Here is a 57,671-nt window from a genome sequence, read left to right on the forward strand (position 1 = left end):
CCGTGGGCACGGGGAACACATTGCGACGATTAATTTTCCGTGTTGATCTGGCGGTTCATCCCCGTGGGCACGGGGAACACGTTTACACACATGGACAACACAAGCCAGAAGGCGGTTCATCCCCGTGGGCACGGGGAACACTAACCGCTACCATTTAGGCGTCAATAAATGGACGGTTCATCCCCGTGGGCACGGGGAACACTACTTCACCAAGAAAAGCCATCCACAAAAACTCGGTTCATCCCCGTGGGCACGGGGAACACTCCCAAGCAAATGAGGTAGCCCAGAGTGTGAACGGTTCATCCCCGTGGGCACGGGGAACACCAGCTACTATTGAACAAACCATCAGAGATTTACGGTTCATCCCCGTGGGCACGGGGAACACGGTCTTGGTTAGTTGTCATGGTTAAGCCCTCGCGGTTCATCCCCGTGGGCACGGGGAACACTGAGTATGGCTTATATGATTATCCTATGGGCGCGGTTCATCCCCGTGGGCACGGGGAACACGAACCAGTTGATGTTCCATATGTTGAAATTGACGGTTCATCCCCGTGGGCACGGGGAACACTGCATATAATTTGCCAACTTTAAATCGTCCACCGGTTCATCCCCGTGGGCACGGGGAACACGGTGAGGCTATCTCTATTATCGGTGCTGCCATCGGTTCATCCCCGTGGGCACGGGGAACACTCACTGGCATCTCATGAATATTGCTGGCTCTCCGGTTCATCCCCGTGGGCACGGGGAACACATATGTCCTTGGTAACTATGTATATCCTGACACGGTTCATCCCCGTGGGCACGGGGAACACCCTTTACTCGACTTTATGAGAAAGGTAAGCAGCGGTTCATCCCCGTGGGCACGGGGAACACACTTATTGTACACAATTGATTTACCAAATAAATTTCTACAATTTATTTTCTACCAACTGAAATAGTTTTATTTTCCATTTTGTTAAAGAGCGTCTTTTTCATCCACGGGCAAAAAAGAAACCAGTCTTAAGCCATCCATTTCTATAGGTATTCGTCTATTTTGTCCTAGCGTTTGAAAATCAAACCCTGATTCGGTATTGGTGGCCCATGCCATAACGATATTGCCTTCATCACAAAACACTTCACACTGTTGCCAGATCATTTCTCTAATTCGTCTGGAAACATCACCAACGTAAACCCCAGCTCTGACTTGCAAAAGCCAAACAGCAAGTCGCCCTCGCAGTCTAGGAGGAATGTTTTCAGTGACAACGACTGTCATAGCCATTGTTTACTCACTTCTATGACCTTCATCACCAATATGTTCGGCATTGGGTATCGCTGGAGGTACTGACTCAGGGGCTGGTTCAGGCGGCGAAATTTCACCTGCAGCAAGCACCTCTTCAATAAGCGGAATAATCTTTCTGAGGACTTTCTGTTCTCGGAATAAATCACGACATGCAAGCCTGACCTGTTTATCTGGTTGCGTCGGGTTTTGGGATGCGATTCGAAACGCCAATGGGACCACATTATCGAACTTAAAAATATCAGCGATATCGTAAACAAAGGAAAGTGGCTTACCAGTATGAATAAAGCCTACTGCTGGCGCATAACCTGCGGCTAGCACCGCTGCTTCGGTAATACCGTATAAACAGGCTGTGGCAGCACTCAAACATTGGTTAACCACATCGCCCGCTTCCCAATCTTTTGGATCATAACGACGACCATGCCATTTAACACCGTACTGTTTCGCCAATAGTTTATAAGTATTACGAACTCGTGCACCTTCTATACCCCGTAATTGTTCAATACTCCTGCGTTGCGGCGGGGCTTCACCAAAGCGTAACTCATACATTTTTCGAACGACTTTAAGCCGCAAACTATCATCTAACGCCAGTTTTGCCTGATACAGCAAACGGTCAGAACGCGCGCCACCCGGTTGCCCGGAAGCATATAACCGCACACCTGCCTCTCCGACCCAAACTAATAACGTACCAACCTGAGCTGCTAAACGGACTGCAGCATGTGAAACACGCGTTCCCGGTTCGAGCATGATGCATGCGATCCCGCCAACGGGAATATGCGTACGAACACCGTTTTTATCTATCAAAACAAAGGCGCCATCCTTAATATCAACCTTGCCATATTGAAGAAAAATCATAGAAACCCGATCTTTCATCGGGATCGGCTTCAATGGAAGATAGGAAGATGGGTCAGCCATCGTTACTATCCCCTTGAAGCATCGGGGCATTTTCATTCGACAATAGAATCTGCATCTGCCGGATCGCTACTTCATTCAGTCTGACAAGACGTTCAGACTGCCCCTTTTTCTGCTCGATAATATGGGCATTCAACGACTCCAAACTGGCCAAACACACCAACTGATGCACATTAGCGTGCTCACGCATATTGCCTTTTGTATCTGGATTAGATTCTCGCCATTGTTTGGGAGTTAATGTAACACTATTTAACCCAGCTTCCTTTCTAAACCCGTCGAATTCGACGGGTTTAAAATTTGGGTTGTTCAGTTGCTCCCATATCCCCAAAAATTCGATGGTATTGCGATTCCCTAGCCAATTACGAATGAGGTCATCTGTTCTTTCACTGTTTTTGTATCGAGCGATATCGGTAATACAGACATATTCGATGCCATCTTTGGTGAGAGTGGCAACATTCCACTCCAGAACTGTTAGCTTAGGTTTCATCTATTCGTCCTTGAGTAAAAATTCGCATCCATTTTATACACGACGAATGAGCATCAAGCCGCAGCCAAAGGCTTTAGCCGGACCAAACCCGGTATAAAGTTGCTCAATAAACCTATCGGGATCACTGACAGTTAAAATACCTTCGTAATCCATACTACTAAACCCAGCATGTCGTCCTTTTTCAGGAAGAGCATTCCAGCGGTAACTGCTTGCTTGTAGACTTTTTCCAGAAAGCACAAACCCCATATTTTCACCACGACTTGATAACCAATGTTTTGCCGCATTATCCATTTCGTTTTTTAGCGCCTCATCGAGATACTTCATTCCTTTTGTATCAACAAAATCCTGATGTGTAAGCAAGCGCTTTTTCAGTTCTCCTTTTTTCCCATCAATGGATAAGCCACGACTTTCATTCGCTTTTTTTAACCACTCTGACTGTGCATTCATCACCACATCATGACGAACAGAGTTCTTTTTCCCCTCCAGAGGTTTCGATACCGTTGGGTTGGCTCGTAAGCGAAAAGCCAATTGATCGCCGTCAGACAAACACGGCTGAAACTGCTTTGACTCAATAGTAAATATCAGTGAATCATGCTTTGGTTCAGATTTTGAAAGTACATAGTAAAGCGGAAGATTACGTGGCGCGCTCAATTGCTCTCTCTGGCTTTCTTCACGAAATAAGAAGCGCTCTCCTTGTTCAAATAAATCCCATAACAGACGGTGCATTCCGTAACTACGATCTTTTAGAATCAATCCGAGTTGTGATTTCTGTGCTATCGATGGATTCAAGGCGATTTTGGAAAGATACATCAGGCCTCCTTAGCCAAATTGGCATCATTCATCCAGCAATATTCTTTACGTTGTTGGAATTGCCAGCGTTGACGGGATAACGGCTTATCATGACGCGTTAATTGCTGTACTTGTTGTTTTGAAAAACCACCCTCATCTTTGGCAAAATCACTGATATTTCCTTCCCAGTAATAGCGAGATAAGGAGTCCCGTGGTAACCAACGCGTTTCGCTCATCCATTCTGGAATAGGTTTATCTGGTGAGCTATAAAGCAGTGGTTGAACTGCATAGTTTTCCAGCGCCTGCAAAAAACCATCTGCTTCAATAGTTTTTGGATCTAGCGGCGCCGCCAATGGGCATGATTTACGGCCCAAATAAAGGTGAAACTTGGGCTTACACAAAGCCTGCTGTAGTTCAGTCAGCGCCCACTTAGCCTGTTCATTTGCTCGTATTGCCACCACGGCTTGAGCATCAACGTAATATTCACGTGTGGATAATACGGTCCCCAAACGTTCATGTCCGGTTACGATTTCATCACGTCGAGTTCGATAATGAAATTTACCAACAGAATCTGGCGCTTGCGCCGTATGGTAGTCTTTCAACAACCGTCCAGCACTCAGCACCTTAACAGCTTGCTGATACGTATTCGTCAGATTCATATGTGCATCATCATCTTCTCGCCGAAGACCAAGAGCCGCTCCGAGTAAACCAACAATAGCCGACTTGCTGGGATAATTGCTGCTATGTCGCATTTCACCAACAGCAATCTCCCCCCAACTCGCCATAGCGCCATACAACCTGAAGACCAAATATTCCATAGCGGTCTCCTTACTCGGAAATAAAAGCAAGTAACTCTTTTAAACTCCCTTTGCCTTCTGGGACATTCATCTGGTAACGAGCATCTGCGCAATCACCATAGACGGTATCGAAATTATCACATTGTTTTTTCAAAGCTTTAATCGCTTCGTCACCATAATCTTCAGCATTTTTACTAACAGGTTTCAGATAAGCCACTGATAACGATCGTGGTTGCTGATCGCCCTTTTCAGCCAATACATAGGAAGCGTAAGCCCGACTGGCAAAACTATTTTGTTTTCCTTCCGGTGCAACTTTTACAGCAGCTTCAGTCAATGCAGCAATTGCCTTATTAGCCAATACCTCATTACCATTCAGGTTCTCAACCAATTGTTCTTTGTTGATGCAAATATAGGAATAGAACAGGCCAGCCGCAAACCCCGTTTCACCAATATGGGCGGCGCCAGCATCTTCACTGTGATCGTTTAAATCATCAACAGCGGTGAAATAGTCATCTTCAATCACAACAGGGTGAACAGAAATCGCATGTGCTACTTGGCAAGCAGCATCAACATTAAAGGCAGGTTTAGATGCCAACATTCTGCCAAACAAAGCGATATCCACCGCCATATCATCTTTTCGTAGTAACTCTAGTTCATCTTTAGTGGGTTCACGCTCTTCGGTGATCAAGGTAGCGACTAAGTCATCAATCGCTTGCTGTTCTGACAAACTGATATGAACCAGTTGCTCTATTTCAAGATCTGCATTAGGGTCACTCTTATCAGCTTTTTTCATCTTTCCGAATTGACCAGAAATTTCTTGAGCCCATTGACGTGCTTTCTTCTCTGCAATATCAGCCCCGATTAGCTTTTCATAGATCTTAATGCCCAATATTTTTGAACGCGTACCCAAGTGTCCGTCTAAGGCAGACTGAAACAGCTCAGATGTTCGCCAGTTGCGTTTCAGACTTTGTGACGACACCCGTAAGCGATCTGTGCCACCCATCTTTGCCGTTTTTGGACGGCCCATATCATCACGGTTCAGATTGGCAGGTGGGTAAGAAGTTAACAAATGTAATTGAAGAAAACGGCTCATTATCGTGCTCCTTGATACAGTTAATCTTTATAGACTGAGTAATATTCGCTGGCCCATTTCACTGCCAGGCGTTGTTGAGGTTTACTAGCTGGTGCGGTACGGAATTCATGTAACCAATGCAGAATCGAATCTGCCAGGTCGGCAATATTGGCCTTGCCATTTAATAACGCAACAGCACGACAAACCCGACGAAAAAAATCTTCTGGGGTGCGGCTTTTTTGCAACTGCTGAAAACGCAGTTCTGACATAACAGCTTTTGAACCGTCCTCTTTAGGGGATGCCAGTGCTTTTGCAAAGGACTTGCTGTCATCTAGATTTTTTACCCGCGAGAGGACAGCAGCCACCATGGCTGCATCTGTTATGGGCAAGACCGCTTCGCCAGCAGTCCAACGTGAGGGCATTTGCTGTAAAAAATGGGCAAAAGCAGGCGTTAGTAAAATATCATCGGGGTTTTCAGCCCTCCGCAAAGACGCTCGATCTCCACGATTTTCATCCAACCACGACCACCAGCTTTTTAATTTTTCTGCATCTGCTTCACTAATATAACGCCTGTTAGCCATTGGCCACCTCCTTATCCTTCATCACGGCTGACTGATCTAATGATTTCAAAGACTTTATTGAGTAGAGTTTTTTATTCAAATCTGTACGGGCCCGAGTAATCCGTTTCATATCCATATCTTCTGTATCGCCTTCCATAACCCAGTAGTCAAAAACCTCAAATGCCGCGTTCCTTATCTTATTAACCCACTGCTTTGCCACATCCGGCGGCATAAAACGGGTATGAGCTGGTTGAGCAGACAACACATAAAGTTGCTTGTAAAAGTCCGCCTCTGTTGCCTGCCAAAAATCATAATCAATCATTGAGGTATCGCCTTTGGCGTCTTTAGGCCGGGAAAACCAGGCTTGTTTTATCTGACCACGCAATGTAGAAACCACCTCCTTGGCGCTCTGAACCATACTCTGTACAAAGCCTACAAATTCCTCACGATAGTCTTTATCAACATAAATAAGTGGCATCTTCTGCTCATACCAACAACGTGCTTTCATGTTGTCCATGTCGTAGCCAAAGCACCACAGACGAGCCACATCTATAACGTCTTTTCCTTGATATTGAAGCAGCTCAATTTTTTCTTCGTTAAAGGAACGTATCACTCTTGCCGCCCTGTCACCATTACTGTCATCCTGCCAGACAAAACCTAACCAGTGGCGATACCCCAAGCCACCTTGCTGACCTTTCAGGCTTAAAGGTGGTTCTTTGTTTTCTGGATCAATGCGATAAGGTGTAAGCGGATGCACCCAGGGTCCTTCATAGTTAATGCCATAGTTTTTCGTTTCGAAATGACTAAGCAAATGTTCGTTTTTTTCGCCACATATATCGCAACATCCTGTCTGTAAGTTATCGAAATCAAAACGAATACGACGAGGCATTCCCCAGTACATTTGCAAAGGGTTAACGTCCTCTGGTGTTGTATTAACACCAGTTTTATCAGAAATTCGGGTAGGTGCCAGCCAAGGGAATATCAACGAATTCAATCCATTCGAAGCCGAAGAAAAGTCCTCTTGTGGCAGGATGTTAAGCCACAGCTTTTGCCAAAGAGTAGCGTGGTCTGATTGAGGCATCACCAAGGTAGTCATCGGCCCACCACCCCTTAACCCCACACGATGCCCAACACCACCGGAGGGGGCATTTGTTTGCAAGGTAAATAACGCAATGGCAGCACAAGATTCGCAGATTTTTTCAACTTGCCCACCTTTTACAAAATGATCGAGATTGTCTTTTAATGTCTTTCCTCCTGGAGCTTCGATCAATAACGAGGCAACACCTTTTAGCTCTCCACCCAACGAATCAAAATCTTGTAAGAATCTAGGACCTGATTTTTTACTGAACTCAAAAGCACCCGAAAACCTTCCAAATTTTTCCTTTACTTCATCTTCACTCGAAGGGCTTACCGAATACTGAAACCATTCATCTTCATCAATAGGGGGGAGAATTGTTTGCAACAAGCCGATTAAGAGCTGGTACATCGCGCCATAAAAATCAGCTCGTGGAGCGACAATATCAATAACCGGATTATCGATTTCAACTATTTGCCACGGTGCAATTTTTTCTTTTGTGCCATCCTGTCGAACAACAGGTATCCATGCATCTTCAATCAAGTTCATAACGCCTCCTTCCCAAAATTCCAACCATCTTTTTCATCATAAACAGACTGCAATTCAGCTACCAATGGCCAGATTTCTAGCCACTTTAGCGCCGACACCTGCTCTTTAAGCGTATCTATCCTTTGCTTCCATTCAGGGGAAATCAGCTTTTCAGCCTTTTTCCACTCAGCTTTAGGTATTTTGATTTGGCTCAGCGCCCAGAGATAAGCACCGCTATCTGCATAGGGTTGTAACTTGCCCTCCACTTCTTTTACCAACACAACATCCACTGTCTCTGCACCTAAGCGAGTGGGTATATGAATATCCTCATCCCAGCCACTGTTGTGAGCTGCACTTTTGTAGCTATAGCCACGCTCCATACAAAGCAGGTTAAATTCCCCCATACTTCGCTGAACTTTCTGTTCAGCGAAAGCTTCCATTGAGGCGTGCTCTAGATATTCAGGAATATCAACAGCATCTATCCCATATACTGACTCGATCAAATCTCTGGCATCAGTTGGCATGGTAAAACTACCTCGTTTTTGCAACTGCAAAATACTCCGCCACAACTTACCAATATCTGGGTAAACATATGCCGTTCCTGGAAGGGTCTGCGTGAGCCATTGTGAATTTTCCACCAACTCGGGATCGGGTGATAACACATACAAACAAGGTGTAGCACGTTGTTCAGAGCCACTGATTACATTGCCAGTGCTATCACGAGTGTGCCTTTGTAAACGACCCGCACGCTGTATAATCAAATCAATGGGAGCCAAATCGGTAATCATGACATCAAAATCCAAATCAAGACTTTGCTCAACCACCTGAGTTGCGATTAACACTTGGCCGTCCCGTTCTACTTGAGCTGACTCTTTCCCAAACCGTGCTAACACATCCCGTTCAATAGCTTGCCGATCAATCATGGCATAACGACTGTGGAATAGTGTCAGCTTATCCTTGGCAAGCCATTCTTCATCCGTTAATCTCTGGTAGCTTTCACGGGCATCTTTGACTGTATTTCTTATCCAACAGACACATTGTCCCTGCTCCACTGCAGTTTTGATTTTCTCCATTACCTCATTTTCATCAGGTAGTCTGCTCATCTTTACTGTTCGGCAAACAGACTGGCGTGTTTCAACGGCTTCTTCTTTGATAACTCCTTGCCTAACTTGTGTAACTAAAGGATAGGCATCTTTTTCTTGAATAACCGGAAGCCTCTGTTCATTGATATTCCAGCCTCCACCCAACTGAAAGGCTTGAACAAAACGCTGGCGAGATGAAAATGGCAATGTTGCAGATAATAAAATAGTGCATCCACCCTGAGCAGCATGAGCTTGAATCAAAGATTCCAATAATCGCTGCATGTATGGATCAAAAGCATGAACTTCATCAACCAGTAATACTTTATCGGCCAATCCCAATAATCGCAGAGATTGATGTCGAGCCGGCAAAACACCTAATAATGCTTGATCAATTGTGCCAACTCCAACATCTGACAGCAGTGCTTTCTTACGACTGTCCGCCAGCCACTGATTACAATATGCACTGGCAGATACATCGTCGTGGTCGTACTGCTTATCTGTCAGTTGTTCACTCAAGTTGATGCTCTGCTGAAATGCTTCCGACTGCTTGCTGGCCCCATGAGCCAAGACGATTGAAGGTAACACTTCGTCACCATACAATGACTGGTAGCTTTTTGATAAACGTTCATACATAGCATTGGCAGTTGCCATAGTCGGCAAGCCAACATAAAGCCCTTTTGCTACCCTCTGAGCCATCAACCGATGCACAAGAACCATTGCGGCTTCTGTTTTCCCCGCACCAGTCACATCTTCTAAAATAAACAGCTGCGGTTCCGCTTCTAATGCAACTGTCTGCGCATAGTTCTGTAGCGGTGTCGGCGAAGTAATAAAATCAAATTGATCGGTTATTGAATTAAAGGGACGAATGCTTTTGGGTAAAAAGGCAGCCGATGCCAATGCCTGTTCAGCAGATGGAAGAGCCACCGATTGCCAGTATGTTGTTAGTGAGGTTTCCGTATCGCTATAGAGAAAATGTTGTTGATCCGAGCCTAACCAGTCAGCTAAAACAGCAACCCCAGCCAACTGCCACGAAGCGAGTTTAAAGCTACTTTTATCTATGGCTTCAAGAGGTTCTAGATCAGGCATCCATTCGTTGATAACTGCTCGAACAAACGCTTCTGCTGCTATTTCATCCTCTTCCAGACTATGGCTGCGTACAGCCTTTTTGGCCTTGCTAGTTTCCAGTGGTTGCCCATGATGCCCAAAAACAATCTCAAGCCAAGGCCTCAGCAAAGAAAGCTCATGTTTAGAAATCAGATCTTCAAGCTGTTTTTCAAGTACTTTTATCCACAAACCAATCCCCAATGCATCATGACGCACCAGATAATCACAGCGTGAGTCAGGCTCTACCAATTTGGGTGACATATGAGGAACCAAACCTTGAAATCCTCTCAAAAATTTCCCGAGGTCATGAAGCATTAAACAGAATACAAAAAATTGCTGTAGCCATTCTGGCGATAGAGACAACCGTGAAGCCAAGCGTTGGCAGAGTTCTTTATCGGGCTCTAACAGCCAAAATCCCACCGCCGCTACATCCAGACAATGATAAGGCAACAAGTGGTAGGCTGGGCCTGATTGTTCAGGATCTTTTTTGGCTTTGCCCCAATAACGAAAATAAGCAGGTATGTCAGTCACAATTATATTTCCAATTTTGATATTGCCATCTTCTCAGGCTTAAGTCCTAAATCCTGAGACTTACACATATTTTTTTAATGTTATTTCCAGTTCATGTTTTATTTCATGTCGAAGTGTTTCGGGCGTAAGCACTTCAATATCACTGCCAAAATGCAGTATGTCTCGCACCAGTTCACGGGTATCACTATATGGGATTGACAACAGGTACTCTCCGGCATCAGTCCACTCACTGAGTTGATTAGGATGCCAGCTTTCACGGCTGACGCGTCTGGAAATTTTTGCAGAAAATTTTAGTTGAGCTATACCCTGCACTTGTCCGGAAAAAATGCCATAACCAGGCATAACATGGGCATCGAGCTGTTTGGCCTCAATACTTACCGCAGTAAGTTCAAGCTGATTAGCCTGATGAATGGCATCTAGCAGAAAGGTACGTAATGCCTGTTTTTGATGACACCATGCATCGAGGTACCAGTTATCGCGGTAATAAATCAGACGTTGTGGGCTGATAATACGTTTGTTGGTGGCACCTGTTCGCCAGTGCCAATAGTCAATTTCAAGTTGTTGCCGGGTAAGCAGTGCATGTGCCACATTGGCAAAATGCTCGGGTTCACAAAGTCGTTGCCATTGGCTGGCAACCTTAATCCGGTTTTGCCAGTCTTGCTGGGTGATATTCTGCTTTTGTAGCAGTTGTTTGAGCCGCTCTGAAATCGGCTGCAATAGTTGTTTGATAACTTCAGGCTGAAGCGTTTCGTTTAACTGTTCCAATATGGCGAGAGAAACAATCTCCTTTCCGCTAAACCAAAGTCCAGGTAATTCATATGTTTCATCCTCTTGCAGATCATAGAAATACCCCAAACCTCTTTGATTCTTTATCGGTGCCCCTAATACATCACACATGAAGTTACGCGCAATATGAAAGGTATTTTTGCTGATGTCTAAATGATCGAGAATGTCATCTAACGGCGCCGGATAACGTCGGCAGGAGAAAAACTTATGTAATGCAAAGACTCTCTCTATGTCCATGAGGTCTCCCAAAATTCACTTAATATGATAAGTGAATTAATAAATTTAAATTCATACTTCCTAGAAGGAAATTACTTATTAACTAACTGATTAGTTATTCTCTGCATTCTGTCGTTAAGAATATCTGAAAAATATTATGACAATAAACCTAATCACTGCAGAAAATAACAAACATATCTCGATCTTCTTTAAACCAATTCTTATGATTTTTCTTGATTAAATATTCCAGATACATTGTCAAATATTACGACTTCAAACTCTATATATGAATTAAGACCGGTTTATAATTATCCTTATATTTTTCATTAACATTTGGATACCCACGCGCGTGTCTTTGAATCAACGTTTGATTTACTTTAAAGGAATTATTGCCATGAACATGCCCATAAAGCCAAGCGGCAGGTGAATACTGGTTTATCAGTCCATCAAGATTGCTGGCATAACAGGCAGCGAGTATTTCATCCCTTAACTTCTCGGATAAACAATCAGCCATCGGTGCGTGATGCGTTACCACAACTTTTTTCTTAGCAGGTTCTTTGTTGAGTTCACCAGTGATAAAGGCCCTTGCTTCTTGATGCCAGCCGACCACGTCTTCAACATTGATGTTGGTTAATTCATCCTGCTCAAGTCTTTTGATATGGTTAAAGTCATTTAACCTGACTGAGGCATAGTCTCTGGCCATCTTGTTTCTAACGGGTGAATCGAACAACTGATAATCAGACCAGAGCGTTGAACCTATAAAGCGTACCTCGCCAATATCTACCGTTGCATTATTGAGCAAGGTCACCTGAGTCCCATGGATAATCTTTCTTACCTTATCCACCACAGGTTCTTTATCATCGTATTGATCGTAATACTCATGATTACCTAAGATATAGATAACTGGTATACCCAATAACTCAGATTGCCTGACAGCATACTCCGCCCCATAGCCCTGACAATCAATATCACCCGCCAAGACGAGGACTTCAAAACCCTTTTCGTTTGAGATGTTAGGGACCTCACCTCGTTGATAACGAATAAACTCATTGTGAATATCACTGATAAGCCCTATCTTCATATTCTTCATATCCCTCTGGTTCATATTGAACCACTATGCTTCTAACCTATCCTCAGGCATAGTAGTTCCGACAAAATCACTTCAATGACGTTACTTCATTCTTTGCAGTTTTCGATACCACCATTCACGAATATCCCAAATCTCTGTAGGCAAAGGTTTACGCCCTGTTCGCATTTCTAACTTGCCCAATTTCCAGAAATCTAAAATTGCTCTAGCCTCAGGTCGTTTTCGAACTAAATATGGTTCAATTAATTTAATTGCCTTATAGGCATGTGAAGAGTTGTAATTAAGTGTGTAACACTGACGATTTGTCTCAATGCTACGTTTAATTTTGTGAATATTTGCATGAATACCTAAGGTATCTCTTATGTGTTCAAGTACTTCCAGATTGTTTTGTACAATATGTAATCTAACAGTATGGGTGTACTTTATTTCACCTGTACTCGCCAGTTTGTACTTCTGTTTCATTATATGCAGACAGCCTTCACCATCAATAAACCCTGCTGTCCAAGCCAAATCAATATCTCGATACTCCATCAGCATACTACTTTGTACTCCACTCATAATCCCTCCAATATAAAGTTTACAATGTAAACTATAATAGACAAAAATAAAGACCGTTAGTTGGCCTTTTAATTTTTTATTTATAGTATACATTGTATACTTTTTTGTCAATTACTTTATATTGAATGTGATGCTTTATAAAAAATAACTCAAGTAAACCCTCAGGGATAGTTCTGTGTGTCGTCTTCTCTGGCTCTCTTTCCCAACTTATCCATGTTTGTCGCTCAACACGAACACTATCAGCAGCTGCTTGCTGTGTGAGTGATAGAGATTTTCTTATTTTCTTTAGCTCTGATGGAGAGATTGGCATTTATATCTTGTTACTTTTAAATAATCCTGCCTGAGATTATACAGTTAATGTAGCTAACCGGATGACCATAAGTATGCAATAAGACTCAACCCGATATTCCAATACACTCGCTTTCTATATAACGTTCTATGTCAGCTGTTGGGATTGCTAGTGTTTTACTCAATCTTTGTTTTATTAATTCACAACGCGTAATGACTTCGGCTTTCTCACGTCGTAAAGTTGATGCTTCCTGTGATTTTTCATGAAATTTTTTTACGACTATTTCATACTCTAACCTAAGTGTACGAATCACTTCAGCGAGCCAATAATCTGCGATGGGATATGACTTAATAGGTAAAGTTTTGCTTAAATCTTTAACTTGAGAAGTGGCGTTATTTTGCACTTTTGTGTAGCCGATCAACTCACTGCTAAGCTCAATATTTTTCTTTTGTAACAGTAATAGGTGCTCTTTTAATTTCTTGTTCTCCTCCATCAGAGACTGTTTGGTTTTCGATAACGATATACTTTTTTCTTGCTCCAACTTTTCAACATACTCTTGATAGTCAACATATGATGATGGAAAGTTAATAGATTTATTGGAAACTCTCAATAGCTCAGAGACTTCTAATCCATAATCTTTGATATATGAATATTCCTTAGATAACTGGTAGGCCTTTTTCCAATTTTTCCATGTCGCGTACTTCCACTTCAATTCAGTTTTTAGATAATCTTTCCATGATGTACACCCCTTTTCACCAATAATGCTCGCTTCAATATGATGCTTATTGGGACGGCCACGCTGCATAAGAAATGGAAGCTCCTTTTCAACAGTCTGCATAAAACAGATCCATCCACCTCTCGCTTCCGCCCCTAAAAGTTGTTGAAGCCGTTGGGAGATATCTTTATGACTTTCTATACTTTGACTCATGATTTTTCTCACGTCGTTTATTAAGAAAAAGTAGTTATCTGTCTTATATAAACCATTTAACTATTTAATTTACCGTGGACCATAATCCTCTTCATATTCATGAAGACGTTTTTTATAGTTCTCATTCTCAGAAATAAGCTCTTGATTTTTAATTAAGATGTCAAAAATCATCTCTCTTTGATTAATTAGGTCTTCATATTCAGTTTCGGCTAATTGAGTCTTTTCTTGTAATTCTTGTATGATCACATCATTGGTTTCTTTAAACTGCTTATACTCACTTTCTACTTCAAACCTTTTTTCATCATAAAACTGCTTTATCCGTTCAGCCTCATCTTGAAGTTTTTTCTTTTTCTTTATCATTTCGTTTTCAATCCATTCAGCTAATTCAGATGCTTTTGCTTGTTTAGCAATTTGATATAGTTCAGATTGAATTCGCTTTCTCATTGGACCTATTCGTTCAAGACCATACTTGTGAGATACTGACTGATAAAAATCATCTTGAAATGCCCGCATTGCATTTTTATATGCCACGCTTGATTTGATACTGCTTGCCTCTGATTTATTCAGCTTTTTTGCAATATGACCAGGATGGAGCTTTCTTGCATTGTTTGAAACCGTATACACATGTATGTGTAAGTATTGCTCATCAGTATGTAGTACAGCAGATTGAACGCTTCCAAACTTCTCTCTGTGGAATTCGATACAATCCATGAAAAAAGGTCTTATTTCGTCCAAATCACACATTTGACTTTGAGAGGGATAGCTGTATACCGCAGCTAAAAGAACATGAGCGTCTTTTCTAACAGCTCTTTTCTTTGCCTTACCACCAAGTACAACCTCTGTCGCTTCATTTTCTAAAAGTAGGTTTAAATTTTCAGCCAGCTCTTGCGTCGTTATACCATCGAGTAACTCAGGTGGTGATGGTGACATAACATGCCTGCTGTGTTCGTATACACGACTCGCTTCAGCCAAGATGTCATAACAGGTTTTGACAGAACTACTTTTTGAAAGTGTGGATGCGGTTCTGGCATACGTTTCTATGTGTGAAAATTGAAATCTTGCCATCAGAGACACCTCCAATACGCAAAAAACAATCTAAACCTATAGAACCGACTATTAGTTAATGCATGGACTAACATTATGCCACCCGTCCTTTAGCTATGAATTCCTTTATATCTTCTAGTGCATACCTAACAGATTTACCGATTTTTGTTGGTACGGGTCCTTCCCCTCTACAGCGCCAATTAGCTAATGTTCCAACTGAAATATTGAGAAGTTTGGCTGCATCCTGCGCCGTGATGAGTTTAATGAAGTCCTCCATAAGCATGTCCTTTATTTACAGTATATTACTGGGGACAGTATACCTAGGGGCGCAGAATACGTTAACACCTAACCCATTGATTATAAATATATAATAGAATATATACTCTATTATATATTTTGGTGTCTGATGAAAATTGATAACGCCGTCTAATTTAAGCATTATCAAGGAATGACATGAGTTTTAGTTACAAAACTCAAGTAATACAAGAAAAGAAAAACCTGACAAGGAAAATTAAACTACAAAAATTTTTATTGCGAAATTGATAATTATTTCACAAATATTTTGTAATCATATTCCGAAAGTCTTAGTTATATAGCCATTACTTAATGAGTATTCAAAAAATTTGGTTTTTAGATAACCTGTTTTGGCTGTTTTTCTGAATCGTAAATCATCAATACATTAAACAAATAAATATCTTCATAATTATTCTCTTCATTAGTGCTTTCACATAAAAGTCTAATCTGAATGGATACTTTATTTATAGAGAAATGAACACTTTCATACGAACAGTATATAACTAATAAAACCTTAGTATGTGAATGTCACAGACGAATTATTAAATATTTTTTTACTTTATAACGTCTATTTTAATTTTAACCCAGCTTTTCCAGATACTCTTTTAGTATATAGGCGTGGCTGTGTTGTTTGTCTTTTGCTGCATAGAGCAGAACAACATTTTTTTGGGTGACTTCGGCTAGGTAGTCTTTTGCGGTTTGTTTATGTTCACTCAGTTCGCTGAGGTATTTTTTACGAAAGCTGTTCCATTTGTCAGGGTCATGATCAAACCATTTACGTAGCTCATCACTGGGGGTGAGTTCTTTCCAGTGAGCGTCCAGATCGGCGTCTTCTTTTGATACTCCACGTGGCCATAATCGATCCACCAGCACTCGGTAACCTGCAGGTGCATCACTTTCATAAATGCGATGTAGCTTAATGTTCATGTATGCCTCCTTTTATTGCATGTGATTAATAAAGCCAACCTGTCCTGAATGACACGCCAACAACGACGAACAAGATGGAAAGAATGGTGACGGGAATGATGTGCCAGACCATCACTTTGAGTGTGTCTGGAGAGAGGTGAGGAATCACACGAAATCGCGCGTGCACAGCAAAGCTGAGTGTTAAAAGCAGCAGACACAATTTTGCCATGATGGTATGTGATACCGGATTTGTGGGGTTAAACCATTGTGTGATGTCTGGCAGCATATGATAAGCCAAATACAAACCCGTTAAGATTTGAATAATCAGGGCGGGCATGCCTATCTTTTCATAAACTGACTCAAAACTAAGCAGCTCTTCAGGCGAACGATGCTTTAATACCTTAGGCAAGATCACCACCGATAAGACGATATGCCCTCCCGTCCATTTGGTGGCTGCGAGTATGTGAAGCAGTAATAATGTCCCGTACATAACTATCCTCTAAATGCATCTATAAAATGGCTTTCAACGAGCAAGCTGAATATGCCCCCGCTTTGATGCGTTTTCGCTACGCTGAAAATAAACAACCACATCATCAAAGCCAGCCCCCAAACTGTGGCATATTGCTGCTGGTTTCGAGTGTTGTAGAGCATGATGTGTGAGAGAAAGAGATAAACGATTAGCAGCAGAAACTTCACCGTAAGCCAAGCATCGATAAAAGGAAATTGCTGCACGATATTGGTCAGCATTAACGCTGCGGTGATTAACACCGTATCAACGCCGTAACGAAGATAACGAAGATAACGAACGGACGTTGAAAGCAGACTACCAGGTTGACTCAGGTGAATGATCCCATGGATGAAGAGCAAGCCGCCACTGGCAAAGGCCATCAGCCAGTGTACTTGTCTGACTTCATCATAGAACTCAATCACCGTCAGTCAGTCCTTAACCGGATTGGCTTTTAGCCGCGTTGTTGCCCATCTTCGTATTTTGGTTTGATCCATAAGCTGAGAATAAACCAGGCTAATAACAAAGCGCCGACCGCAAAGATGGTATCGCCGGGCACACGCATCCAGACCAGTAAATCAACAACGGGTTGCTGCATAAAGTCCGCTGAACGGGCATACCAGTAACCATGATTCAGGCTGGCAAATAATTGCATCACACCAAGCGGTAACAGCGTGAGTAAAGCCATCAATGCCAGTCCAATATTGAAACACCAGAAGCTAGCTTTAAGCGTGCCTTCCGGCCAGATGAGATCGGGCTTGATACCACGTATACAGAACAAGGTCAGACCAATACCCAACATACCGTAAACACCGAATAAAGCGGTATGACCATGCAATGGTGTCAGGTTAAGACCTTGCATGTAGTAAAGCGATAATGGTGGATTAATTAAAAAGCCAAATAACCCAGCACCAACCAGGTTCCAGAACGCCACGGCCACAAAGAACATAATCGGCCAGCGGTAACGTTTCATCCACTCAGTCGCATGACCCAACGTGTAATTGTGATACGCCTCAAACCCGATGTAGGCCAGTGGCACTACTTCCAGTGCTGAGAAGCTGGCACCCAACGCCAATACCGGTGTAGGTGATCCGACAAAATAGAGATGATGTAATGTGCCAATTACGCCACCCGACATGAAAATAATCGTGGCAAACAGCACAGCAACAGTGGCTGTTTTGACTGGTATTAAACCCAGACGAGTGAATAAGAATGCAATAACTGCTGTGGCAAAGACTTCAAAGAATCCTTCAACCCAGAGGTGAACTAACCACCAGCGCCAGTATTCCACCATGGAAATATGCGTATGTTCATTCCAGACCAGTGCCGCCCCAAAGAACAAGCCAATGGCGACGGTGGATAGGAATAGTAAACCAATAATGGAACGACTTTCAGAGGGTTGACGTAATGTCGGCCAGAGCGAGCGCCCCACTAAACAAAGCCAGAGTAATAAACCGATAAACAGGAACCACTGCCAGAAGCGACCAATATCGGCATATTCCCAACCTTGATGACCAAACCAGAAATTATGTTCCAAACCTAAAGTTTGATTCACCGCGAACCATTGGCCAGTAAAGGCACCAACCACAATGACCAGCAAGCACAGCCATAGCAGATTCACACCGAATCGCTGATAAGGCGGCTCATACCCCGATACGGCAGGACCGATATAAAGGCCGGTCGCGAGCCAGGCAAGTGCTATCCATAATACGGCCAGTTGGGTATGCCAAGTGCGAGTTATCGAATAAGGCAAAATTTCGGATAACTCAAAGCCATACATAACCTGTCCCTCTACCTGATAATGCGCAGTCACCGCACCAAGTAGAATTTGCACCAGGAATAAAGCGAGCAACACCCAGAAATATTTGGCTGTCGCCATCATCGAAGGTGTGGGTCGTAACTCACGCATCGGATCAGTAACTGGTAATTTACTGGTCGCCTCCTCTTTGCCATGAGACGCCGCGTAGTACCATCCCATTAAACCAATGCCAGCCAACAAGAATGTCACACTGAATGCAGACCAGAGGAACATACTCGCCGGCGGTTTATTATCAATCAACGGCTCATTAGGCCAGTTATTGGTATAGGTAATGTCACCATCGATGCGATTAGTCATAGTGGCCCATGCCGTCCACCAGAAAAAAGCGGAAAGTACACGACGATTTTCTGGATCGGTGACCGTGTTATTTTTCATGGCATAGGCTTCACGCAGCTCAGCCGTTGAAGGTTCATCACTAAAGAGACGTTGGTAATGCTCAGAGACCTGAGTTATCGCTTTGACTCTGTCCAAACTTAAAGTGATGACGCCTGTGTCGGGATTGTATGTATTTTTTCTGACTAGGGACTTCAGCCTGCCTTGCAAAGCGGCTTGCTGTTCGGCATTGGCAAGCTCAAAGCTTTCCACACCGTAATCTCGGTTTGCCCAGAGATTGAGTAAGGCCATCAACTCTCGGTGCATCCAGTCGGCACTCCAGTCCGGTGCAACATAACCACCGTGTCCCCAGATTGAGCCAAGCTGCATACCACCGAAGGATTGCCAGACTTGTCGTCCTTTCTCAATTTCATCGCGGCTGTAGATTAAGTTACCGTCGGTGGTGACGACCTTTTCGGGCATAGGTGGTGCTTGTTGATAAATCTGATTACCACTCCATATCAGCACCCCAAAAGAAACAAACAACAAAAATGCCAGAAATAACCAGAGTTTTTTTACGTTTGTCATCAGTCACTCCTTTGTGAGATGCCGCCTATACCCTGAGCAAGGCTTTATTGAATAACGAGTAAATGACGGAATGGCGTTAATGAACGAGTCATTAACAACATCGATAACTGCGCGTCAATCAGCACATTGACCAATGAATAAAAACTTTTAACGAATTGTTTTTATTTAATAAAACGACTTTATAAAAACATATCGTTAGCTATAAAATCCCGCCTTTTTAATAAGGTATTTCATTTACCTATTTTAATCAATGCATTTGATGATTAGAAAGTTAATATCTGGAAGAGTGTATTGGAGAGTTTTGATTCTGAGACTATAAAAGACAAATAAATTGCAGTACCATCGTGAAGTGGTTAGTTATGTAACATCTGTATTTGTATTAAATATCAGCAATATAAGCTGTTTTTTATATATGAACAATCTATCCCAACTAATCAGATCGAGATTTTAAAAAATGAAAGCGTGATAAAGAAACGGTAAATTTACATATCAGTGTGCTCTATCGGTTGAAATATATAAGCGTCATCACACATCCCAAAAATATGATTATTACTCTAAAGTTTTTTTGTGAGAGAGAATAAGATAATCTCGAACCAAGATACCCACCAAATAGTGCAGATATCCCCATCATGAACAATAAGTTAAAATCAATTAAATCAGCCATCCAATAAAATAAGCTAGCGATAGTTGTCAACATAACTGACATCAGATTTTTTATCGCATTTGAATTATGTATATCTGTATTTGTCATTATAGATAAGCCCGCTAACAACATTATTCCTACACCACCATTGAAATAGCCGCCATACAGACAAATAGCAAACAAAATCAGAAAATGTTGAAGATATTGATGTCGAATTGCATTAGTTTTGAGGAGTGTAATTTTAGGCCCAATAACGAATGCCAGAGTAGACAGTAACATCAACCAAGGCAGCAATCTGTCGAAGTGTTTCTCATCACTCCAATTTAATATTAATGCTCCGCACATTCCTCCCAATAATGAAGCGATAACATATGGTGTCAGATTGTTGGGTAATTTTCTTATGGTATGACGTGAATGCCATACACTTGCAACATAACCTGTTAGTAATGCCACAGTGCCAGTAGCATTAGCAGTAATTGGACTAAATCCTATCAACATCAAAGCTGGCAAAGTAATAAAACTCCCTCCACCAGCGATTGAGTTAAGCATACCGCCTATCAGTCCAGCAAGGATAATGACTAGAGCATCTAACATTGGTCGACTATAAGCTCACATATTTTCTTTTTTCATGTTTGACGCGATGCAATGTTAATTAAAAAGAGAGTTTTAACGGTTTATATCGTATCTTATATAACTAAAATAATGACGTTACATATAAGCTAAATCTATTTGTGTCTTCACTATCATCTAAATTTTCAATTATTGAAATCAAATAAATTAGATAGTTTGATTATCTTGTTATCTCTATAATAGAAATTGTTTTCAGGACTTCGTCTGTTTCCGTATGTCCCTGACTAAGTATGTATTACCCACCCCTCTTTTTAGCTCAAAAAGATCGATCGATTTAAAGAGACTACTTAGATTCTTAAACCCATAGTTTCTAGTATCGAAAGATGTTTTATTAGAAATGTTCGCTCCTACAGGGCCCAAAGCAGCCCAGCCATCTTCATCTTCTGTTGCTTCAATAGCCTGCCTTAACAAATTGATAAGTTTAGTATCTGATTTAATGTTTTTAGGTTTTGTCACAGATTTAGTTTTTTCTTTTTCTTGATCAAGAAAAAGAAATTTAGAACAGGCATTCACAAATGGTAACGGTGTTTTTCGTTCTCCAAACCCTAATACCACTTTTCCTTCTGCCAGGGCTCTAGTGACCATTGGTGTAAAATCGCTATCAGATGTAACAAAACACATCACATCGATCTGTTTTGTATACATGACATCCATCGCATCAATAACTAAAGCAATGTCCGACGCATTTTTTCCCTTTGTTAAATCGAATTGTTGTATTGGTTGAATAGCGTATTCATGCAAAAGTTCCTCCCACGCTTTTAATGTCGGCGACTTCCAATTTCCATAGGCCTTACGAATAGTTACAACACCATAATTTGCGACTTCACTAAGTACATCTTCAAATTTGCTAGCTGGCGCATTATCAGCGTCAATGAATAAAGCAATTCTTTGTTTCGTCTCATCCATGTTTTTCTCGCTATTGCTAAATATGTGTTGAGTAAAATATTTACAAGCAATTACTCGTAAATAGATAGTTAATGCGTATGCTTATTAGGGCAACCATGGCGACTGAATTTTTGATGATTCAAATAAAGCGTTAAGTTGTGAGCGATATCTTTGTTTATCTGCCTGTTTGTACAAGACAAATACTGGAAAAGTAAACTCAGGATAATGTTCATTATGCTTTAAGAGTCCTGCTTTTATATGGTGCTCAACCACTCTCGTACGAAAATAACCGCTTCCACCATTTGTTAAGATGTAATGTAAAGCCAATGGCCCGAGACTAATAGTTAGTTGTGCTCTTGCTAGTTCAGGTAAAGCCACATCATGTTGACGTCTAAAGTCATCTCCCCAGTCCACGTATACATAAGGTTGAGGATTATCAACTGAACTTACATGGATGAGCTTTTCTTCTAATAGTTGCTCGACCTGAACACCTGGCCAATATTCAGGCTGATGAACCAGAATAATATCTAGAACACCATTTTCAAGTTGCTCCATGAGTGATTGACGCTCACCAATCTCAGCTCTAATGGCCACTTCACTTTCAGTGATATTAAGTGCATTTAACCACTGTAAGACAAGCGGACTCCATAAACTGACTTCACTACCAATATTAAGTACATTTTGTACTCCCTCGGGTAGAGGCAGATCTCGTTTTGCCAGCTCCCATGATTGAACCATTTTCGTTGCATGCTCAACAAACCTGACACCATTTGAGGTTAGACTTGCACCTGAACGATTGCGAACAAACAGTTTACATCCAAGTTGTCCCTCAAGATTATGAATTCGAGCGGTTACGGTAGTTTGAGTCACATGCAGTTTTTCTGCTGCTGAGATAAAGCTTCCCGACCTGACAATTTCAAGAAATGTTCTGGCTAAACTGACATCCATATGAATATTTTTGATATTAAGTTGCGATAATATTCATTATATATTACAAAAGAATCTCTCCATAATGTGTTTCAACATTCACAGCACTTGAAACACACTTCATGCAAAATTTAGCTACATCATTATTCACAACATCTGAGTGGGAGGCCGTGGCAAACCTTCTCAAAAGTTTGTCTAATCAACAAACAGAATGGTTAGCAAATAATTTATTAGACATTTCCACTTCAGATAAAAGCATAGCTGCTGAAAAGAAGGCCGTCGTAGCCTATGGAACAGAAACAGGTAATTCGAAAGGTATTGCTCAAAAGTTCTATGAAAAAGCATGTCATCAAGATAAATCAATAGAAATTATTAACCTAGCGGATTTCAAGTTCAAACAACTAAAACATATTGATCACCTATACATTGTGTGTAGCACTCATGGTGATGGCGATCCACCAGAACCCATTACATCTGTCTATGATGAATTGCTTAACCTAAATGAAGATTTATCTCATCTTTCTTACGCAGTGCTTGCTTTAGGTGACAGTTCATATGATCACTTTTGTTTAACAGGTCTCAAAATTGATGCCAAGTTGCGTGAGCTCAGTGCAATACCTTTTACTGAATGTGTAGAGTGTGATGTTGATTTTGAAGAAACGGCTGATGAATGGATTACTTTCTGTCTTCCGACGTTACCAGATATCACAGAAAACGATGAAGCACATCAAAGAAGCAGTAATAAAATCCGTACTTCGACCTACTCAAAAACAAGTCCACTCTCTGTAGAAGTGGTCAAGAATACTCGTTTATCTGATGAGTCAAGAACAAACCCTATCCATCACTTAGAATTAGAGATACCAGAAAATATTCAACTGAGTCTGACTGCCGGTGATGGAATCGGTGTTTTACCTCAGAATCCTCCTCAACTCGTACACCAAATATTGTCATTAACAAAATTGTCAGGAGACGAATCTGTTGTTGTAAAACAAATTGCCATGCCACTAGTACAGGCTTTGCGTGAATATTGTGATCTCACTTTGGTAACAGCACAATGTTTAACTAAATGGAGTGAGATTTCAAAAAACAATGACTTAATAAAATTAAGTCAGGATAAACAAACATTACGCTCATATCTCAAACGGCACCAATTAACAGATTTACTAGTCAACTACCCTGTACCGTTAAATCCACAACAGCTAATCGATAGCTTAAGGCCGTTACAACCCCGTTTATATGACATTGCCAACAGCACTCGCCAGATTCAAGATGAATTACATCTCACTGTAGAAAAGTATCAATATCTTTGGTCTGGGAAGTTACAAAATGGGATTTGTTCAACATATTTAACGAATATAGAAGAAGGTGAACATCTTCTTATTTTCCCTCATCACAATAAACGGTTTCATTTACCCACCAATCAAAATAGCCCCATTATCCTCATTGCTGACGGAACGGGAGTTGCACCATTTCGAGCTTTCATGCAGGAGATTAGCTCCGATCCTAACCGTGAACATTCAGTGTGGTTAATACTAAGAGAACGTACATTTTTAAATGACTTTCTCTATCAAACGGAGTGGTGCCAATATTTACAAGATGGCCTATTGTCTCGCTTAGATACGTCTTTTTCTGAAGACATCTCAGTTAAATCAATCTACGACATCATTCAAGACAATGAAGACACATTTAAAGGCTGGTTAAACGCTGGGGCACATCTGTATTTATCAGGTCACAAGAACATATTCGACCATCTCACAGAAACCTTGAGCCATGCGTCACCTTATTCTCGGATCTGGCTTCAACTCACTCAGCAAAAACGATTGCATAGAAACGTATATTAATTTTACGGAGAAATAAAGTGACCATACTTACTATTGATCGACAGTCTGATATTAGTCAACCGCTCATTGAACAGCATAGTAATGAACAGCTTAAAGCAAAAAGTCATTTTTTAAGAGGCACGATCAGAGAGGGACTAAATGATTCTAATACAGGAAGTATCAGTCACGATGATGGATTGTTAACAAAATTCCATGGCATCTATCAACAAGATGATCGTGATACACGACAACATCGTCTCATTCGAAAACTTGAACCTCATTATCAATTTATGGTGAGACTCAGAATTCCAGGTGGAAGATTAACCAAACAGCAATGGATAGAAATAGATCGTTTATCACGAATTTACTCATCAAATGGGATTCGTATTACCACACGTCAAACTATTCAACTTCACGGTGTGAAAAAACAATGCTTACAACCACTCCTGATAAGTCTAGAAAAGATAAAGATAGATACCCTTGCTGCATGTGGCGATGACAACCGCGGTATTGTTTGTGGAGTCAATCCTGATGAGTCAAAAATATCCCAACAAGTCTATAAGATCGCAAAAGAAACGAGCATGCGGCTTCTACCTAAAACTGCTGCTTATCGTGAAACTTGGTATGACTCCCCTCCTTCAGTCTCCCACTCTGAAGAGCCACTTTATGGAGATACCTATTTACCTCGTAAATTTAAAATTGGATTCGTCATCCCTCCAGATAATGATATTGATATATTTGCCCAAGATGTCGGGTTTATAGCTGTTATTAAGGAATCTCGCCTGGTTGGCTTCAACGTGTGTGTCGGCGGTGGAATGGGGCAGCTTGACTCCAGAGAAGATAGCTATCCGAGACTATCCACCCCCATTGGCTTTATAGATGCATCAGATGCGCCATTTATCGCTGAGGTCATCATGAGTATTCAACGCGATTATGGTGATAGGAAAGATAGACATCGTGCACGTTTCAAATACACATTAGACAGAATAGGTTTAGATAACTTCAAAGAATTACTCATAAGCCGTTTTGGTAAAAAGCTAGCACCACTAAAGCCATATAAATTCGCGCATAATGGCGATAAATTAGGCTGGCACCAAACTGAAGATAGTCAGTGGTACGCAACACTACATATTCAAAGCGGACGTATCAATGATCATTTACAAGATCAATTACAGGCTTTCTTTCAGCAATATAGTGGTGAAGTCAGGTTAACTGCAAACCAGAATATTCAGCTTATCAATATTCCACCATATGACATTTATGACGTAGCAAGACGATTATCTGATCTTGGTCTATATGAAAGATTGCTCCCATCAAATCAAGAAGCTGCCACATTGAGCTGTGTTGCACTTCCTACATGTGGGCTGGCTATGGCTGAAGCGGAAAGAATAACACCTGAGTTTCTTACGCTTTTTGATGATTTGAAACGTCAGTATAACCTTCAAAAAACGCCCATCACGCTCAGAATAACTGGCTGCCCTAATGGATGCGCTCGCCCCTACTTAGCTGAAATAGCATTAACAGGACGAGCTCCAGGTTTATATAACTTATATCTTGGAGGTAGTCACCGAGGCGACCGGCTAGCCACTCTGCACGAAAAAAACCTAAGTCAAACTCAGGTTCTCGATGCAATAGCTCCTTTATTCGATTTGTACTCGACAGATCGTATTGATAAAGAGCATTTCGGAGATTTTCTTCATCGATGTAATTTCATTAAATCCTCATCCATCTCTAATCAATCAATACAGGAACGATAGATGTCTGAATTTCTTTTTATACAAAGTCGAGATCCATTCACAGATGCACTGACTAAATCACAATATGAATTAATTCATCATCTCGCCACTGCAGGCAATCGTGTGACGGTAGTGCTTGTTCAAAACGGTGTGATGCCTGCAACCAAAAGCAGCATTTTTACCCCCTTTACTAAATTACTTCATGAAAACATTACACTCGTTGCTGATAAATTTTCTTTACAACAGAGAGAAATAGATGCTGAACAACTGATACCAGAGATATTAACCACCGATCTGGATATTGTTATCAAAGCATTACTGTCAGGACAAAAGGTCATTTGGAATTAGGAGATGACAATGTCACATAATAAAACACTTACTTTCGCCTTTATGGACCCACCATTTGAGAGTGAACGCACAGTCACATTTTTTAGATTGCTAGATGCCGCATTAGATGCTAATTCACATGTGAAGGTTTTTGCTTATGAAGGTGCTGCTGCCCTCTCATTCGCTAAGCAACAACAACATGGCAACGCTATTCATGGAAATGATACTCAACAAGAAGATCATCCACTGACAAAAACGTGGATTGCTTCATTACAAAAAAAAGCACGTAAAAAAGCACTTTCTTTTGAATGGATTAATTGTGGTTTATGTGTAGATGAGCGCGGCGTCAATGACACCATTCCCGGTTGCAACCGAGGAGGACCAGCAGATTTATGGCGCTATGCCTCAGAATCATTTAACACTCTAACTATTGGAACACGTTAATTATGAAAGTTTTACAAATACTTGATCAAGCTTTCAGAACAGTTGTAGAGGAACAAGATGAAACGATTCTATGGCTGATCCAATGCATGCAGAAAAAAGTTGAGCTAAGCGATATCGACCAAATTCAATTATTACTTACAGGTCAAGCCGTGTATTACACACAACAAAAAAAACAGCAACCTCCATTAAAAATAGGTGATTGGTTACAAACTCAACCAGCCAATATCAATAAAGATATCGATAACTTAATTTCATCTCATATTCCCGTTTATGTTGTGTATGAAGATCTATGGGATAGAGGGCTAGAAATGGAAGCGCTACGAGAGGGTATACAAGTAGTAAATAGAGAACAACTTGTTCCTCTTTTTGAGCAAGCCGATCAAATTTGGCATTGGTGACGCTAACCAATATAGCCATTCAAAGTCAGGAGCTTAATCATGAATAAAACAAATAATTACAATGAAGATATCACTAAGTGGTTTTCCGTTGCTGCTTGTATTTATCTAGTCATTGGTACCGGCATAGGAGTGTATATTGCTTCGGAACTCGCCTGGCCAATCCTTAATTTTGATAATCCATATATTAGCTTCGGACGTCTAAGACCTGTTCATACCAACGTAGTCGTCTATGGGTTTGGCGGCTGTGTTCTGATGGCGACGGCTTATTACGTAGTTCAGCGAACCTGCTATGTGAGGCTATGGAGTGACAACATGGCTTGGTTCACTTTTTGGGGATGGAACCTTTATGTGATCGGCGCTTTGGTGACGCTTCCACTTGGTTATACGCAAGGCAAAGAATATGCAGAACTAGAATGGCCATTTGATATTTTATTAACGGCTGTATGGCTAGCCTACTCAATCAATTTTATTTTCACATTGAGCATTCGCCGCGTTTCCCATATCTATGTAGCGAACTGGTTTTTCCTATCCATGATGATAATGTTCACCTATCTACATGTGGTGAATAGCTTGTCGATTCCCGTTGAATTGATGAAATCATACTCGATTTTCGCCGGCGTTCAAGATGCCATGATTCAATGGTGGTGGGGGCATAATGCCATTGGATTTTATCTCACTGCTGGCTTTTTAGGCATCATGTACTACTTTGTACCCAAACAAGCTAACAGACCTGTTTATTCTTACCGATTATCAGTTATTCACTTCTGGGCATTGATATTTGGCTATGTTTGGTTAGGTGCACACCACCTGCAATATACAGCCCTACCTGATTGGACAGGCTCACTTGGTGCAGCTATCTCCCTCGCCATGATTATTCCGTCGTGGGGAGGTGCAATTAATGGCATGTTCACATTGAGCGGGGCTTGGGACAAACTAAGAACCGATTATATTCTGCGTTTCTTAATTGTAGCGTTGGCTTTTTATGCTATGTCTACGTTTGAAGGTCCTGTTATGGCGTCAAAAACAGTTAATGCTCTTTCGCACTATACCGACTGGACTATCGGTCATGTTCATTCTGGTGCATTAGGTTGGGTGGCGATGATTTCTATTGGTGCGCTCTACCATATGGTAGAACGTTTATGGGATACGCGCATGTTTTCAGTCCGGTTGGTTAATGTGCATTTTTGGTTAGCGACGGTGGGTACAGCTATTTACATTACTGCTATGTGGGTGGCCGGTATCATGCAGGGGCTGATGTGGCGCGCTTACGATGACTATGGCAACCTCGCCTACACATTTGTTGAATCTGTTGCTCAGATGCATCCTTACTATGCTATCCGCATGATGGGGGGCTTCGTTTTTTTCAGCGGCGCCTGTGTGATGTTATTTAATGTAATCATGACCATTAGAGCAGCAGTAAGGCTTCATCACAATAATGGACCAGTCATCGCTGATAGCAAAACCGATATTCCGGTTAAGCTTGGAGGCTAGAAGATGAGCACTTTTTTTCTGTTAGCACTACTCCTGAAGTATCACGATACGCCTCATTTATTTATGTTTATTGGTATCGACGCTTTCATAATACTCGCATTTTATTTCATTATTAAGACCGTTTATTCACCTGAAAATGAACGTCACTATAGAGAAGAAAGTTTCATTCCTCTTGATGATGATACCTATGAAGAAAAACAGTTATTTGGTACTCATCACAGCTTCTCATCCAGGAGAAATAAATGACTATTAAAACTAAACTCACAAGTGCGCTAGGTATTCAACATCCTATCGTATTGGCACCCATGGGCAATGTGGCAGGAGGCAGACTTGCCGCTAGTGTATCGAACGCAGGTGGACTTGGCATGATTGGAGTCGGCTATGGTGATATCTCTTGGCTAAAAGCTGAACTTGAAATCATAAAATCTTCAACAAATAAACCTTGGGGAGTAGGCTTTATTACATGGTCACTCACTGATGAAGTGTTTGATTTTGTCATGAGGTATTCACCCAAGGTAGTGATGATGTCTTTTGGTGAGATAAGCCCATGGGTAGATAAAATTAAAGCCCACAATATTCCCCTGATTTGCCAGGTTCAATCATTAGCTGAAGCCCTGGAAGTCAAGAAAAAAGGCGCTGATTTTATCGTCACACAAGGTAGTGAAGCAGGCGGTCATGGCAAAAGCGGACGTTCCACCCTTTCACTAACTGAGGAAGTTATCCATCATGTCCCGAATACACCTATCATAGCGGCCGGGGGGATTGCCGATGGCAGAAGCCTGGCAGGGGTGTTGAGCCTCGGTGCACAAGGGGCCTCTATCGGCAGCCGTTTTTATGCATCCAATGAATCTTTAGCTCATCCCAAGATGAAACAACAATTGTTGACACATAAGGCTAAAGATACTATCAGAACTACCGTTTTTGATATCATACGCGAGATAGCATGGCCTGAGGGCTATAATGGCCGAGCAATTGTTAATCCTTTTATTTCACGTTGGCACGGTTCGGAAGTTGAATTAGCACAACAAGTAGAACATTATCAAAAAACGTTTTTCCAGGCACAGCATGAAGTCAGTCTCGACTCCTTAATTATATGGGCTGGTGAGGGTATTGATAACATAAATTCGATTGAATCGGCAGAAACAATCATCGAAAACCTAATCAGCAGTGCTATATACCATTACAGTATAGACTAATATCATTCAGTCTCATTACACTCTTTATACATCAATAAAATCTGTTTCACTTTTGCTGGACTATAATTCATGATGACTTTGTCTATTACGTCTTACCAAGTCATTTCCTACTGTGAAGCATACATAGACAAACACAGCTGAAATTAAGCCATAGATTAAAGCCTGCACTAATGTCGTTGCGAAGTTAGACTGAGTAACTAATAAAATCATGTACGAAACATAAGATGTATATAAAAGCAGGAATAGAAATCCCTCAAACCGGGTTAATGTGGCACCCACAAAAAATAAGGGTAAACATAAAACTGAAACAGACAACATGACAGGTATATCTAATGTTACCAATTGCGGGCCAGCAATTAATGGCTCTGGTGAGATGAGTCCCGCCAAACCAAGCACCCAGAAAATATTGGAAATATTACTTCCAATCACATTCGCAATAGCCAGCTCAGCCTGGCCGGACCAAGCAGATTTAACGCTGACAGCGAGTTCAAGAGCACTCGTTCTAAAGACTACGACGGCTAATAATACTCAAACTTCTAGAACTCGCAAAAAATGCGAGTTCTAGAAAAGACTGATAAGTTAATTTGCGGTCCAACTGTTAGCTAGAACAGGCTGAAGATTATCCTTAACATCCTGTGGAATAACATTTCCAGCTCCCATAGGTACATCATATGCAGCCATTGCAGAGACAAGTTGATCGATTTGATTATTCATTAATACCATTGAACCTGATTCAAACTGGTCAAGTTGATGCTCAGTACCGTCATACCAGTTTGAAATCGTTATCTGATCATCTGTCCCTTCAACGTTAATTTGAAGATCATTATCACTTCGGCTAAACCAAAGCTCATCATAAGAGATATCGTTTTCAAAAGCGATGACATCGTTATATGTCTCTGCAGCGTTAGTGTCATTCTGTATGATCTGGTCTTGACCGTCATTCAAGCCAAACTTAATACGATCATTACCATCTCCCCCCTCAATTAGGTCATTACCCGCGCCACCTGACAAAATATCATCCCCAGCTAATCCAGAGAGATATTCGTTTGCACTCGTACCTGTGATAATGTCATTGCTCGTTGTACCAGTCATTACGTGACTCAACGCATCTTCGATAACATCAGTATCTGTTGGTGCCGATACACCAAATGCACCGTAGAGTTGGTTAGCAGTAATTTGAGAGCCATCTTCGAAATCTAGACTATTAATAGTATTGGCTACCGCAAAGAAGTTATTAACCTTCACCTGATTACCTGTACTAGCTATACTCAAGATAAGATCATCACCAGACCTCATTAGGCCACTTGAAACATCTGAGAAACCAATGCCATCTATGAAACTAATTGTATTTACACCCATAGAATCAATGATGGTGTCTTTACCGCTTCCACTACCTATGATGTATGTATCATCACCATCTCCACCAATGAGCTGATCGTCACCAGCACTACCAGTTAGAGAATCGTCACCCTTCCCACCCAATATCACATCATTATCGACCGTCCCAGTAAGTGAATTATCTTGTCCATCACCTAGCGTTAATTCACCTGAAAATAGAGTAGTCGTTGGTGCTGTCTCGCCAAAGGCTGAAAAGACCTGGCTCGATGTGAGTTCACTCCCAGTATCAAAGATCATTTTTTCAATTGTGTTAGTCACTGAGAAGAATTGTTGTATCCGTACAGACCCATTTCCAGTGGCAATATTCAAGATTAAATCATCACCAGAACGCATTAACCCACTGGCAACATCATTAAAGGTAAGGCCACCAGAGAAGTGAATTATATTATTGCCATCTGAGTCGATAATGATATCGTCTCCATCGCCAGGATTAATGACATACGTGTCATTTCCTGCTCCTCCCATCAAGTAGTCATTTCCTTGACCGCCTTCCAGGGTGTCATCTCCCTCACCAGAGGCAAGCACTTCATTTTGAGTCGTTCCTGATAAACTATCATCACCGGAGAAATCTAGATGAATGTCGCTTGTTGTAGGAGTCGTTGGTTGCTCTGGATCTTCAGGATCTTCGGGCTCCTCTTGGTTACCTGTCGGTAAATCTGTTAATTGGTTGGAGATATCATATGGTGTTTGTGTATACCCACCATTCGGTTGAACCATGATTGCATAATTGCCACCTAGAAAATGGTTGATAACTTTTACTTGTTGTTCCAGATCACCATCAACTAACACAATCAAATCATTGCCCACCTGGTGATAACTTAATCTTTCTGGACTTACATTGTTAAAGAACAAGATGTCTTGACCATCACCAGCATCACTTATGATGTCTTGACCATGACCTGAATAGTAGTAGTAATGATCATCACCATTGCCTCCATCCATCGTATCATTACCATCTTCACCGAAAAGTGTGTCATTCCCCTCACCACCGAACAACTCATCATCCCCGGAACCTGACCCTGAGCCATTGCCTCCAGATAGCCAGTCATTACCATCTCCACCTATGAGTCGGTCGTTATCAGAGAAGCCATACAGCTCATCGTCACCTGCTCCTGCAGTGATGAGATCAGTCCCATTTGTACCTAACAACTGTTCACCATTCTCTGTGCCATTGATCGGATTCCAAATCACATCATCTATAGAGAGACTGAAAGTTGTGGTAACTGATGCACCAGCCAAATCTGTTGCCGTCACCGCGATGATATAACTACCTTTATCCTCTATGGATGGTGTACCAGAGAAACTACCAGTTTCGCTATCAAAGAGTAACCAAGAAGGTATGGCAGAACCATCATCTAAAGTAACCGAATATGTCAATTCATCTTCATAGTCGATATCATTAAATGTTGATTCAGGAATCGTAAAGTTGATCATTTCACCAGCAAGAGCAATATGATCTGAAATAGCCATTTCTACAGTAGGTGCATCATTGACGTTGTTGACTATCAAATTAAATGTTGTCTTCGTAACACCACCACGACTATCTGTAGCAAAAAGGTTTATCTCTAAGTAGGCGATATCTTGACTTGTAGGGTTACCAGAAAACGTTAGCGTGTCTGGATCAAATGATAACCAACTTGGCAATTCTGAGTTCCAGCTACCTTCAGTAACTGAATATGTAATCGAGTCATTATCTAAGTCGATAAAGCTATTTGCTGGGAGAGTGAAACTGAATGGTTGACCTTCGTCAGTATTCTGTTCATCAATCGGCGTGGTTAAAAATGGCAGGTTGTTAAATTCAGACAAATCATTTTCTAGGGCTTGCCAAGTTGTGCCATCAGCAAACGCTATTTTATATAAGTTACCTGGGTTGGAACTGTACCAAGAAACTATTCGTATGGAATCATTACCATTTTGATGAGAGAGAATAAGATCATTACCATCTTGAGAATAAGTAATATCTGATGGCTCAATTCCAGCATCAAATTTAATAACATCTATTGAAGTAGAACCGTACACATCGATGACATCATTACCCCACCCTTCACTAAAGTAGTAAATATCAGATCCATCACCGCCGTTAAGGGTGTCATCACCTTCACCACCATATAAATGATCTTCTCCAGCACCTCCACTCAGGCGATCATTACCTGCACCACCATACAATTGATTATCGTACTGATTTCCCCCTATATTATTGTCTGCATCTGAACCATAGACATCATAGTTAAATACAGAATCCTCTAAACTCACATTTTCGATATTGGTTCCAACAAGGTTATAACTGCGACTACTACCTACGCGTTTTTTGATAATGACCTTATCAATCCCTTGGTTTTCACTTTCAATTGCCACATCTCCAGCACCTAAAATATAGGTATCATTCCCCCAGCCACCAGACAGGACATTTGAATTAGAATTTTGACTGCCATCGAGTAAGTTATCGAGATTATTACCATTACCATCAATGGCATCATTTCCAAGTAAAGTCAGTTTCTCGACAAAGTCAGGAAGGGTATAACTAATAGTTGTGCGCACCTCATCATTATAAGCTGAACCATCATCACCATTACGGATGACCTTATCACCCACATTATCAACATAGAAAACGACAGAACCTAATCCTAGAGCAACCATGGTATCAGCCCCTGACCGACCATCCAGTACATCTCCATGAGCACCACCCGCACTACTCATTAAGATATTATCTAAGTCATTGCCTATGGCATATACAATAAAGTTTGAATGAATGCCTGAGCCATCATCCAAAAAAAGATTTTCAATGTTGTCACCGAGGGTGCCACCATTTCGATTTATAACGGTATCGATGCCTTCATCAGCATATTCAACGGCTGTCGTGTTGTAATAAATATCATCTCCTTTACCGCCATATGCGATATCAGAACCGCCCATACCATTAAAGGAGTTGTTACCATCATTACCAATTAAAATGTTGTTTAAGTCATTGCCAGTGGCATCGATATTTAGAAGGCCGGTCAAGGTTAAGTTTTCGATATTGTCTGAAAGGGTATAATTTCTAGATGAATAAACTGTATCGGTGCCAGAATCTTCCTCTTCTACAATCACATCATTACTATGATCTACAGTGAACTCATCATCACCAGTAGTTCCATATGCTGTGTTGACAGAACCTACTTGGATGACATTTTGAATATCTGCATTTGTCCAAACAATGCCATCCCCATTATCAAATTGAACCTCAGCTAGGGCCTCTCCAATGATTTGGATTTGATTCTGCGCCTGCCCATCAATGATGATAACTAGCTGTGAATTACCATCATTGTAAAACGTGACATCTTCTGGATTAATCCCAGCTCCAAAACGTAAAATATCCGCCGAGGTCGATTTTATAGTATCAACGCCATCGCCACGCTGATAAATATATAAATCACTACCACTGCCGCCATCTAAGAGATCAGCTCCAGCGCCACCAATTAGCGTGTCGGCTCCGTTGCCACCATGTAATGTATCCTTACCGAGTCCACCGGTTAAGTGGTCATCACCATTTCCACCATAAAGAGCATCATCCCCTTCTCCACCTTTTAAGGTATCGTTGCCGTCATAACCATAAATCGTGTCATCACCACCCAATGCATCAAAATTATCATCTGACATAAACCCATGAACTTCATCCGATTCTTCGGTTATAGATATTGCCTTATCTATAATGATAGATAGGTCCCAAACCGTCCCATCATTAAATAATATTGTTTCGATCAGATAATTTTTCGCCGCGCTTTCTACACCAACGCCATGGAAGTAATTCTCTACATGAACGACTTGTTTCCCTTGAATAGTGAATTGTAAGTCTGATGAGCCTACACGGCTTACCTCAACATCTTCAGGATTTATACCTTCTAAAAACTCTAAAGTACTTACATCATTACTATAACGTTTGTAGTTGTAGATCGTAGTGGTACCTGTTCCAAGTTCTATTCGGTAAGTATCATTCCCCCCACCACCATGTAATAAATCGTTACCATTGCCCCCTATAAGGATGTCATCGCCCTCACCAGCATAGAGCATATCGTCACCGTCATTACCATTAAGAGTATCATTGCCAGCATACCCATATATGACATTGTTATTGTTATTACCTACAATTGTATCGTCAGAATAGTATCCTTCAATTGAAGCATAGTTATCGTGGGAGTCTAGTATTAAAGATTTAACCGTATCGGAAGTCCAAACGGTGCCATCATAAAAATGTATTGAGTTAATAATTGAATGTTCATATTGTTCTGAAATCTTAGAACCAGAAAAATAGTTATTAACGATAACTTTCTGTCCATTTGATGAGTCCAAGATTAATACTAAGTCATTACCAGATCTTGACACGACAACGTTTTCAACATCAATCCCTTGCAAGAAATGTAGTGTATCTGTGGAGCTATCTGAGTCATAGTTATCAATATAGGTTGTTCCAGTCCCTACAGATATGAAATAAGTATCATCCCCGTCATTTCCTCTAAGCTCATCATTCCCTTCTCCGCCCGTGAGAGAGTCATTTCCCTCACCACCAGAAAGAAAGTCATTGCCAGCCCCACCATTTAATATATCGTTGCCATTTTCACCATATAGCCTATCGTTGCCCTCATCACCATAGAGATAATCATCACCGTTCTGTCCATAAATGTTGTCATTACCGGCTTGACCGTGAATGCTATTGGTATTGTATGTACCAAAAATATAATCATCTTCATCAGTAATATCAGGGGTGTAACTGGATTCTAATAATAATTCCAGACTAACAGTAACGCCATCAGTAAAACTAAAACTCTCAATTGCAGAACTACTTATCTGACCATCACTCTTAAAAATATTATTGATTTGAATCGCATCCGATGTAACTTGTGAATTTTCGTTTAAGATAGATATGTAGAGATTATTCAGATCACGCGTGATGTGAAGGTTGTCTGGCGTTATTCCCTCACCAAAACTAATCGTATCAGTACCAGAGGTATCGGCAATAGTGTCACTCCCATCACCGAGATTGAAATTATAGGTATCGTTACCCTCTCCCCCTTCTAGAATATCGCTACCAGTCCCCCCCTCTAGGATATCGTTACCTAAACCCCCGCCTAAGAAGTCATCACCATCTCCACCATTTACAATATCGTTTCCTGCCCCTGCAGTGATTGAGTCATTGCCACCGATCCCACTTAATACTTCGCTGGACTCGTAGCCATAGATGACATCATCATTTTGTGTGCTCCCTTGAGAATTTATCTGCTCAATCAACTGAGAGAGGCTTAGTTGAGAATTATCATCAAAAATAAAAGTCTCAATTGCAGATGATTTGATTTCACCTGAAGTAAAATCAAAGACATTACGTATTTCAAGTCCATCTCCTGTCACATTCCCTTGGTTGTCAAGAATATCAATAAATAATCTAGTCGCATCACGACTGACTTGGATTGAATTCTGAGAAATGCCCTCACCAAATGAAATCACATCATTGCCAAATTCATCAAAAATCACATCACTACCAGCACCAATATTGTATTTATAAACATCATTACCGCCACCACCATACAAAGTGTCATTACCCATTCCACCTACGAAGTAATCATCAGCACTAGTACCTAGTACAGTGTCATCAGCAGCAGTTCCGCTATAGTAATTGTCTAAAATATATATGCCTAAAGTTTCATCATACTTAAGCAAATTGACCTGTGCTATAAACTCTGAGGAGTAAGTTGATAATCCATTTAAAGCTGACAAGGCACCAATAACCGAGCCTTCATCTATTTCAATAGATGCTTTTAAGCTGTCGACAAAGGAAGATAAGTCAAGTTCAAGGCCGTCTGTATTGGAGTTATAAGTGATGGAAATGTTTGTAAAAAACTCTTGATAGGCCGTTTGGCTCATCAATTGAGCATAGACATAGTTGCTAAATTTGGCATACTCAGCTTCTAAATAGCTAGCCGCTTGTGGACCTTGTACGTGATTTTGGTTGATATTGTTGAGATACTTTGTACCAACGAGTTGCTCTAATGCCGCAACGCGTCTTCCATCCATATAAACACTGCCATACTCATCGTAGCTATTTGGATCAACATCTTGAGCTCCAGTCCATTGATAAATAATGCTATCCATTAAAACCAATCGATCAGTGTCAGTATTCAAATTTGTAAATTGAGTGACTAGATCCTGTAGTACCTGATCATCAACCATTGACTGGCGCAGGCTTCGCACATTTCCAAAACCAACAGCGTCAGGTAGCAATAAAATATCTTCTGTTAATTCAACCTGGTTTCTATCAACCGTTTGAGTTTTGTTAACACTAAACCAAACATCAGCTGTATCAACGCTCGAGCCATCACTCAGTATGGCAGTACTGCTCTGTTTGATAGTATTTCCATGACCATCATCAATTGACGTATCAGAATAATTTGAACTAATTGAAATAATGCCAGCATCACTTAGACTCACTAACTCATCAACAGTCGAAATACCGTCACCATTTTTATCTTGCCAAACTTGTAATTGTGAATAGGCTCCATCCAATATATCAATTACACCATCAGCATTGTCATCTAGCTCAGCTAGTGCTTGATAGCCATTATTAGCCAGCGTTCCATCACTGAGTTCGGTGTGATTACCAAATAGCTCAGAGCCGTTATCAATTTTTCCATTTTGATTTCTATCGAGTACTAGTAAACCATCATCCACTCCAACCCAGCCGGTGTTTTCAGCCATACCATTATTATCAAGATCAAAATATATACCTTCATCTTGAGATACGGTCTCAACACCATCTCCATCCAGGTCAATTACGATTGGGGAGCCTTGTTGTTTAGCTATATCGAAGGCATCAGCAGGAGTTTTGTCTATGGCCGAAAGTTCACCATTGAGCAGATAGTAAATAAAACCGTTAAAGTTATCACCATTATCTCGATACCATGCGTCTAACTGAGGTAGGAAAAGAGTGAATGAATCTAAAGCTAAGCCAATTTTTTCTAGAAGTTTATTATCTGCAAAGTCATTAATAGATCCTAATATATTAGCGATAATTGCTGTTGATGAAACTAAATCAGCCACTGTATACTGACCGTCACTCCAAGCCTTGGAAGCAGCCATTGTGGCAAGAGCTAAAGCACCGTCCCGACTCAATCGACCAGTTAGTGTTGTACTATCGCTTATCGTACTCGCAATATCTGCGATTGCTGAAACTTGAGCAAGCGTCGATGCATCCACATCGGCTAGGTCATTAGCAGCATTATCCAGTCCTTCAGCTGTGTTGATATATTCAATTATTTGTTGAATTTCTTCAGATTTCGTAGACATATTTCTTCCTTAAAATAAGTTTTTCAAAAATGTTTTTGTACTAAAAAGCAACAAAGAAAATAATGTAATATACAAAAATACAAACCATACCCATGCAATATGAGTCAATAGTTTGGCTTTGTTTATCACTTACAAAGCCCTTAGGTTTCAAATAAAATTTCTTTATCGCCAAAATTAACAGTGGGATAAATAAAAAAATGATTTTCATCAAATCGAAAAAAGACATGTTCAAATCAAAAATAGACATCTTGCTAACTCTTCTTAAAAAAGGGAGGATTTATATTCCTTGTGGAGAAACTTTATGCCAATGATCTGCCTAACCTCTTAACCAACAAAGTGCCCCATGTATAAGGTGCAAAAAGATAAAACGAAATTATTCTCTTTGGTGTGATTTTTATATTCATATTCTGCTTTTTAAATAACTCTTAAATTATCTTTCCCTTAAACTCTCGTTGCCATGTTTGAGCAGTGGCGCCAAGAAAAACTCAATAATCCGTCTTGTCCCTGTTTTTACTTCAGCTGTCACTGCCATGCCAGGCATTAACCTGACTTCTTTGTTATCTACCCATATCGTGTTTTTTTTCATCAAGAGATGCATGCCATAAATCAGGCCACGTTGTTCATCCACAGTGGCATCATCTGACACGGTAGTGACTTCACCATCGATCACACCATATTTGGTAAAAGGAAAGGTATGGATTTTAAGCTCTGCTGGCATACCTTCATGAACAAAGCCAATATCTTTGTTTTCAAGAAAGACCTCCACTTCCAGCTGTTCTTCACTCGGTACTATCAGCATTAGTTGCTGTGCTTCAGTGACGACACCACCCACTGTGTTAATCGCTAATTCCTGAACTTGGCCTGCAACGGGGGAGTAGAGTATTTGTTTATTATTTAAGTCTGTGGCTTTGGTCAGCTCTTCATCCAACGAAGCAATTTGCCTCTGCACTTCCGCCATGTCTTGTAGTGTTTGCGAGGTGGTTTGCGCCGTGAGCGTTTGTAATTGATGTTTCACTTCAGATTCAGCTTCTTTGAGTTGATTAAGTCGCTGTCTTTCTGCAGCCAAATCTTGTCTTTGTTCGATACGTTGCTGTTCAAGCTCTAAATATTCTGTCTCAGATACATAGTTTTTCTCATGTAACTTTTGTAATTTCTGAGCTCGCTTTTTAATAATAGGTAAGGTTTGTTCAAGTTTTTTAATGATTTCTTGGCTCGCCGCTTGCTCATAACGTGTTTTTCTTAAAGTATTGTTCAGACTACTTCGCTGGCTTTCATACTCTTGCCATTGTTGGGTAAGGAGTTGTTGATAGAGAAGACTATCTGTTTCGTTTGTGCTTGCTGGTAAGACCAAAGTAGATTGTTCGACAGGGCTTTGTGGTGGCAAACTTAAGCGTTTTAGTAACGCTTGCTTTAGTGCTAACTGCATGGCGGCACTATGTCGCTCATACGTTAGTCTTTTTTTATCAGCACCTGTCAGCGTGCTATCAAGTTCAATCAGAGCCTGGCCTTTTTCGACATGCTCACCTTCATGAATCAGGATTTTTTTCACAACTGATTTTTCAAGTGGTTGAATCTGTTTCACTCGATTGCTGGGGATAATTTTGCCTTCGGCGCTCGCCACAATGTTAATTTCCCCCACACAGGCCCAGATGATGGCAATCACTAAAAGCACAATAAGACTTCTAGCTAACCATTTTGCAATAGGGTGAGGCGGAGCTTCCTGAATTTCTAATGCCGCGGGTAGAAACGCCGCGAGTTCCCGTGTTTTATTGGAGTCGCCCATCGCATGGCGGTTTTGCCAGGCATCTTTCAACACACTGAACCACATCATGAGGCAAAGCCTTCTGCTTTAGTCGTTTTTTGAGAAGTAACCGGGTGTAAGTTAGGAGTATGACTCTGGTAGCTATGCAATTTCGCGTAATAACCATTTTGAGCAATCAGGGCATCATGATTTCCCTGTTCAACGATACGGCCTTTATCCATCACAATAATGCGATGACATTGCCTCACGGTCGTTAATCTATGAGCAATAATAAAAACGGTACGTCCTTGGCAAATTTTTGCCATGTTATCTTGTACTAATCGTTCAGATTCATAATCTAAGGCGCTGGTGGCTTCATCAAAGATGAGTATTCGTGGATTATTGATTAAAGCTCTGGCAATGGCCAGCCGTTGACGCTGTCCACCAGAGAGATTGCTGCCTTGTTCACCAACTAAGTTGTCATAGCCTTCTGGTAAATCAACGATAAACTCATGTGCTCCAGCCATTTTTGCCGCTTGGATAACCCGTTCCATGGGAATGGACGGGTCACTTAAGGCAATATTTTCACGAATGGTTCGGTTAAATAGAAAGTTTTCCTGAAGCACAACGCCAATTTGTTTGCGTAGCCAAACGGTATCAACCACGGACAAATCCACCCCATCTATCAATACCCTGCCACCTTCTGGGATATATAGGCGCTGCACCAATTTGGTAATCGTGCTCTTACCACTGCCGCTTCGCCCCACAATGCCAATCACTTCGCCAGGTTTCACCTGCAAGCTAATATCATCCAAAATGGTGGGGCCATCAGTACGGTAACGAAAACGAACATGCTCTATTGTGACAGCACCTTGTAAGGTGGGTAAGCGTGAACGATTGGGGTTAAAACCTGGCTCTCTTGGCGTGTTAAGAATATCGCCCAACCGTTTAATCGAAATACCGGCTTGTTGGAAGTCTTGCCAAAGTTGCACCAGCTTTAAAATTGGGCCACTGACACGTCCAGCCAACATATTGAAGGCAATGAGCTGCCCCACCGTTAATTTATTATCCATAACGAGATGAGCCCCTACCCAGATAATACCTAGGGTCATCAACTTATTAATAAGACCCGCTACCTGATTAGCAACGTTATTAAGATTCTGACTTTTAAAAGACGAATGCACATAACTTGAAAGGTGATCTTCTAGTTTACGCCGCATTTGTGGCTCAACCGCCATAGACTTTACAGTACCAATCCCTGTGATGGACTCGGTTAAAAACGCCGTATTGGCTGCGCCATGCTTAAACTTTTCATCCAGCCGCTTACGTAAAATGGGCGTAATAAAGATTGAGAGAATGACGTAACAAGGGATAGTAGCCAACACTATCCAGGTGAGTGTTGGACTGTAGTACCACATCACCGCGAGAAAAACGAAAACAAAAAATAAATCGATGACTAAGGTGAGAGCTGTCCCCGTAATAAAATTACGAATCGTATCTAGCTCCCTGACCCGAGCCACATTTTGCCCTACCTGCCGTGACTCAAAATAGGCTAGAGGCAGTGACATTAAATGATGAAATAATCGTGAGCCAAGCTCGACATCCACCCGGTTGGTGGTATGACTAAAAATATAGTTACGAATACCGCCTAATAATGACTCAAACACTACAACGACAAAGAAACCTACGGCTAGGACATCTAAAGTTGTATAGCCACGATGAACTAAGACTTTATCCATCACAACTTGAAAAAATAAGGGAGTTACTAAGGCAAAGAGTTGTAAAAAAAAGGAGGCAATAATGACTTCGGAGAAGAGTTTTCGGTATTTAACGAGAGAAGGAATGAACCAGGAGATATCAAAGGCTTGTTGAAGACTGTCACCCAAGCCTTGTCGTCGGGTGAGGGCTATCACCTCCCCAGACCATAAAGCTTCAAGTTCAAACCGCGTTAATGTCTTAGGCGCTTTATCACGTAAATCCTGAATAAGCACACCTGACGTGGATACATTATCGTCTTGATGGCTTTCTTCGGAGATTTTGGCGAGGATAAAATAACTGCCATCTTTAGCTTTTGCAATAGCCGGTAATAAGCCGTTATTGAGCTCAGAAAAAGACAGTGAAAGTTTTTTAGCTTTTAACGTTAGTGCTTTAGCTGCTTGGAGTATTTGGGTATCAGTAAAGTGCTCTCCAGGCTGCCCATACTCATGTGAAAGCTGCTCAGGTTCAGCAGGAAGCTGGTGAAAGCGGGCGAGAGCCACTAATGTGTTGAGTCCAGTATCCATACTGAATAATTCCCTATTTCATTCTTAACTCAACTTAACATTACGAGATAAAAATAAACAACACTCCTAAATCCTTTTTTTATGAATCTGTGATTGATTACACATTATGAATTTAATGCAAAACTTCAACTCAAGAAAATAGTTTTTGTCAAAAGAGTAATTACAAAACTTTAGCCAACAATCTAGAGAAAGGCAAAATGATTACAAGGTTGGACATTATTCCCAGGCACTATAAATAGATATAGGTACCTAATAACATCAGATGAATTATCGATATTTGACTTTATCCTGCATCTTTGGCAAGTGTCTTTATTAATTCTGCAACCTGATTAAATGCTTTTCTCAACGTATCCTGCTCAGTGATGATATATCCACCCGTTACATCACTATCTGTCACATGGTCTAACATTCTTTTTATCATTGTGGTGGGCAAACCGCACGCTTCAGCTAGTGTTGCAAATGTTCTTCGGCAATCATGGCTACTAAACATAAGATTAATCTTTTGACTAATTGCATCTATATGCTTTTTTGGTGTCCACATAGTCTTGCTTTCATCAAACCTACTAGGAAAAACAAAATCACCCTCACCCGTATCTTTGTAAAGCTTTTTTAAAGCAGGAAGGAGAGGTTCTGGTATGGGTAGCATGACATCAGTATTATTCTTAGTATTAAAAACCGCCGTTTTTTCTCTAAAGTTGACCTTATCCCATCTCAAATTTAGGGCACTTGAACTCCTGACGCCCATGTACAAGAGCATCAAAAAATATGTTTTTGCTGATTGTGAGTTTAATTCATGAACGGCTCCCAACCATTCACCTAACTTAGTACTTGGTATAACCCGTTTTGAACGTTTATTTTTATGCCAAAGTCGAGCGTTTTTTAGTACTTTTGTAGGAGACTCCTGGATCAATTCCAAAGCAACAGCATGCAGCATCAATAAACGAAACACTCGCATAGTGGCATTTGCAGTTGTTTCACCGATCATGCTTAGCTCTTTGAATTTTTTTTGAACATCATGTGTGGTTATCTCGACAACAGGCTTTTGCAACCAGTCAGAAAGATATTTATGTATTTTGTACTGATAGTCTTCTATTGTTTTAGGCTTTAGTGAGCGATTATCTAAATAAAGCGTCAGCAACTCATCTAAGGTTGTTTTTCTCGCTCGCATTTTTCTCTTATTAGATATGGGATCTTCGTTTCGAGCCAGCTCAAGCAAAATACGTTGAGCTTCGATGCGGGCATCTTTAACATTCCAATCTGAAAACTTCCCTATTGTTATATTCCGTAACTTGCCATTAGCTCTTTTCCTGACCATAAAAGAACGATTACCAGTATGACTGATACGAAAGATAAGCTTAGATTGCTCGCTATCAACGTAATCGACCCTACCTAAATCAGGGGGTGGAATATTTTTTAGACGGGCCTGTGTAAATGTAATTTTATTTGTCATGCTAATCCTCAGTGTAACTCCAGTGTAACTTCTTGTCGTGATTTACAAGTATTTAAGGTGATTTAAAATGAATAACCTTTAACAACATTTTTCCATAAACCACTGTCAATGTTAATATTTTGAGAATTTTTAAAAAGTTACCCATGTGAGGGTTATATAACTGTTAATCATTGGGTCGCTGGTTCGAGTCCAGCTCGGGGAGCCAAAGAATATTGAAAGCCTCAAAGAGCAATCTTTGAGGCTTTTTTATTTCTGCATCGTAAATATTCCATTTCTCAAATAGCTCACTATCTCTCTATCTGATCATTCTTATAACACGCAATAAATCTATTGCAGTCATTCCTCATACTAACCATTAGTTCAAACTCTATTTTTTTCGATTTCTCGTGAACAAAACAAATAAACAATGGTCTGTCTATTCATCTCTTTCGCATGAGTAATTAGTTCTAAAAACTTCAACTAACACAAATACTTATTGATATGATATATCATATTTAACAAATTCATTATATGATATATTCCCAGCTATTTTTTGATCATGAATATTCGTTATGAAGCAAATCCCACCTAGTCCATATGCTAAGCCTGTAACTCTTGTAGGACTCATCATTTTATTGATTGCACTTCTTAACTATTTCTTTAGTGATAAGCCAGGTGACAATGATGAAGTAACAGAAATAACATCAGATCACAGTAAGCCTGCTGAAATAGCTGCAAATGGTAGTGCGAGTCATACAGATAATAATCACATGACTGATGAGATCTCAAAGCCAGTTCCTGCGGAGCCAGTTGAGGCTCAACCTCAGGATATACGCTATACGGTAAAAGACGGCGATAGTCTTGAAACTATATTTAACCAGTTAAACATCCCCATTAATACGCTCTACAACATCCTTGAAGCTGATGAAGCTTATCTGGATGCTGATGTTTTGCACCCTGATCAACAACTTATTTTTACACTCGATCCCGATCAAACCCTCAGCAAATTAGCATTGGTTATTGATCCGAAAAAGACAGTTTTTTATCAAAGAAGTGATGACAATAACTTCATTCATGATGAAAAGTTAACGCCAACGTCGTGGCAAACAGAAGTCCTGAAAGGCACTATTCAAGGTAGTTTTTATCTATCTGCTGTCGATGCTGGCCTCACTGATAAAACCATAATGACAGTAAGAAAATTACTGCAAAGTAAAATTAACTTCCGTCGCGACCTTCGTGCAGATGATGAATTTCAGGTGGTAATGGAAAGAGAAACCATACAAGACGCCCCTATCGGCAATAATACCGTTGTTGCTATCCGTTTTAATGGTAAAAAAGTGGACCTAAGCGCCTATCTGCACACCGATGGCATTTACTACGATAAAAATGGTGAGAACCTCACCCCGGCGCTGCTTCGCTATCCGACAGAAAAACGGTTTAGAATCAGCTCTTCTTTTAATCCTCGGCGTTTAAACCCTGTTACCAAAAGAATCTCGCCTCATAACGGCGTTGACTTTGCTACGCCTGTAGGCACTAAGGTGATATCAACGGGTGATGGTGTCGTATTACGTGTTGCTACACATCGTTACGCAGGGAAATATGTGGTGATTAAAGAGTTCGGCGCTTTTTCCACTCGCTACTTACACTTAAGCAAAATTCTTGTCCGCAAAGGGCAAAAAGTATCACGTGGTCAAGTCATTGCATTGTCAGGCAACACGGGCAGAAGTACTGGCCCACACTTGCATTATGAGCTACATATCAATGAAAAACCGGTTAATCCAATTACGGCCAAAATCCCAATGCTGAAATCCATACCAAAGACGGAAATGGCAGTTTATCAGAAGCATATTAAAAACCTTGATGATCTGATGTCTGGTAAAGCAATTGTTACAGCAGGCGGGCTTGAATGGTTGAATGAGTGGTTAATGCGAGACGAGAAAGTGGAAAAAACATCCACTATGTAACAACATCAGTTAAGTTTTGACATTAATTCACGAATCTCATCAGCATGTAATGGCCGCACCAAGCGGCCTACTTCCTGTCCATCATGCAGTAGTATCAATGTTGGCCAGAGCTTAACCTTAAACCCACGCCCCAGACGCTTGCCCTTTCCATCATAGATTTTGATATGGCTCAGATCGGCATATTCATTAACGACTTCGGTTATTGCCGCACTTGCTGCCTGACAATGCCCACACCAGGGCGCGCCAAACTCCAGTAAAACATCACCTGGTAATTCGCTCATTTGTTCAAACGTAAAAGCTTCTTCTGAATAGCCAGCATTCGAATCCGATTGTTCGGTTTCCATACAATTCATTCCTTAAAGTGAGTGACAGAATTGCCCAATTCGACTCTAGCTATCTAAGTTTAATGCCTAAAACCAATTAGGTTACTTAATAAGAAAATAAACGCTCTGTCACATGCTTAATAAACACTGCTTTTATCATTATTATCACGTGGGTGAAGTTCAGACTCTATCCACTTCGCGACTTCTTGTTTGTCTTGTCTTTTTACCATCTGCCTCGTGTTGATGTCTTTTGGATAAACGCAAGTGCCCGTGTTGTGCTTCAACACAAATGCGCGTTTCGCCCCAACAGGGTGTTTACTTGGCGCATGAATCACCGCGGCTCTTAACTCTAGGCATTCAGCGTCTTCCAATGAAGCATTTAAACCTATTTCGCTTTGAGTGTTTTCAATAATGTCTCGAAACGTTCCTAAAACCAGATAACCGCCATTGAGTAACGGTCCTTGACGCAAGGTTTGCTGCACATCCTGCTCGGTCACATTAATGCGTTCAAACTCGCTTACAGCAAGCTTATGCTCCTCCCCGGATGTCATTTTTATCACGGCTTGCACGCACACCACATGAACTGGTCTCTCACCCATATTCACTAATAAACATAGGGCATCAGGGTTTTCATTTTGGGCATGATGGAAAATAAGATAAGGCCGATTATTTCGGCGATATTAACTAAGGATTAACTGTAAATAGACAAGCCAGATAATGGCCATAACAGCAGAGCTGACTGGGCCAATATAATCCATATATTTTTTCTCCTCCGTTGGAAATTCATGTTTAGGGGAGTACTGACTAAGAACTCAGTGATGAGTTTCATTTAGTAAATTGATGAGGTGTATGCGTGGGTAATCAATAGGAAGAAATCAAGTTTGCTGACACCTTGATTTTTCAGCCAACTTTACTTTATTGGCTATGCTGAACATGTGGCCAGAATAAATAAAAATATTGTGCCAAATATTAAAAATGAGGTGAAAGGCCCTACCTCATTCCATCGCCTTCTGAAACGACGCCCACAATTTGGGCAAGCATCTGCTGACTTACTGAGTTGGTGTCCACAATCTTTGCATTCTATGAGTCTCGCCATTTTTGGTTCTCTAGACTTATGCTTAGTTCTGGTTGAAGCCTAACGCTGAAAGCAACGGTGCGAAGCTGCCGACTGTGTTTCCCTGTTAGAGTAACTAAACACACCATTTTTTTCTAATTCGATTAAATTCATTAGCAATACTCTTCAAAGTAAATAGATCATTTCTAAGATCATCTACTCCATAACGCTTTTCTTTTAGCCTATCAGGGCCAACCATCCCTGGAGCAACATTAACAATCTCTTGCTCCGTATGGAGAAAGGTCCATCGACCATGGATGAATGAGTTCCTTTTCACTCGAAATTTATCAATTTCACGATGCCATGACTTGAAATCAGAAATACATGCAGGATTGTTAGGAAATTTAATCTCAATAATTTCTATCAAAGCATCAATTTTACTTTTGAAAGAGAGCCTCTCCACTAAAGGATTTACCGTGTGGAAATCACGTGCATTGACAGCCCACTGTAGACATAAATTTATATTCAACTCAAGCTGCGAGAAAGAAAATATAATCTTTCCGATTGTCTCGCTAGCAATGGACTCTATATCCATCTTATTGTTTGTCATGAACTCTCCATCGCCCTAACGCCCGCAACACCGGGCAATTTGGAGCGCAGCTGAAAATTGGTCCAGGTGCTTGCGCTTGTTAGAGTTCTTTACTGCCATTTACGCCTCTTGGCAAATCCCAGAAACCTTTTTCAGACTGACCCAAGCCGCCAATACCAATGATCAATGGCTTTATTCCAACGTGAATTTCTCGCCTTCCGTCTTCTTCAATTTCTTGAGCATCTTCAAGAACTCCTACACCACAAACTTTAGATCGCTCTAAGTTTATGGCCGCAGTATCGGAGAAGACATACATATTCTTAATGCCCATTATTGCCCGATAAACAAAACCTTCCCGCTGAACTCGAAATTGCACCCTGCCAAGAGGATGTTCATCAGCGACCTTCGGAGTATATACAGACTTTCCAATAGCTGTTTCCCTAAAAGATACTAGGGAGCCTGAGAAGTGATCTATCAAATGCTCTTCTTTGAGAGCCCACAGTGATTCCAGTGTTCTTGGCGGCCTAAGTATACATAGCGCTCTGACTAAAAGCTGGCAATAGAGATCAAACCCGTGGAATGTGGTCATCCCGTATGGTGGACTCATGTCAATGGGGTAGTCAGGGTCACTCGGATGCCCTTCTACACGGTGTAGACAGCTAGGCCACAATTCACCGTTATACAAGGCAAACAGCAAATGCATTGTTAATTCATCTTCTTTGGGAACTGCCTGCCATTGAAAACCGCTATCTTTACCCTGAGCTTCCGTATCTTCGACTAGCTGCTGCCTTATAATCTGAGCAGCATTTTCTCGTTCAGCTTGGCTTAGTGAAGAAAATAGCTCTCGAATCCTTGGTGGGTTTTTATACGCAGTGGCATAAAATCGTGTTCTATCACGCGAAAGCGCTTCAATATCAGCGGCACATTTTTCTTCCCATTGTTTTTTATAAACTCTGATTTCTTCGGCTCTTAGTTTCTTTGAGAGACCAATTTGCATTGATGCTTGGTCATGACATGGAAGACATAGTGTTGCTAAGTTTTCTATCAAATTGTTCGAAGGATCTTCGTCTATATGGTGTATTTGCACTCCTTTGCTCTGACAGACACAGCAAGCATGCCTATTGGCAACTAGTAGCTCAGAAGTAACGTTTGGTGGAATTTTCTTTCGTGCCATAGGGAACTCTAACTCTTGGGGTCGTCAGTAGCCCATTGTTATGTTTCTGATTGCTTTCGTATAAAGTATGGATTTGCAGTTTCATTAAACTCGAACTTGACATTTTTTGCCTCATATAGAAAGCAATTAAGTATTTCCGCTACTTCAGGATGGAACAACACAACATTGTAACCATCTGACAGCAAGCTTTTATAAGCAATTCCATCAAATCCATTATTCTTAAATAACTCCGCAATTATCTGCGTTGGAACATAATGTGCGCTGTTATCGTTTTGAACTACGGGCTCCGAAAATGCTTTGTCAATATGAGCCCATACAGATTTTTCTTTTTCTTCATCACTTGGCTCATAAAAACCACGTTCTAAATCAAAGTACAAAGGATTTTCAGAATGATTTACAGAGCAATCTATAATGGTAAGCTCATTGTTGATTTTGAATTGAGCTACCGAAATTTCACTTCCAATCCATGGGCGAACCTCACTCATTGCCGTTTCCTTAGAGGTTGCCAGATAGAGGTAAGGAATGCCTTTGGGATTAGCTCTGCCTTCACTTGCAGAAAACTTCAACGGTTTCATTCTATCGACAGGGTGTGGACATGGCTTATCAGCAATTTCGTTCCCGTCATCATCGTATACTGGTCTGGAATCACCACCGAGTTGTGATCTCCAAAATATTGCTCCTTTCTTGATTGTTCTTTGTCTTAGTTTGCAAGTTTCTAGAACCTCGGCTAAAAATCGATCAGTTTCTTCCTCAAAAATGTATCTACTACTGTTCGTAACAGCGTTTCGAAACTTCCAGTAGCTTTGCCAGGATTTAAACGACATTCGGATCGCTCTTCAAAACATAACGCCCAATTAAGCGGCTATTAATAGTTGGCTAAAATTGGTGAGGTACGAACCACAGCCAACTGTAAATAGTCCGTTTAAATTGCTTGTTAGCCATTTTTTTTGAGGTTACTAACCAATATGGAAATAAACATTATCATATGTGTAGTACCTACAAGTGCCATAGAAGCGGATAGTATTTGCCCCGAATATCCTGCAGGATGAAGCTCACCATAACCAACTGTAGTTAGTGTAATTAAACAATAATAGAACGCTTCAAAGGTTCCTATGTTAAGTTTTACAGCCTCTAAAAACATTACAGGCAAACCATAAAGCATAGAAAAGATTATTAATATTACAGAGTAAAGTAGTGGTGCCATCCACAACTTACTTTCAACATCAGAAAAGTTTTCGTTGAGTAGCTTTAAAGTATAAATATATAAGGAAAATATCAAAATACTTGTAAATGTGGCATAAAGCTCATAGCAACCTGCTGGGATCCAAACACTAATTGCACAAAAGATTGAAACTACAATCCAGCTTCCCATCATCTTTTTCGATGTTTGCGAAATCTTCAAACTAAACTCCTTAATGGCTAACAATGTCTTTTATGAAGTCTGTGGCTTATAAATATTAAAGAAGTCGCTTCATAATTCCGACTTAATATTTTCAAGCATTTGATTCTTAATAAAAATGTGATTAATTTTTTTGAAAAATAGAGCCAAAAAGATGATATGGGCTGGGGAAATAGAGCCATATTTTGATTCTCTTGGAAATCAGTATGTCTCTGAAGAAAAGCGAAGTTCATATTGAAATATCCATTTCTATGTTCATTTAAGTCCTTTACGAACAGATGTTTAAATCGCAATGCGATCTATTGATATTAGGTCAATATTCCATAGTTTTAACGGCCAAGCAACATTCAAAAGCATTGGACGATAAATATCGTGATGTTCGCTAGCTCAATCTCAACCAACGCCCATTTTGTTCGTACACTTCAAATTTGGCCCATTGACGGAAGGCTTCGCGTTCCAGCATGCCGGTGTTGTATAGGTCATTACCGGCTACATTTTTGTAGATAACCACATCGTTTTTACTACCTTCTTTGCCTTCATCTATCACGCGGCGAACAGCCCATGTGTGACCAATTTTGCCATTGCTGTAGAACTTGCCTGTTCTGATTTTTTCTGGGTGCTCGATATGCAGTAAGGCATTTTGTTTAGCTTTTTCGAGGAGTTCGCTTAAGCCTTCTTCGGTTAAATCGACAAAGGAATCCAGCTCACGAATAGCGGCATTAAAATCTTCGGTGGTCAGAGAGACGTCTTCGGATGGTAAATTTACATGAGTAGCTTCTTTAGTCTGCCTGGATAAGTGCACCGGATAGCGTCGCCAGTGAAATAAGGCATTAAAGACAATTGCCACCAGCAGAATAGCGATAACATTCACCAACACCGGGAAAAGCAAATAGCTGTAGCCCAATTGTGTGATACCTGCCCCGCCCAGAACGGCATTTAATGCAGTGGCGCCACCTGGTGGATGGATGCAGCGCGTGTAATACATCAGCCCCACCGCCAAACCCACGGCAATAGCGGCTGCCAGTGGCGTTGCACCGAGAAGATATTGGCAGGTCACCCCCACAGCGGCAGAGATTAGATGACCTGCAATCACTTGCCATGGTTGTGATAAGGCACCATGCGGTACAGCAAATACTAATACGGCAGTGGCACCGAAAGAGGCAATGATCAATAACTCTGAACCCGTACTCATTGCAATATGCTGTGACAACCATTTTGTCATTAGGATGGTCACTAAAATACCGACCATTGCCCCGAATGCTGAGATCACTTTTTCGCTATGGCTGGTTCTGTTTTTCTCAATCCCCAGCCATAGCATGAGTCGTTTTAAAGCATGCGTCATAATTTAAAGTCACGGGATAGAAAATAGGCATAAATTATACCTATTTAAATCATCTTCATATAGCGACAGGTTTTATCAAGCTCAACCTTTTCTTTTAGATAATAAAATCGGTGTGTATTGATAGAGAAAAATACTGTATGCCAACACCCATAGCAGAATACTCAGCCATAGACTCAATAAACTGGCTGAAAAGACACTAAACATCAGCGTTCTGACTAAGCCGGCTATCAACACGCAGATAAAAGCGACTTTAATCTTTGAAGACGCAATAATCGGTCTGCCGGTATGACCGAGCGAGACACGTGAGATCATGCTTAAAATAAGCCCGCCTATGCCACCGACAGTTAACGCATGCAGTGCATCATTCATGCTCATATTGCCGCCAGCATAATGGTAGGCCAGCAAACTCAGTCCTAGTGGAATACACCAGTAACTCAGGTGTAATGACCATAATAAAGGGTGAGACAAAGTGGTGAAAAACCGCCAGCAGGCACACCTTATGGCTGTGAGACATGCCGCTATAACCAGCATGACCGCTAATAAATAATCCGCTATCCATGCCTGCAATTGCAGGAGAAACACCGCCACAATTAACCAAACAGAAAACAACGCTGCCCTATCCAGCCATAGCTGACGTGGTCTGGGTGGAATCTGAGTAGCGTTAGCTGTAAACATCGGAATAATACGGCCACCGATGACTGCCATCATCAGCGTAATCAGAAATACGGCTGAATAAAGACTGTTGCTTGCGGTTTCAAACAGCTGAGACTGACTGGATAGATGGAAATTAATATTAGTAAAAATCAGTAGCAGCAACACCACAACTGCAAAATAATTACGCTTTTGTTTCTTTTGATAAATCAACTTAGCCAGGAATAGTCCGGCATATATAAAGAAACTGCTATCCAGCAATATCACTAACCATGATGGCAAGCCGACTCCTGGCCACATCGCAATACGCCCAACAAGCCAACACCCTACTAATAATGCACATTGCTGACCATGAATGGAGCGTAAGCCTGTCCAGGTTTGTACGGCCGTTAATAAAAAGCCAACCAACACCGCACCGACAAAACCAAACATCATTTCATGACCGTGCCAGAGTGCGGCGGGTAAGTCTTGACTCGGATTTACCCATCCATTCCAGACACCGCCCCAATACAGTAGAGCGATGATGCCAAATAGACTTGCCAGTAAAAATAATGGTCTGAAAGCCAGATCAAACACAGGCAGTGAAAACAATGCTCGGCAAGATTTTATAGACATAAGCAGCTACCAATAGATAAAACAGCGAGCCCTTTCGGGCTCAGCTGTTGCTTGGGGTTAAATAATGTCGTCATGCGGGCCGAATGTTTCAAAATGGATGCGTTCTGATGGCACACCATTAACATGCAATTGCAAACGCACAAAACGCATAAACTCCAGTGGCCCACATAGATATACCTCGACATTATTAAAATCGACTTTGTCTCTGAGCAGGTTGATATCCATCAAACCCGTATGAATATCTTCTGAGACATTCGTTTCTTCGCTATACCAATAAAAATCATGCAGATTCGTGTGACTCTGTTTCAACGCCGCCAAACGCTGTTTAAATGAATGTTGCTTAGCATTTTTACAGGTGTGTAAAAAGAAGATATCGTGCTGATAAGCTTCATCACTGACTAAGGTCTCCAGCATAGACATCATTGGCGTTAACCCAACACCGCCAGAAATCAACATCACCGGTCGGCTAGGATTGGTTAAAAAGAAAGCGCCCGCCGGTGGCATTAATTCAACTGTGTCCCCCACTTCAACCGCATCATGCAGATGATTAGACACCATACCTTTTATAGGAGAACGCTCACGCTTCACACTAATGCGATAATGATCAGGGTGATATTTATCTGAAAGTGAATATTGGCGAATCTCAATATGCTCGGCATTATCTGGTTTCACTCTGACGGCAAGATACTGTCCCGGCTGATACTGCCTGATCGGCTGGCCATCCACCGGTTCAAAAATAAAACTGGTCACTAACTCAGACTCTTTGATTTTATCTTTCACCCGAAACGCTCTGGGTCCGGTCCAGCCACCCTGCTCTTCTCTGCTAGTTTGATAAAGCGCTTTTTCACGGTCGATTAATACGGTAGCCAATAACTGATAGGCTTTTATCCAGGCTTCAGCCACATCGTCGGTGAACTCATCGGGTGCTAACTCCCGTAAGGTTTCAATCAGGTGATGACCGACAATCTGATATTGCTCAGGCTGAATATCAAAGCTGGTGTGTTTCTGCGCGATGCGTTCGACCAACTCGCCCAGTTCACCCAGGTTATCAATGTATTTGGCATAAGACGCCACCGCACTAAACAATGCAAATTGCTGACGACCGCTTTTTTGATTACTCAGATTAAAGATATCTTTTAACTCTGGATTGGCAGTAAACATACGCTGATAAAAATGATCAGTGACCGCTGTGCCTGCTCCTTCCAGTAAAGGGATGGTGCTTTTTACTATTTCAATAGTGCGTGTATCTAACATGTTGTCCTCGCTGTGCTGTTTTTATGTATTACTACCCACACATTGCAGAAGCTATGCCAGATAGGCCTACTTATATAATTCAATTACTTAGTCAGATATACTTCATCAACTGTGTCGTTTTGACCTATAGAAAATTAAGTCATATAGACCTATTCATGTTTTTATAACCTGATTAAAAAGAACAGCATAATGTCATTAAACAGCCATCACCTTTTAGTAGAAGTCGCCCTTGATTTAGCCAATAGTTTGAATACCGGAGATCGGTTTGATCGTCTGTTAGGTTCAATACGAAAAGCCATTGCCTGTGACGCAGTGGTGTTACTTGGCTTTCGTGATGGCATGCTGACACCGCTGGCTATGCAGGGCTTATCGTCAGACGTATTAGGCAGACGCTTTTTACTTGCAGAGCACCCGAGGTTGCAACGCATTTGTGACTCGAACAAACCTCTGTTATTTGCTAATGACTGTGACTTACCAGACCCCTATGATGGCTTGCTGGTATCTCAACTAGGTAACTTACCGATTCATTCCTGTATGGGATTACCACTTTATTCAGATAATCAGCTTATTGGTGTTGTCACTTTAGATAGCTTTAAACCACATGCTTTTGATGATATTGAATTAAAAACGCTGGAATTAATCACGGCCTTATCCGCTGCTACCTTAAAAACAGCACTGGAGTTCAAGAAGCTGGAACTCAGTGCCCATCATGCTCAGGAAGTCGTCAAAGAGTTAACCCAAGAAGCCTTGTTAAAAGACGGCGGCGAGATTATTGGGCAAAGCCCGGTCATGCAGACGCTGAAAAACAATATCGAGCTGGTGTCTGGCTCCAATTTTACGGTGCTGATTACTGGCGAAACCGGCGTCGGCAAAGAACTGGTGGCCAGAAAAATACATCAACTGTCAGAACGTAAAACGGCACCACTGGTGTATTTGAACTGTGCTTCTCTGCCAGAGTCGCTGGTTGAAAGTGAGTTATTCGGCCACACCAAAGGTGCATTTACCGGTGCAGATAAAGCACGTGCTGGTAAATTTCAACTGGCTAATGGCGGCACGCTTTTTCTAGATGAAGTGGGTGAATTACCGCTCAGCACACAAAGTAAATTATTACGGGTGTTGCAGTCGGGCGAGATTCAACCAGTCGGTCAAGATAAAGTCGAACATGTGGACGTTCGTATTATTGCTGCCACCAATAGGAATCTGGAAAAAGAAGTCGAGAATGAACAGTTCCGTTCCGACCTTTATCATCGTCTGATGGTGTACCCCATTCAGCTTCCTAGCCTGAAAGAGCGTGGAGAGGATGTATTGCTTTTGGCCGGATATTTTCTTGAACGCATCAGTCGCCAATTGAATATCCGCCAGCTTCGATTAACCTCAGAAGCCAACACCAGCCTGCTCAATTATTCCTGGCCTGGCAATGTACGTGAACTGGAACATGTAATCAGCCGAGCAGCGTTAAGAGCAAAAGCTAGTTCACCTTATCAGGAGATTGTGTCACTCACATCAGAGTTACTTGAAATTACAGCTGATAAACCTGTATCGAGCTTAACTGAGCTGGATACCAATCCAGCTAACAGCCAGCCCAATATGAGTTTAAAAGCAGCGACGGAAGCCTTTCAGAAAAGAGTCATCGCCCACACATTACAACAAGCCGATGGTAACTGGGCACATGCAGCAAAACAGTTGCATATGGATCGTTCAAACCTTATCCGCATGGCGAAACGGCTTAACATCAACGTTCAAAAAAATACGCAGATAACGTTTAACTGACTCGATATAAGCGCACGGGAAAAGGGGCAGACTTATTTTCCAACTCATTCTCAGGTTTCAAATGTTCTGACTCTATTGATTTCTATGCAAGTTGGATAGGCTTAAAGTCGCTCGCCTTATTAGAAATTACTTTATTAAATCTATTTGCTAACCAAGTGTACTTTAAACGGACATTTATATTTTTATTTCTTAACCCTGATTCAATCAAATTTCTCCAGCAGTCAATGTTAACTCGTGTCTCGAAGTGTACGTTTTGTTGGTTAGCATGAATTTTTGACATCCAAAATGGATCAATATAAGGAGAATCACTATCATCCTCTGCCACAAGTTGATACTTTCTTATTTTTATAATCTCTCTGTCTTCATCCGAGTTCGCACGCTCAAAATAATCAAGGGTCGTGTTGTCTATAACGACAACTGGAGGAGAGCCAGTCTTGTCTTTTGATACAGCGTCAACAATTGCTGGACCAAATATTGTATTGCCGGAATGGTAGAGGTTACCTGTCGTAATGCCCCCTCGGAGGAGAAAGCCGTGAGCGCAAATCCCGTTCTGAATGCGCGCAGCGGCCTCAAATAACCACATTGCGTCAATGTTCGAGGCACGAGTTGAGATAATAATACTGTCTGAACAGTAAATAACTTCTGGATTTACGATGTAATTCAGATTTTGGCACGAAGTTTCTTCAATATCAGCTTCGTCAATTTGCTTTGATGCTTCACTTATCAACTCATCAAGTTGACGAAAAAGTCGGAAGCATCTATCCACCTCGAAGAATTCACTTTGCGAGTAATTTGAGAAGCCGAGAAGATCGCAGTAAAGAACATGTCTAAGTTCAAACTCAGCTTTTTCGCTAATCATTTAACGAAACCTCTGTATGCCAACGTCGCGTTCACCGGCTTATCCGATACAATGCTTTGTTAGCCTTAAATTAGCTTATTCATATCTATTTTATAGCCGGATTGCTTCATCTCTTTTGCCAGCTGAAACTGCCAAGCCGATCCTTCATCAAGACTAATATAGACAACTCCACTAATATCGTTTGGAAGCTCTAAACTGCCGTCAACTAGAGCAGAGACATTTGTACGACCGAGCTTACCGATAAGATAGCCATGCTCAAAAACCACATTTTGTCGCGCGCGAACATTCAAATAATCGGCTTCTGATTTAACGTTGCCAACATCATCAGGGGTGTATAATACAATCGCGAACCCAACATCTGAATAATGCTCGATTTTTTCAATTATCGTTCTACCTGAACTAGCTTTCTCATGAAGGATTATTGCTTCAAAGCCTAACTTCTCAACAAATCTAGCGGCTTTATTTTGAGCACTT

Annotated in this window: 47 protein-coding genes, 1 pseudogene and 1 CRISPR repeat array (1 of these 49 cut by a window edge); of the genes and pseudogenes, 10 read left to right on the plus strand and 38 right to left on the minus strand. The window is 41.2% G+C overall.

Annotated elements, in window-relative coordinates; all coding sequences use genetic code 11:
- Positions 1-51 precede the first annotated feature (51 nt).
- Positions 52-873: a CRISPR direct-repeat array (repeat unit 29 nt; unit sequence CGGTTCATCCCCGTGGGCACGGGGAACAC).
- An 82-nt stretch (positions 874-955) separates the two neighbouring features.
- From cas2e to B2248_RS09910, 22 genes are all read right to left on the minus strand, one after another.
- Positions 956-1,258 carry a type I-E CRISPR-associated endoribonuclease Cas2e gene (gene cas2e / locus B2248_RS09810; protein ID WP_040576246.1) on the minus strand — a complete coding sequence of 101 codons (303 nt, stop codon included), beginning with the start codon at positions 1,256-1,258 and terminating at the stop codon, positions 956-958.
- 3 nt (positions 1,259-1,261) lie between these two features.
- The gene (gene cas1e, locus B2248_RS09815) at positions 1,262-2,191 is read right to left on the minus strand and encodes a type I-E CRISPR-associated endonuclease Cas1e (protein WP_040576247.1); all 930 of its coding nucleotides are present in this window, start codon (positions 2,189-2,191) and stop codon (positions 1,262-1,264) included.
- The gene (locus B2248_RS09820; protein WP_007145599.1) at positions 2,184-2,675 is read right to left on the minus strand and encodes a KilA-N domain-containing protein; all 492 of its coding nucleotides are present in this window, start codon (positions 2,673-2,675) and stop codon (positions 2,184-2,186) included. Before B2248_RS09820 ends, cas1e begins: the two co-directional genes overlap by 8 nt.
- A 33-nt stretch (positions 2,676-2,708) precedes the next feature.
- Complete coding sequence (cas6e, locus tag B2248_RS09825) at positions 2,709-3,485, minus strand: type I-E CRISPR-associated protein Cas6/Cse3/CasE (RefSeq protein ID WP_007145600.1); 777 nt, start codon at positions 3,483-3,485, stop codon at positions 2,709-2,711.
- Complete coding sequence (cas5e, locus tag B2248_RS09830) at positions 3,485-4,282, minus strand: type I-E CRISPR-associated protein Cas5/CasD (protein ID WP_273182031.1); 798 nt, start codon at positions 4,280-4,282, stop codon at positions 3,485-3,487. The genes cas6e and cas5e overlap by 1 nt, the downstream gene beginning before the upstream one ends.
- A gap of 10 nt (positions 4,283-4,292) precedes the next feature.
- Positions 4,293-5,354 carry a type I-E CRISPR-associated protein Cas7/Cse4/CasC gene (gene cas7e / locus B2248_RS09835; RefSeq protein WP_007145602.1) on the minus strand — a complete coding sequence of 354 codons (1,062 nt, stop codon included), beginning with the start codon at positions 5,352-5,354 and terminating at the stop codon, positions 4,293-4,295.
- A gap of 20 nt (positions 5,355-5,374) precedes the next feature.
- Positions 5,375-5,914 (minus strand): type I-E CRISPR-associated protein Cse2/CasB, encoded by a 540-nt coding sequence (casB, locus tag B2248_RS09840; RefSeq protein ID WP_007145603.1) that lies wholly within the window; start codon positions 5,912-5,914, stop codon positions 5,375-5,377.
- Entirely contained in the window at positions 5,907-7,517 is a 1,611-nt protein-coding gene (gene casA, locus B2248_RS09845) for a type I-E CRISPR-associated protein Cse1/CasA (RefSeq protein WP_007145604.1), read from the minus strand. Before casA ends, casB begins: the two co-directional genes overlap by 8 nt.
- Positions 7,514-10,213 (minus strand): CRISPR-associated helicase Cas3', encoded by a 2,700-nt coding sequence (cas3, locus tag B2248_RS09850; protein ID WP_273182034.1) that lies wholly within the window; start codon positions 10,211-10,213, stop codon positions 7,514-7,516. The genes casA and cas3 overlap by 4 nt, the downstream gene beginning before the upstream one ends.
- Positions 10,214-10,273: 60 nt before the next feature.
- Positions 10,274-11,236, minus strand: a complete 963-nt coding sequence (locus B2248_RS09855) for a helix-turn-helix transcriptional regulator (RefSeq protein WP_273182036.1) — start codon at positions 11,234-11,236, stop codon at positions 10,274-10,276.
- Between the two features lie 259 nt (positions 11,237-11,495).
- Positions 11,496-12,305, minus strand: coding sequence for a metallophosphoesterase (locus tag B2248_RS09860; RefSeq protein ID WP_273182037.1), 810 nt, complete (start codon positions 12,303-12,305; stop codon positions 11,496-11,498).
- 81 nt (positions 12,306-12,386) lie between these two features.
- Entirely contained in the window at positions 12,387-12,860 is a 474-nt protein-coding gene (locus tag B2248_RS09865; protein WP_050797525.1) for an LAGLIDADG family homing endonuclease, read from the minus strand.
- A gap of 395 nt (positions 12,861-13,255) precedes the next feature.
- Positions 13,256-14,077 (minus strand): hypothetical protein, encoded by an 822-nt coding sequence (locus tag B2248_RS09870; protein WP_273182040.1) that lies wholly within the window; start codon positions 14,075-14,077, stop codon positions 13,256-13,258.
- 69 nt (positions 14,078-14,146) lie between these two features.
- Positions 14,147-15,142, minus strand: a complete 996-nt coding sequence (locus tag B2248_RS09875; RefSeq protein ID WP_273182044.1) for a plasmid recombination protein — start codon at positions 15,140-15,142, stop codon at positions 14,147-14,149.
- Between the two features lie 73 nt (positions 15,143-15,215).
- Positions 15,216-15,404, minus strand: coding sequence for a helix-turn-helix domain-containing protein (locus B2248_RS14780; RefSeq protein WP_414673481.1), 189 nt, complete (start codon positions 15,402-15,404; stop codon positions 15,216-15,218).
- Positions 15,405-15,994: 590 nt separating this feature from the next.
- The gene (locus B2248_RS09880; RefSeq protein WP_273182047.1) at positions 15,995-16,342 is read right to left on the minus strand and encodes a DUF488 domain-containing protein; all 348 of its coding nucleotides are present in this window, start codon (positions 16,340-16,342) and stop codon (positions 15,995-15,997) included.
- Between the two features lie 25 nt (positions 16,343-16,367).
- Positions 16,368-16,811, minus strand: coding sequence for a CopD family protein (locus B2248_RS09885; protein ID WP_273182048.1), 444 nt, complete (start codon positions 16,809-16,811; stop codon positions 16,368-16,370).
- A gap of 2 nt (positions 16,812-16,813) precedes the next feature.
- Positions 16,814-17,251, minus strand: a complete 438-nt coding sequence (locus B2248_RS09890) for a SirB2 family protein (RefSeq protein WP_273182049.1) — start codon at positions 17,249-17,251, stop codon at positions 16,814-16,816.
- A gap of 29 nt (positions 17,252-17,280) precedes the next feature.
- Positions 17,281-19,545, minus strand: a complete 2,265-nt coding sequence (locus B2248_RS09895) for a nitric-oxide reductase large subunit (protein WP_273182050.1) — start codon at positions 19,543-19,545, stop codon at positions 17,281-17,283.
- A 499-nt stretch (positions 19,546-20,044) separates the two neighbouring features.
- On the minus strand, positions 20,045-20,782 hold the full coding sequence (locus tag B2248_RS09900) for a sulfite exporter TauE/SafE family protein (RefSeq protein WP_007145616.1): 738 nt from the start codon (positions 20,780-20,782) through the stop codon (positions 20,045-20,047).
- Between the two features lie 228 nt (positions 20,783-21,010).
- The gene (locus B2248_RS09905) at positions 21,011-21,724 is read right to left on the minus strand and encodes an NYN domain-containing protein (RefSeq protein ID WP_007145617.1); all 714 of its coding nucleotides are present in this window, start codon (positions 21,722-21,724) and stop codon (positions 21,011-21,013) included.
- Positions 21,725-21,808: 84 nt separating this feature from the next.
- Positions 21,809-22,651: a LysR family transcriptional regulator gene (locus B2248_RS09910; protein WP_007145618.1), complete on the minus strand. Its 843-nt coding sequence runs from the start codon at positions 22,649-22,651 to the stop codon at positions 21,809-21,811.
- Positions 22,652-22,752: 101 nt separating this feature from the next.
- On the opposite strand from B2248_RS09910, the gene B2248_RS09915 reads away from it, so the two are divergent.
- Genes B2248_RS09915 through B2248_RS09950 form a run of 8 tightly spaced genes read left to right on the plus strand, consistent with a single transcriptional unit; the run spans position 22,753 to position 30,042 of the window.
- Positions 22,753-24,471 carry a diflavin oxidoreductase gene (locus B2248_RS09915; protein WP_273182054.1) on the plus strand — a complete coding sequence of 573 codons (1,719 nt, stop codon included), beginning with the start codon at positions 22,753-22,755 and terminating at the stop codon, positions 24,469-24,471.
- A gap of 17 nt (positions 24,472-24,488) precedes the next feature.
- Positions 24,489-26,207 (plus strand): NADPH-dependent assimilatory sulfite reductase hemoprotein subunit, encoded by a 1,719-nt coding sequence (locus B2248_RS09920; protein WP_007145620.1) that lies wholly within the window; start codon positions 24,489-24,491, stop codon positions 26,205-26,207.
- A complete protein-coding gene (locus B2248_RS09925) occupies positions 26,208-26,534 on the plus strand; it encodes a DsrE family protein (RefSeq protein WP_007145621.1) in 327 nt (108 codons plus the stop codon).
- A gap of 9 nt (positions 26,535-26,543) precedes the next feature.
- The gene (locus tag B2248_RS09930) at positions 26,544-26,957 is read left to right on the plus strand and encodes a DsrE family protein (RefSeq protein WP_007145622.1); all 414 of its coding nucleotides are present in this window, start codon (positions 26,544-26,546) and stop codon (positions 26,955-26,957) included.
- A gap of 2 nt (positions 26,958-26,959) precedes the next feature.
- Positions 26,960-27,355, plus strand: coding sequence for a hypothetical protein (locus B2248_RS09935; protein WP_007145623.1), 396 nt, complete (start codon positions 26,960-26,962; stop codon positions 27,353-27,355).
- A gap of 39 nt (positions 27,356-27,394) precedes the next feature.
- On the plus strand, positions 27,395-28,846 hold the full coding sequence (ccoN, locus tag B2248_RS09940) for a cytochrome-c oxidase, cbb3-type subunit I (RefSeq protein ID WP_007145624.1): 1,452 nt from the start codon (positions 27,395-27,397) through the stop codon (positions 28,844-28,846).
- Positions 28,847-28,849: 3 nt separating this feature from the next.
- Positions 28,850-29,092 carry a hypothetical protein gene (locus B2248_RS09945; protein ID WP_091716088.1) on the plus strand — a complete coding sequence of 81 codons (243 nt, stop codon included), beginning with the start codon at positions 28,850-28,852 and terminating at the stop codon, positions 29,090-29,092.
- A complete protein-coding gene (locus B2248_RS09950; protein ID WP_273182060.1) occupies positions 29,089-30,042 on the plus strand; it encodes an NAD(P)H-dependent flavin oxidoreductase in 954 nt (317 codons plus the stop codon). Before B2248_RS09945 ends, B2248_RS09950 begins: the two co-directional genes overlap by 4 nt.
- Positions 30,043-30,102: 60 nt before the next feature.
- Here B2248_RS09950 and B2248_RS09955 read toward each other — a convergent pair.
- The 5 genes and pseudogenes from B2248_RS09955 to B2248_RS09975 all read right to left on the minus strand — a co-directional run.
- Positions 30,103-30,546 (minus strand): annotated as a pseudogene (locus B2248_RS09955) (sodium:calcium antiporter); the annotation flags it as partial.
- Between the two features lie 75 nt (positions 30,547-30,621).
- On the minus strand, positions 30,622-38,751 hold the full coding sequence (locus B2248_RS09960) for a calcium-binding protein (protein ID WP_273182063.1): 8,130 nt from the start codon (positions 38,749-38,751) through the stop codon (positions 30,622-30,624).
- A 430-nt stretch (positions 38,752-39,181) separates the two neighbouring features.
- Entirely contained in the window at positions 39,182-40,582 is a 1,401-nt protein-coding gene (locus B2248_RS09965; protein WP_273182065.1) for an HlyD family type I secretion periplasmic adaptor subunit, read from the minus strand.
- On the minus strand, positions 40,579-42,774 hold the full coding sequence (locus B2248_RS09970) for a type I secretion system permease/ATPase (protein WP_273182067.1): 2,196 nt from the start codon (positions 42,772-42,774) through the stop codon (positions 40,579-40,581). Before B2248_RS09970 ends, B2248_RS09965 begins: the two co-directional genes overlap by 4 nt.
- Before the next feature lie 283 nt (positions 42,775-43,057).
- On the minus strand, positions 43,058-44,224 hold the full coding sequence (locus B2248_RS09975; protein WP_273182069.1) for a tyrosine-type recombinase/integrase: 1,167 nt from the start codon (positions 44,222-44,224) through the stop codon (positions 43,058-43,060).
- Positions 44,225-44,775: 551 nt separating this feature from the next.
- On the opposite strand from B2248_RS09975, the gene mepM reads away from it, so the two are divergent.
- Positions 44,776-46,167, plus strand: coding sequence for a murein DD-endopeptidase MepM (gene mepM, locus B2248_RS09980; protein ID WP_273182072.1), 1,392 nt, complete (start codon positions 44,776-44,778; stop codon positions 46,165-46,167).
- Positions 46,168-46,172: 5 nt separating this feature from the next.
- Here the strand turns inward: mepM and B2248_RS09985 are convergent, their stop codons facing one another.
- The 9 genes from B2248_RS09985 to hmpA all read right to left on the minus strand — a co-directional run bounded on the left by B2248_RS09985 (position 46,173) and on the right by hmpA (position 54,568).
- The gene (locus B2248_RS09985) at positions 46,173-46,511 is read right to left on the minus strand and encodes a thioredoxin family protein (protein WP_273182074.1); all 339 of its coding nucleotides are present in this window, start codon (positions 46,509-46,511) and stop codon (positions 46,173-46,175) included.
- A 116-nt stretch (positions 46,512-46,627) separates the two neighbouring features.
- Complete coding sequence (locus B2248_RS09990; protein ID WP_273182077.1) at positions 46,628-47,041, minus strand: hypothetical protein; 414 nt, start codon at positions 47,039-47,041, stop codon at positions 46,628-46,630.
- A 639-nt stretch (positions 47,042-47,680) separates the two neighbouring features.
- Complete coding sequence (locus B2248_RS09995; RefSeq protein WP_273182079.1) at positions 47,681-48,154, minus strand: hypothetical protein; 474 nt, start codon at positions 48,152-48,154, stop codon at positions 47,681-47,683.
- Positions 48,155-48,233: 79 nt separating this feature from the next.
- On the minus strand, positions 48,234-49,307 hold the full coding sequence (locus B2248_RS10000; RefSeq protein ID WP_273182080.1) for an HNH endonuclease: 1,074 nt from the start codon (positions 49,305-49,307) through the stop codon (positions 48,234-48,236).
- 38 nt (positions 49,308-49,345) lie between these two features.
- Positions 49,346-50,131 carry an RES family NAD+ phosphorylase gene (locus tag B2248_RS10005; RefSeq protein ID WP_273182083.1) on the minus strand — a complete coding sequence of 262 codons (786 nt, stop codon included), beginning with the start codon at positions 50,129-50,131 and terminating at the stop codon, positions 49,346-49,348.
- A 110-nt stretch (positions 50,132-50,241) separates the two neighbouring features.
- Positions 50,242-50,709 (minus strand): potassium channel family protein, encoded by a 468-nt coding sequence (locus tag B2248_RS10010; RefSeq protein WP_273182086.1) that lies wholly within the window; start codon positions 50,707-50,709, stop codon positions 50,242-50,244.
- 379 nt (positions 50,710-51,088) lie between these two features.
- The gene (locus B2248_RS10015; protein WP_273182088.1) at positions 51,089-52,048 is read right to left on the minus strand and encodes an HPP family protein; all 960 of its coding nucleotides are present in this window, start codon (positions 52,046-52,048) and stop codon (positions 51,089-51,091) included.
- Between the two features lie 81 nt (positions 52,049-52,129).
- Positions 52,130-53,314 (minus strand): NnrS family protein, encoded by a 1,185-nt coding sequence (locus tag B2248_RS10020; protein WP_273182091.1) that lies wholly within the window; start codon positions 53,312-53,314, stop codon positions 52,130-52,132.
- A gap of 57 nt (positions 53,315-53,371) precedes the next feature.
- Positions 53,372-54,568, minus strand: a complete 1,197-nt coding sequence (gene hmpA, locus B2248_RS10025) for an NO-inducible flavohemoprotein (protein ID WP_273182093.1) — start codon at positions 54,566-54,568, stop codon at positions 53,372-53,374.
- Positions 54,569-54,757: 189 nt separating this feature from the next.
- On the opposite strand from hmpA, the gene norR reads away from it, so the two are divergent.
- Entirely contained in the window at positions 54,758-56,338 is a 1,581-nt protein-coding gene (norR, locus tag B2248_RS10030; protein ID WP_273182096.1) for a nitric oxide reductase transcriptional regulator NorR, read from the plus strand.
- An 82-nt stretch (positions 56,339-56,420) separates the two neighbouring features.
- Here norR and B2248_RS10035 read toward each other — a convergent pair whose 3' ends face one another.
- Together B2248_RS10035 and B2248_RS10040 are read right to left on the minus strand one after the other, a co-directional pair.
- A complete protein-coding gene (locus tag B2248_RS10035; RefSeq protein WP_273182099.1) occupies positions 56,421-57,197 on the minus strand; it encodes a hypothetical protein in 777 nt (258 codons plus the stop codon).
- Positions 57,198-57,262: 65 nt separating this feature from the next.
- Positions 57,263-57,671, minus strand: partial view of a nucleotide-binding protein gene (locus B2248_RS10040; protein ID WP_273182101.1) — the 3' portion only. The gene runs 422 nt beyond the window's last position; 409 of the gene's 831 nt are visible here — the last part of the coding sequence; the start codon falls outside the window, past its right edge; its stop codon occupies positions 57,263-57,265.

Origin of the sequence: Methylophaga sp. UBA2012, from assembly GCF_002335235.1 — a bacterium.
GTDB lineage: Bacteria > Pseudomonadota > Gammaproteobacteria > Nitrosococcales > Methylophagaceae > Methylophaga > Methylophaga thalassica.

What these genes read in the sequence shown, in the direction of transcription:
- cas2e (WP_040576246.1), bottom strand. Translation starts at nt 1,258, where the DNA reads ATGGCTATGACAGTCGTTGTCACTGAAAACATTCCTCCTAGACTGCGA.
- cas1e (WP_040576247.1), bottom strand. Translation starts at nt 2,191, where the DNA reads ATGGCTGACCCATCTTCCTATCTTCCATTGAAGCCGATCCCGATGAAA.
- B2248_RS09820 (WP_007145599.1), bottom strand. Translation starts at nt 2,675, where the DNA reads ATGAAACCTAAGCTAACAGTTCTGGAGTGGAATGTTGCCACTCTCACC.
- cas6e (WP_007145600.1), bottom strand. Translation starts at nt 3,485, where the DNA reads ATGTATCTTTCCAAAATCGCCTTGAATCCATCGATAGCACAGAAATCA.
- cas5e (WP_273182031.1), bottom strand. Translation starts at nt 4,282, where the DNA reads ATGGAATATTTGGTCTTCAGGTTGTATGGCGCTATGGCGAGTTGGGGG.
- cas7e (WP_007145602.1), bottom strand. Translation starts at nt 5,354, where the DNA reads ATGAGCCGTTTTCTTCAATTACATTTGTTAACTTCTTACCCACCTGCC.
- casB (WP_007145603.1), bottom strand. Translation starts at nt 5,914, where the DNA reads ATGGCTAACAGGCGTTATATTAGTGAAGCAGATGCAGAAAAATTAAAA.
- casA (WP_007145604.1), bottom strand. Translation starts at nt 7,517, where the DNA reads ATGAACTTGATTGAAGATGCATGGATACCTGTTGTTCGACAGGATGGC.
- B2248_RS09855 (WP_273182036.1), bottom strand. Translation starts at nt 11,236, where the DNA reads ATGGACATAGAGAGAGTCTTTGCATTACATAAGTTTTTCTCCTGCCGA.
- B2248_RS09860 (WP_273182037.1), bottom strand. Translation starts at nt 12,305, where the DNA reads ATGAAGAATATGAAGATAGGGCTTATCAGTGATATTCACAATGAGTTT.
- B2248_RS09865 (WP_050797525.1), bottom strand. Translation starts at nt 12,860, where the DNA reads ATGAGTGGAGTACAAAGTAGTATGCTGATGGAGTATCGAGATATTGAT.
- B2248_RS09870 (WP_273182040.1), bottom strand. Translation starts at nt 14,077, where the DNA reads ATGAGTCAAAGTATAGAAAGTCATAAAGATATCTCCCAACGGCTTCAA.
- B2248_RS09875 (WP_273182044.1), bottom strand. Translation starts at nt 15,142, where the DNA reads ATGGCAAGATTTCAATTTTCACACATAGAAACGTATGCCAGAACCGCA.
- B2248_RS14780 (WP_414673481.1), bottom strand. Translation starts at nt 15,404, where the DNA reads ATGCTTATGGAGGACTTCATTAAACTCATCACGGCGCAGGATGCAGCC.
- B2248_RS09880 (WP_273182047.1), bottom strand. Translation starts at nt 16,342, where the DNA reads ATGAACATTAAGCTACATCGCATTTATGAAAGTGATGCACCTGCAGGT.
- B2248_RS09885 (WP_273182048.1), bottom strand. Translation starts at nt 16,811, where the DNA reads ATGTACGGGACATTATTACTGCTTCACATACTCGCAGCCACCAAATGG.
- B2248_RS09895 (WP_273182050.1), bottom strand. Translation starts at nt 19,545, where the DNA reads ATGACAAACGTAAAAAAACTCTGGTTATTTCTGGCATTTTTGTTGTTT.
- B2248_RS09900 (WP_007145616.1), bottom strand. Translation starts at nt 20,782, where the DNA reads ATGTTAGATGCTCTAGTCATTATCCTTGCTGGACTGATAGGCGGTATG.
- B2248_RS09905 (WP_007145617.1), bottom strand. Translation starts at nt 21,724, where the DNA reads ATGGATGAGACGAAACAAAGAATTGCTTTATTCATTGACGCTGATAAT.
- B2248_RS09910 (WP_007145618.1), bottom strand. Translation starts at nt 22,651, where the DNA reads ATGGATGTCAGTTTAGCCAGAACATTTCTTGAAATTGTCAGGTCGGGA.
- B2248_RS09915 (WP_273182054.1), top strand. Translation starts at nt 22,753, where the DNA reads ATGCAAAATTTAGCTACATCATTATTCACAACATCTGAGTGGGAGGCC.
- B2248_RS09925 (WP_007145621.1), top strand. Translation starts at nt 26,208, where the DNA reads ATGTCTGAATTTCTTTTTATACAAAGTCGAGATCCATTCACAGATGCA.
- B2248_RS09930 (WP_007145622.1), top strand. Translation starts at nt 26,544, where the DNA reads ATGTCACATAATAAAACACTTACTTTCGCCTTTATGGACCCACCATTT.
- B2248_RS09935 (WP_007145623.1), top strand. Translation starts at nt 26,960, where the DNA reads ATGAAAGTTTTACAAATACTTGATCAAGCTTTCAGAACAGTTGTAGAG.
- ccoN (WP_007145624.1), top strand. Translation starts at nt 27,395, where the DNA reads ATGAATAAAACAAATAATTACAATGAAGATATCACTAAGTGGTTTTCC.
- B2248_RS09945 (WP_091716088.1), top strand. Translation starts at nt 28,850, where the DNA reads ATGAGCACTTTTTTTCTGTTAGCACTACTCCTGAAGTATCACGATACG.
- B2248_RS09950 (WP_273182060.1), top strand. Translation starts at nt 29,089, where the DNA reads ATGACTATTAAAACTAAACTCACAAGTGCGCTAGGTATTCAACATCCT.
- B2248_RS09960 (WP_273182063.1), bottom strand. Translation starts at nt 38,751, where the DNA reads ATGTCTACGAAATCTGAAGAAATTCAACAAATAATTGAATATATCAAC.
- B2248_RS09965 (WP_273182065.1), bottom strand. Translation starts at nt 40,582, where the DNA reads ATGATGTGGTTCAGTGTGTTGAAAGATGCCTGGCAAAACCGCCATGCG.
- B2248_RS09970 (WP_273182067.1), bottom strand. Translation starts at nt 42,774, where the DNA reads ATGGATACTGGACTCAACACATTAGTGGCTCTCGCCCGCTTTCACCAG.
- B2248_RS09975 (WP_273182069.1), bottom strand. Translation starts at nt 44,224, where the DNA reads ATGACAAATAAAATTACATTTACACAGGCCCGTCTAAAAAATATTCCA.
- mepM (WP_273182072.1), top strand. Translation starts at nt 44,776, where the DNA reads ATGAAGCAAATCCCACCTAGTCCATATGCTAAGCCTGTAACTCTTGTA.
- B2248_RS09985 (WP_273182074.1), bottom strand. Translation starts at nt 46,511, where the DNA reads ATGGAAACCGAACAATCGGATTCGAATGCTGGCTATTCAGAAGAAGCT.
- B2248_RS09990 (WP_273182077.1), bottom strand. Translation starts at nt 47,041, where the DNA reads ATGACATCCGGGGAGGAGCATAAGCTTGCTGTAAGCGAGTTTGAACGC.
- B2248_RS09995 (WP_273182079.1), bottom strand. Translation starts at nt 48,154, where the DNA reads ATGACAAACAATAAGATGGATATAGAGTCCATTGCTAGCGAGACAATC.
- B2248_RS10000 (WP_273182080.1), bottom strand. Translation starts at nt 49,307, where the DNA reads ATGGCACGAAAGAAAATTCCACCAAACGTTACTTCTGAGCTACTAGTT.
- B2248_RS10005 (WP_273182083.1), bottom strand. Translation starts at nt 50,131, where the DNA reads ATGTCGTTTAAATCCTGGCAAAGCTACTGGAAGTTTCGAAACGCTGTT.
- B2248_RS10015 (WP_273182088.1), bottom strand. Translation starts at nt 52,048, where the DNA reads ATGACGCATGCTTTAAAACGACTCATGCTATGGCTGGGGATTGAGAAA.
- B2248_RS10020 (WP_273182091.1), bottom strand. Translation starts at nt 53,314, where the DNA reads ATGTCTATAAAATCTTGCCGAGCATTGTTTTCACTGCCTGTGTTTGAT.
- hmpA (WP_273182093.1), bottom strand. Translation starts at nt 54,568, where the DNA reads ATGTTAGATACACGCACTATTGAAATAGTAAAAAGCACCATCCCTTTA.
- norR (WP_273182096.1), top strand. Translation starts at nt 54,758, where the DNA reads ATGTCATTAAACAGCCATCACCTTTTAGTAGAAGTCGCCCTTGATTTA.
- B2248_RS10035 (WP_273182099.1), bottom strand. Translation starts at nt 57,197, where the DNA reads ATGATTAGCGAAAAAGCTGAGTTTGAACTTAGACATGTTCTTTACTGC.